This window comes from Nesterenkonia maliinae (assembly GCF_051262655.1).
GTDB lineage: Bacteria > Actinomycetota > Actinomycetes > Actinomycetales > Micrococcaceae > Nesterenkonia.
This window is the reverse complement of sequence record NZ_JBIMEY010000010.1, coordinates 1-57,671: the sequence shown is the minus strand read 5'-3', so window position 1 is coordinate 57,671 and position 57,671 is coordinate 1. Positions and strand designations below refer to the sequence as shown.

The window sequence follows — 57,671 nt, the reverse complement described above, 5'->3', positions numbered from 1 at the left end:
GGGACTGGGTGGTGTCATTCCGACCGCGATTGCAGTGACCGTCGAGTTCTCGCAGCCGCAGCGTCGCAATCTCAACAATGCGCTGATGTTCTCCGGCTATGCAGTGGGCGGCATCCTCTCGGCACTGTGCGCCATTGCATTCTTGGATGTGATCGGGTTCAGGGGATTGCTCGCCATCGGCGGCCTGCCGCTGATCACGGTCGTGCCGCTGCTGTACTTCTTTCTTCCGGAGTCTCCTGCTTATCTTCGTGCGCAAGGCCGGTCGGCCGAGGCAGATCAGATCGCTGAGGACTACGGGATCCCAGTGGGATCGACGGTGCGACCCAGCGAGCCGGCAACGGATCAGGAGAAGCCTCGGCGTGGCAACCAGATTCTGAATATCCTCCGAGGCCGCTGGGCCGTGGCGACGGTGCTCTTCTGCGTGGCAGGCATCGCGGGTCAGACTCTGGTCTACGGATTGAACACCTGGATGCCGACGCTGCTCGTGACGGCTGGATACACGCTGACCTCTTCGTTGAGCTTCCTGCTGACGGTCAATATCGGAGCGGTCATCGGGGCAGTGATCTCTTCCCGGCTCGCTGACAGGTTCGGACCGCGCCCCGTGACCGCGGTGGCCTTCTTCTCTTCGGGTGCAGCCCTGGTTCTGATGGGTCTCGGCATCTTCCCGCTTGGAGTGATGTACGTGTTGGTCGCCATCGTGGGCTTCGGATCGATCGGCGCCCAGATTCTGGTCAATGGATTCGTGGCCACTTACTACGCCGATGCGACCCGCGCGACGGCGCTGGGTGTCACGCTGGGGATCGGGCGGATCGGAGCGGTCCTCGCCATCTCAGGCGGTGGTGTCCTTGTGGCGGCGGAATTGTCGACCTTCACGAACTTTGCTGTCTGGGGCGGGGCCGCCGTGCTGGGCATCGCAGCCGTGCTCTGTGTCCCGCGGCGCATCGCCCACTGAAATCGTAGTGTCTGCGCCTGTGGCCGGTTGCTGGACCCGAGTTTATCGGTCCAACAGCCGGCCACAGGTTTAGGCGGAGTCGGTCAGACTCGAACCGAAGGCCTCTGGCGGTGAGACGTCGACGCCATCATCTGGTCGACAGAGAATCGACCTGCACCGACGGCGGCCAGTGTGACCAAGCCTGCAAACAGGGCGAGCACGAGTTCGAAGCCACCCTGCTCGACAAAGACGCCGGCGGGAGCGTGGACCATGATCAGCGCGACCACCATGGCGACTGCATTCACCAGCGCTGCGAGTGTGGTGAAGAGTCCGACGATCAACAGCGCGCCACCGATGAGCTCCGCCCCAGTCACCATCGCTGCGCTGAAGGAGGGTGCTGGAATGCCCATGCCCTCGAAGGAGCTGGCGGTTCCGGCAACGGTCCATTCGTTGAACTTCTGCCATCCGTGGGCGATCAGGATGACGCCCAGGCTGACTCGAGCGAGCAGCAGGGCAAGGTCGCCCAGGAGGGGGAAGGTTGAAGAGGGGGCAAGGATTCTGCGCATGCGGGAGCCTTTCGGGTCGATGGAAGTCAAGGGTCTTCCTCGTGCCTAACGGTCCTGGGTAGCCCCCAGGCGCTCAGTTGCACGGGCAAGACTGATAAGCAAGTTTTTACTTGTCTATACAACCATAACATTGGTTGTACCCTTAACTATTTCCGACGGCTCGTTGTTGGCTTCTCCTCTGCGGTGATCGAGAAGAAGGGTCGCGGCGGGGCGACTCCGTGGTGATGAGGTCCCGTTCAGGCCGCTTCGCTCATGGATGTACGTCGATGACGACCTTGATGGTCTCGTCCTTCTTCTCGATAGCGGTGATGAAGGCGTCGACCACCTGCTCTTGGGGGAAATGGTGAGTGACCACCGGGGTTGGGTCGTACTTCTCTGCCGCCAGATAGGCCACGACCTCGGCGATGTCATCGTTGGTGTAGGCAGTGGAACCGATGACAGTCAGCTCGGAGAGCACGAACTGTGTCTGGGGCACTTCAAGAGTCCGCTGGGGGAGGGCGAGGACCACCATGCGTGAGCCGGGCTTGCCCCCGCGCAGATAGTCGGGCAGCACATTGGGTGACCCGGCCGAGTCGAAGTACATGTCCACGTCCGGGCGCTCGTCGCCGAGAAAGTTCGGGATCGTTCCGAAGCGCTCGCGGGCGAAGGCGATTGGGTCCACATCTCGCCCGTCGACCGGGATGCCGCCGAGCTGCTTCACGACTGCCAGTCTGGCGGGCACTACATCTGAGACGATGACCTCTTCGATTCCCTTGGCGCGGAGATTGGCCAGCACGCCGAGGCCCACGGCCCCGGCGCCGAACACGAGCGCCCGTTCGCCCACCTTCGGCTGAGCCAGGTTGACCCCGTGATTTCCCACCGAGAAGGGCTCGATCACCACAGCTTGATCGAAGCTGACATTGTCAGCCAGGGGATGCAGGTTGTATCCGATCTCTGCGTCCTCGACAGTGATGCATTGGCTGAGGCCGCCTGCCGAGTCGGTGATCTCCAGCTTCGTCCGGCCATCGTCGCCGCGCTTCGACGTGGAGGCATTGACGAACACCCGCAATCCCGGCGCGATGCGGGGGTCCTTGACGTCGGACCCTACTTCTACGATCTGGGACACGAACTCATGACCGATCAGATTGCCTGGGAAGATTCCTAGGTCGGCTCCGCCTTTGGTGTAAGCGCTGATGTCGGTCCCGCAGATGCCGGCACGCATATTCTTCACCAGGACATCGGTAGGGCCGAGGTGTGGAACTGGGCGATCCTCGACTGTGAGCTCGCCGACTCCGTTGTAGATCACTGCGCGCATGTTCTCAATTTCCTCTCATCGAGCGTCGTCCGCTCTGGACGAGGCGTCGTCTGCAGAATTCCCCCGCGGCTATTCTTTTGGCCATTCGAAGAATCCGGCACCCGTCTTGCGACCCAGATCACCCCTGGCGACCTTCTCACGCAGGATTGCTGGGGGTTCGAAGCGCTCACCCAGGGTGGATGCGAGGTGTTCTGCGATCCCCAGGCGCACGTCCAGTCCAACGATGTCGGTGGTCTTCAGCGGGCCTGTCTGGTGCTTGTAGCCCAGCACCATGGCATTGTCGATGTCCTCGGCGGTGGCCACTCCTTCCTCAACCATCCGCATCGCCTCCAGCGCGATCGCCACGCCCAGGCGCGAGGAGGCGAATCCAGGAGCATCGTTGACCACCACGGCTGTCTTGCCGAGTTTCGCGACCCAGGACCGTGCAGTATCAACCAGGTCCACGCGGGTCTGTTCTCCGATGACCACCTCGACGAGGGTGGATGCCGGCACCGGGTTGAAGAAATGCAGCCCGATGAAGTCGGCCGGGCGCAGCAGCTCCTTGGCGAGACCGGTCACGGAGAGGCTTGAAGTATTGGACGCCAGGACGGCGCCCTCGGAAAGGTGGGCCTCGACTCCCTTGAGCGCCTCGACCTTGATCTTCCAGTCTTCGGGCACCGCTTCGACGACCAGTTCCCGGTCGGCGAATGCCGAGCGGTCCACCGACACTGTTAGACGGCTCAGCGTCTCTTCAATCGTGCCGGTCAGGACTCCGCGTTGGAACGACTTTGAGGTCGAAGCCTGGACCCGTTCGCGGGCTGCCTGTGCCGCCGCTTCATCACGTTCCACGACGAGGACGTCTGAGCCCTTGATGAGGAAGGCGTGAGCGAGGCCAGCCCCCATGCGGCCCCCGCCGAGGACGCCTACGGCGGCGGGAAGTCCGCCCTGCGTCCTTTCAGCGGCTGTGGCCTTGTCTTGTTCGCTCATAGGGTCGTCACTTCTTTCGCTCGGAGGGTGATTCGGCGTCCCTGCTGTGGGTTCTGGTCTGCTTGCGATCGAGGAACTGCTGCATCCGATCGAACTTGGCCGCAGATTCAAAGAGGATGGCCTGAGCAAGCTCGTCCACATGGGGGTGGGCCTCTCTGGGCATGTGGAAGACCCGCTTGGTGATGCGCACCGCGAGCGGGTCCTGAGCTGCGATGCGGTCGGCGAGGGCATGTGCAGCCTCGAGGAGGCCATCGGGCTCGTGCAGCTCGGTGACCAGCCGCAGGTCCAGAGCTTCCTGGGCGTCGAGGATTCGTCCAGCCATCAGCAGCTCCTTCGCAACCGGCTCGCCGACCAGCTCCTTCAGGCGCCACAGCGCCCCCGCGGCCGCGCTGATCCCCAGGCCTGTCTCTGGCTGCCCCATCTTCAGCCTCGGCGTGGCCAGGCGGAAGTCAGCCGCATAGGCCAGTTCAGCTCCGCCGCCCAGCGCATAGCCGTCGATGGCAGCGATGACAGGCAGTGGCAGCCGGTGGAGGCGTTCGAACAGTTGTGAATTCACTCCCCGCAGCGCGTCATCTCTGCCGCGCGTGCGCAGCTGGGCGATGTCTGCCCCGGAGGCGAAGATCCCCTGGAGTGTTCCGGTCTTGGGATTCTCCAGTCTGGTGCCGGTGATGATCAGGATGCGGGGGTTGCGCTCGAGCCAGTCGCAGAGGATGTGGAACTCCTCCACCATGGTCTCGTCGATGGCGTTTCGCACCTGGGGCCGGTCCATGTGAATGCAGACGCGGTCCGGTCGATCTGTGGACACTTCGACCTTCAATGCAGTGAAATTTTCCACTCTGCCGACCAACTCTTGAAAAAGTTCCGTGTCGACGTCGTCGTCTTGGCCAGTCATCTCAGTCGTCCCTCGGTTCACGGAGTTCATCCATCGGCGATGGAGTCTTCATGATCCCAATCACATTCAGCTAAATCCAATACCAAATATGGGTTCGATTGATACAGCTGACACATAAGAGTTGCCGCTGGCGTTGCTCCAGGCTCGCGAACCTCCTCAGCGGCTGGATTCCCCACCAGGTTCGCTGGGGGGTGCCACGGAGCTGCGCAGAACGCCCTCGGCGGCCTTGATCACGGTTCGCAGACCTGGATTGTCGTTGTCCCGCCTCCAGATGGCTCGGACCTCCAGGGGTGGGTTGTTGCCATCTATCGCTTTGAACACCACTCCGTCAGCGGTCACGTTGTCCCGGACTGAATCCAGGGTGACAGCGCATCCCATGCCAGCTCCGACCAGGACCACCAGAGTCCAGGAATCCGGAGCCGTCTGGGTGATCCGCGGAACGAATCCGGCATCCTGCGCCAGGCGAGTCAGTCTGTTGGGCAGGGCTGAGCCGAAGCCGCTGGGCAGGCTGATCCAGGAATCCTGTGCAAGCTGCTTCATTCGAATAGAGGCCTGTCCGGCGAGCCGGTGCTTCACGGGCAGCGCGACGATCACTTCTTCCCGACGCAGCACCCTTGAATCGACCTCGTGCGGGATGAAGTCCCAGCGTCCGATGGCCAGGTCCAGAGATCCGTCGAGGACGCGTTCCAGGCCATTGTGCGAAAACTGAGACCCATGGAAATCAAGGTGGAGACGGGGGCTGGTCAGTCGGACCTGTCGAGCGAGCTCACCGATGCTTCGATGGACCGAGGCGCCCGCGAAGCCGACGCTGACCCGGCCGCTGTCGCCGGCCTGGGCCTCCTGGACAGCTCGATGGGCGTCCTGGGCCGCCGCGACCAGCCGTCGCGCGGGTTCGATAAGGGCCCGGCCGGCGTAAGTGAGCTCCACGTGCCGAGTGCTGCGCGTGAACAGCTGAGCGGCCACATCCTTCTCCAGCTGCTTGATCAGGCGGCTCAGCGGCGGCTGGGCCAGATTCAGCCGCTCCGCAGCTCGGCCGAAATGGAGCTCATCTGCCACTGCCAGAAAGGCCTCCGCCTGGGTGACGTGGACCAGGCCCTGTCTACCTTGCACGTGGGACTCCTTGCGCGGGACAGGGCGGGGTCGATTCCTCGCCGGATGGTTCAGACGCCCATTCGGGCCTCATCAGGCTACCAACACGGTTCGAGCAGCTCCGGACCTCATGTCAGAGCCTCGACCTGCCGCCAGTCGATCGAGAGCGAGCGCAGCTTTCGGTACAGCGTGGTGCGGCCGATTCCCAGCAGCGCGGCGGCCTCAGACTTGTTGCCCCGAGCCTCGGTCAGAGCATCCAGGACGGAGTCCCGTTCTGACTGCTCCCAGCGAGTCAGCGGGCGGCGCGGAGCCGTCATGAACCGCAGGGGCAGGTCCTCCGCGTCCACCACCCAGGGGCTGGTCATCCGTCGTGGAAGATGATTCACCAGTTGCTCCAGCTCTGCGACGTCGCCCGGCCAGTGCCATCTCAGCAGAGAGCTGAGTGCTTCTGCGGTGAATCGCGGCGCCGGGGCCGGACCTCGATAGGCTGCGCGCGCAAGATCGGCGAGTTCGGATCGCCGCCGACGCAACGAGGGGAAGGCGGGCAGATCACGGTGGAGGTGTCGAGGCTCCGAAAGAGGCGCTCCCTCCGGGGAGGTGAGCAGGCCCCGAGCCAGCCTGCCCGTCCTGCCCGACCACGCGCGGATCCATTCGTCACCATCCGAGCCGCGAGGCATCGGCACTTCAAGCTCTCCCGGCAGGTGTCGAGCGGCCCGGTTCATGGCTACCCACCATTCCGCCACAGAAGCGTCGGCTTGACCGGGAGGGGCGGGGTCTGTCGCCTCGGTAGACCCTCCGAGCTGCGGTGTCGTGGTCGTTGGGGTCGGGCTGCTGGACGCGAGCCGCAGCTCCAGGATCGGGTCCGAGCCGATGCCGACGTTCTTGACGGTTCCCGTCACGCCAGACTCGGGGAAGTCGAAGCTCCGTTGTTCTCCCAGCCCCAGACCCCGGATGAGCTGGTCCCAGATCTGCGCCTGCATCTCAGGGTCGAGTCGTGCGAGGGCCGGCAGGTCTGACATCACCGCATCCTGGTTCATCACCAGCACGCCTCGGCGGCCACAGCGGGCTTGTCGAAAGGCTCGGGCCAGTGAGACGTCCCGGCTGTCGGCGGTTTCGAGGAGCGCCTCCTCGATCTCCTGAGCGGCCCTCCGTACCACCGAGACCATGTACTCGTTCGCCTGATCCTCCGACGCGGTCAGTGAGACCGAACCGACGATCCTTCCGGTCAAGGGGTGGACGACCGGGGCGGCGGAGCACGCCACACCGCGGAGGGATTCCAGGAAATGCTCGCTGCCGCGGACCAGGATCGGCGACCTGCCTTCGATGGCAGTGCCGAGTCCGTTGGTGCCGGACCGGCTCTCAGAGAAGTCTGCCCCCTCGATCGCGCCCACCGCATCCAGGGTTGGCCTGTCCCGTGCGTCGATCGTCCGTCGCCACACGATTCTTCCCTGAGAGTTGCCCAGGAGCAGCGATGTCCTGGTGTTCGAGAGCGAACCGTGCCAACGATCCATGACTCGATACACGCCTTCGTGAAGGAGGTCATCACCCGGGGCCTGGGTTGCGACGGCTGGCTGGCCTGCCGGGTCGACATGTGAGGCGATCGAGCGACGCCAGCTGTCCTGGATCCCACGCGGGACGATGTCATCGACCTCTACGCCTGGCGTCAGGCCGTGGTTGATCAGGCGTTGCAAAGCAGCTCGCACCGCATCCCGCGGCGCGGGGCTTGTCTCGGTCATGGCTCCCTCTCCTCGGGTCAGTCCATCATGGGCCGCAGAGTGCGGCAGATGTGCCAGCAGCGACATTTATGCGCAGAACAGCGGCGACCCATGCCGAGTTCACAACAGTGGCCCACATCACAACGGGGTGTACCAAAGTGGAACACCAAGGGACCTGGATCACTTCTTAGAGTCATATGTGACAAGTGGTCTGGATCACAACATCCTGCGACCGCGATCACAGGACATCAGAGGAGGAACCATGGAAGCCCATCAGACTGTTGACGCCGTAGTCATCGGAGCAGGATTCGGTGGCATCTACGCGATGCACAAGCTTGCAAACGAACAGGGCCTCAGCGTGCTCGGCTTCGACCGCGCCGAGGGACCGGGCGGGACCTGGTACTGGAACCGGTACCCGGGCGCGCTCTCGGACTCTGAGAGCTACGTCTACCAATACTTCTTCGACAAGGAGCTCTATCAGGACACGACCTGGGAGAACAACTACGTCACCCAGCCAGAGATCCTCGACTACCTCGAGGGCGTGGTCGACCGGTTCGACCTGCGCCGACACTTCCGTTTCGGCCTGGGCATCTCTGCATCGAACTACGACGACGCGAACAACCAGTGGGTCCTGACCACCGACGCCGGCGAGACCATCCGCGCCACCTACGTCATCAACGCCGTGGGACTCCTCGCGGCCGTGAACCTTCCGGACATCGCCGGTCGTGACTCGTTCGAGGGCGAGCTGGTACACACTGCCCAGTGGCCCAAAGACCTGGACGTGACCGGCCAGCGGGTAGCCGTCATCGGCAACGGTTCCACGGGCCAGCAGGTGGTCACCGCTCTGGGTCCACAGGTTCGCCAGCTCGGTGTCTTCATGCGGACCCCGCAGTATTCCGTGCCCGTGGGGCTGCGGCCGCTGCGCGAGGGTGAGCTCGCCCAGTTCCACGACGACTACGAGCAGACCCGCGAGAAGATCTTCGGGTCAGCCCTAGGCTTCGGCATCGAGGAAGTGGGTCGTTCGATCTGGGACTACACGGAGGAAGAGCGTGAGCAGATCTTCACCGATGCCTGGAACGAAGGCGGTGGATTCCGCTTCATGTTCAGCACCTTCGGAGATCTCTCCGTGGATGAGGACGCCAACCGCATTGCGGGACGCTACGTGCAGGATCGCATCAAGGAGATCGTCACCGATCCGGAGACGGCAAGGAAGGTCATGCCGACGGGGCTCCATGCGCGTCGTCCCCTGTGCGACAACGGCTTCTATCAGACCTTCAACATGCCCCACGTGGAGGCTGTGAACCTCTCACACTCCCCGATCGAGGAGATCACCCCCACCGGAATCCGCACCGCAGACGGCATCCACCGCGAGTACGACGTGATCGTCTTCGCCACAGGATTCGACGCCGTGGACGGGAACTACCGCCGCATGGATCTGACCGGTCGAGACGGCGTGCACATCAACGGCGCGTGGAAGGACGATCCGACCAGCTACCTCGGAATGACGACGCCGGGCTTCCCGAACTGGTTCATGGTGCTGGGTCCCAAGGGTCCGTTCTGCAACCTTCCCTCGGCGATCGAGGTTCAGGTGGAGTGGATCTCGGACGCGATCTCACAGGCTCGGGCCGACGGCATCGCCGTCATCGAGCCCACCCAGGAGGCCGAACGTCGCTGGAGCGAGCACTGCCAAGAGCTTGCCAAAGACTCAGTGTTCGGTCGGGTCGACTCATGGATCTTCGGTGCGAACATCCCGGGCAAGTCACCCAGCGTGCTCTTCTACCTTGGCGGACTGGCAGCGATGCGGGAGCTGATGAAGGCCGAAGCCGACGCCGGCTACCCGAATCTGATCTCACGCTCGGACCAGGGAGTCGATGAACGGGCCGCGACAGTCACGGCTGCCATCTCCTGACAAGGACCGTCCTCCGACCTCGAATGAAGGAACACACTATGGGCGTCTACACCACGACCAATCCGACCACCGGCGAAGCCGTCGTCACCTTCCCGGAGATCACCGACGGTGAACTCGACTCGCTCATCGAGCAGGCAGAGAACACCCAGGGGCGCTGGGCCAAGACTCCCGCGCTCGACCGCGCAGAGATTCTGCGCAGAGCAGCCCAGATACACCGCGAGCGCGCCGAGGAGCTGGCTGGGCTGCTGACGCTGGAGATGGGTAAGCCGATCACCCAGGCCCGTGGCGAGGTCAAGCTGGTGGCCTCGATCTACGAGTACTACGCCGACCATCTCGAGGAGTTCCTCGCCGACTCTGTTCTGCCGATCGCTGGAGAAGGAACCGCAATCCTCCGCTCAGAGCCGATCGGTGCCCTGCTCGGGGTCATGCCGTGGAACTTTCCCTACTACCAGGTGGCCCGCTTTGCGGCACCGAACCTGGCGCTGGGCAACACCGTGATCGTCAAGCATGCCCGCAACTGCCCCCAGTCGGCCATGGCGATCGAGTCGGTGCTGCGCGAGGCAGGAGTTCCAGAAGGGGGCTACGCCAACGCCTTCATCTCTTCGTCCCAGGTGGAGGGCGTGATCGGAGATGAGCGCATCGCGGGAGTCTCCCTGACCGGCTCCGAGCGCGCCGGCGAGGCCATCGGCGCCGCGGCCGGCCGTTACCTGAAGCGGGCAGTGCTTGAACTTGGCGGAGCGGATCCGTTCGTCGTCCTCGACGATGCCGATGTGGAGAAGGCCGCCACCGTGGCGGCTGCTGGTCGGATGTACAACGGTGGTCAGGCGTGCACGGCATCCAAGCGGTTCATCGTCGCCGAGACGATCTACGAGGACTTCCTGACCCGCTTTGCCGACGCGCTGAAGACCTACGTGCCAGGCGACCCGACTCAGGATGAATGCGCCCTGGGTCCGCTGTCCTCGGTCGAAGGCGCCAGAGAGCTTGACGAATACGTACGCGACGCAGTTGCGCACGGGGCTCGGGTGGTGATCGGTGGCCGGGAAGACGGTGATGAAAGCGCCTTCTACCCGCCGACCCTCCTGGTCGACGTTCCTCAAGCGGCCCGTGCGTACAGCGAGGAGCTCTTCGGTCCCGTCGCTGTCGTTCACCCCGTTGCAGATGACGAGGAGGCCATCCAGATGGCCAACGATTCGGTGTTCGGCCTCGCCGGCACGGTCTTCTCGAATGATCGAGCTCGAGCGCGATCCGTGGCAGACAGGATCGATACCGGGATGGTGGGGATCAACTCACTGATCCGCTCGGCCCCGGACCTGCCGTTCGGCGGGGTGAAGCGCTCGGGGGTCGGTACAGAGCTGGCGCACGAGGGTTTCATCGCCTTCGCAAATCGGAAGCTGGTCCGTGATCCTGCGGCTCAGGACTCGGACTGAACGTCACACCCTCGTGCAGCCCGCCCGAGCAGATTGATGTCCCAGGGGTAATAAAGAGCCTTGACCAGGTATTGGACCGGTAAGAGTGAATCTGGTTCCGTAAGACTTCCCCCCCCCCCGATCTGGCAGAGACTGCATCGCCAGACGTGGAATGACCGGCAGACCAGTGAGGAACAAATCATGAACGCGTCTCAAGAGCCGCCCCAACCCCTCCCTCTGGAGGGAATCATCGTGGCGGATTTCAGCCGCGTGCTCGCCGGACCGTACTGCACCATGCTGCTAGCCGACATGGGTGCCACGGTGATCAAGGTCGAGAGTCCCGGCGGCGACGATACGCGGCAGTGGATCCCCCCTCAGCGTGATGGAGTGAGCACCTACTACCAGTCGGTGAACCGGAACAAGAGCTCCGTCGTGCTGGACCTCAAAGACCCTGATGATCTGGAGACTGCCTGCCGGATCATAGACCGGGCGGATGTCTTCGTGGAGAACTTCAAACCTGGTGGCCTGGAGCGATTCGGTCTGGATTCGGAGAGCGTCGCCCGCCGCTGGCCAGATGTGATCCACGCCAGCATCACCGGATTCGGAACGGCTGCTGGCAGGTCCATGCCGGGATACGATCTCCTGGCCCAAGCCGTCTCAGGCGCGATGTCCATCACGGGTGAGCCGGACGGTCAGCCGCAACGGGCGGGAGTCGCACTCTTCGACGTGATCACCGGCCTTCACGCCGCGGTGGGCGTCCTCGGCGCGCTGCAGGAGAGGCACCGCTCGGGCCTCGGGCAGCACCTCGGGCTGGATCTGCTCTCGTCGGCGCTCTCCGGTTTGGTGAACCAGACCGGGGGCTACGCAGCGGCAGGCAACGTGCCCACTCGCATGGGAAACGACCATCCCAGCCTCTTCCCCTATGGGCCCTTCCGGGCGTCGGACAGGGACATCATCATCTGTTGCGGCAATGACCGTCAGTTCAAGGGACTGGTCGAGTGTGTGGGTCTGCCGCACCTTGCCACGGACACCCGGTTCCGGACGATGGGGGAGCGCAACACCAATCGCGAGGAGCTGCGCCAGCTGCTGGTACAGGCATTGTCCGCCCAGACCGCTGAAGAGTGGTTCGAACGTCTTCAAGCGGTGGGAGTGCCATGTTCACCGATACTGCGCATCGACGAGGGTGTGGAGTTCGCCACCACGCTGGGTCTGGAACCGGTGGTGGACGCGGGACGAGGGGCCGGTGCCGTGCCGACGATCAAGCATCCGGTGAGCTTCAGCCGGACACCTGCTCGCTACGACAAGGCCCCTCCGGCACTCGGCGCAGACCATGCGGACGTGCTCGGCTGGCTGGACCAAACACCTCCCCGTATCGACACCAGGTCCAGCCTCAGGCGATCGCCGGCCTGAGCCCGCTGACACGTACCGCCCACGCCCCGAAGCCTATGATCCTGAAAGCAGAGCACATGACCGCCGTCATCGACCACCCTGACTATTTCCTCCTTGACGCCGACCTGTCCGACGCCGACCGTGCGCTGCGGGACAAGGTGCGCGAGTTTGGACGGAACTCGATCGAGCCGATCATCAACGACTACTGGCAGCGAGCCGAGTTCCCTGACGTGGTTCTGCCCGGACTGCGCGATCTTGGGATCATCGGCACCTTCATCCAGGGCTACGGCTGTCCCGGACTGAGCCGTCATGCCGCGGGGCTGGTGGCCCGGGAGATGGGGCGCGTGGATGGTTCCGTGAACACTTTTCTCGGGGTGCACTCGAATCTAGGCATGGGCAGCATCTACATGCTCGGCAACGAGGAACAACGTCAACGCTGGCTGCCCCCGCTGGCACGCTTGGAGAAGACGGGAGCCTTCGCGCTGACCGAGCCGAGACATGGTTCGGATTCGGTGTCCTTGGAAACCTCAGCGCGGCGTGAGGGCGACACGTGGATCATCAACGGCCACAAGCGGTGGATCGGCAATGGTCACGCGGCCGACGTGATCGTGCTCTACGCGCGCGATGAGTCTGACGGTGAAGTCAAGGCCTTCATCGTGGAGAAGCAGAACGGTGCCTACCCGAGCGGATACGTTCCGACGGTCATCACGGGCAAGATCGGCAAGCGGGCGATCAACCAGGCGGACATCGTCATCGAGAATCTGCGGATTCCGACCGAGAATCGTCTGGAGCACTGTGAATCATTCGCCGGTGTGACTCGAGTCTTGAACGCCACACGCGGCGGCGCATCCTGGGAGGCCGTCGGTCATGGGATGGCCGCCTTCGAGATCGCCGCGCGATACTCGCTCGAACGTGACCAGTTCGGCAGCCCGATCGCGGGCTACCAGCTGGTCCAGGAGAAGCTGGCCACGATGCTCTCCGACCTCACGTCCATGCAGCTGATGTGCACTCGCATGGCTGAACTGCAGGAACGCGGCGAACTGACCACCGCCATGGCCTCACTGGTCAAGTTGACCACCTCGCGCAAGGCCCTTGAGATGTGTCGGACCGCCCGAGACATGCTGGCCGGGAACGGCCTTCTCCTGGACCATCATGTCGCCCGCCACCTGACAGATATGGAAGTCGTCTCCACCTACGAGGGCACCGATTCGATGCAGGCTCTGATCGTGGGGCGTGACATCACCGGCCTTTCGGCCTTCACTCGAACGTCGCGACGCTGACGCCGCTTTCGGCCGAGCTCTGAACATGCAGAACCGTCCGGGGAGTTCCCCGACTGAACGGGACCACGGTCCCCGAGAGGAATCGCTATGACCATCAATGGAAAAGTCGCACTCATCACTGGAGCTGCGCAAGGCATCGGACAGGCCATCGCCGTTCGGCTCGCCAGCGACGGAGCCGATCTGGCGCTGTTCGACCTCAAAGCGGATGGCCTGGAAGAGACGAAGGCCATGGTCGAGGCCAAGGGACAGCGTGCCATCACCATCGGCGGAGACGTGCGGAACAAGGCAGATCTCGAATCGGCAGTGGAGCGCGCGGTGGCCGAGCTCGGCGGATTCGACATCATGATCAACAATGCGGGCATCGCCGGAGTCGGGGCCGTGGAGACGATCAGCGAAGCGGACTTCGACCGGACCTTTGACATCAACGTCAAGGGCGTGATGTTCGGAATCCAAGTCGCCGCGGCGAAGTTCAAGGAGCTCGGTCACGGGGGAAAGATCATCGCTGCCACGTCGATCGCCGCCCATGACTCATTCCCGATGACCGGGTTGTACTCCGCGACGAAGTTCGCGGTGCGCGGACTCATCCAGGCCGCGGCAAAGGAGCTCGGCACCTTCGGCATCACGGTCAACGGCTACTCGCCCGGGATCGTCGGGACAGGAATGTGGGAACAGCTCGATCGCGATTTCGCCGCGCTGACCGGCGCTGAAGTCGGGGCGACATTCGCGAAGTACGTGGAGGGCATCACCCTCGGTCGAGCCTCCACCCCGGAGGACGTCGCCGGATTCGTCTCCTACCTCGCGGGACCGGACTCGGACTACATGACTGGACAGACACCACTCATCGATGGCGGCATCGTCTTCCGATAGGCCGACCTGGTGCATACCGGCAGTGGCTGCCCAGACTCAACGTGCCTGTCCCATACATCCAGAAGATCAACTGTGAAGGAGATCCACCCATGTCACGAGAAGAGAACGGAAAAGTCGCACTCGTCACCGGCGGCGGTCAGGGCATTGGCCAGGCTGTGGCGGAGCGACTGCACGCCGACGGCTTCCGTGTCGCCATCGCCGACCTGAACATCGACACTGCTCGGTCCGTCGCTGAGGGCCTGGGCGGTCGCGAACAGGGTGCGATCGCGCTGAACGTCGATGTCGCCGATCGCGACAGCGTCTTCGACGCGGTGCGCACGGCAACGTCTGACCTCGAAGGTTTCGACGTCATCGTGAACAACGCGGGCATCGTTTCCCAGTCGCCCATCGAGGAGATCACCGCCGCCGAGGTGGACAAGATCTTCTCCGTCAACTTCAACGGCGTGGTCTGGGGCACCCAGGCGGCGACAGAGGCCTTCAAGTCTCTCGGCCATGGTGGCAAGATCATCAGCGCAGCGTCGCAGGCCGGTCATGTCGGAAACCCTGGCATCGCGCTCTACTCAGCGACGAAGTTCGCCGTGCGAGGGTTCACGCAGACGGCGGCGCGCGACCTCGCCCAGCATGGCATCACAGTAAACACCTATGCACCAGGCGTAGTTCGGACCCCTCTCATGGAGGATCTTGCGAAGAAGGTCGCCGCATCAGCTGGGCAGCCCGAAGAGTGGGGATGGCAGCAGTTCACCAGTGGCATCACGCTCGAGCGGCTCTCAGAGCCCTCAGATGTGGCAAACGTCGTGTCATTCCTCTCAGGATCCGACTCGAACTACATCACGGGACAGTCGATCCTGGTTGACGGCGGCATGGTCTTCAACTGACCAGCCAAACGCCCTGGCCCAAGTCCTGCTCTGTCCCTGCGGGGGCGGAGCAGCGCTCCGTCTGCGCCTCAGGTGTCGTCACCGATCGTTGAAATGGTCCCTGCGTCGAGCACCTCGACTTCGGGGAACAGTCGCCCGCTGAGCCGCAATCTCATGCCTCACCTCCAGGAGTTCACATGCAGGATGTCTTCGTCTATCAGGGTCTGCGCACCCCCTTCGGCAAGGTCGGTGGTGCCCTGGCCGGGCAGCGTCCCGATGATCTGGCCGAGCTGGTCATCTCGACCCTCGTGGAGCGGGCCCCGGGGCTGACCCCGGAGAACGTCGGGGAGATCGTCGGTGAGGTGATCCTGGGCAACGCCAACGGTGCCGGTGAGGAGAATCGCAATGTGGCGCGGATGGCCTGGCTGCTCGGAAGGCTGCCCGTGAGTGTTCCTGCGACCACGATCAACCGGCTGTGCGGCTCCTCGCTGGACGCCGCGATCTTCGGTGCCCGGCAGATCGCGCTGGGGGAGACCGACGTGATCCTCGCCGGCGGCGTGGAGTCCATGTCTCGAGCGCCCTGGGTGCTGCCCAAGACCGAACGTCCCTTTCCCATGACCAACCTCGAGCTGGTCAACTCCACGCTGGGCTGGCGATTGATCAACGAGCGCATGCCCGCCGAATGGACGGTCTCCCTCGGTGAGGCCACCGAGCAGCTGCGCGAACGCCATGGCATCGACCGGGAACGGATGGACGCGTTCGCCGCCCGCTCCCATGAGCTCGCCGCCCAGGCCTGGGCGCAGGGGCACCTGAGCGACCTCACGGTGGCCGTGCCCGGCGTGGACCTGGCCACCGATGAGACCATCCGGGCCGGTGTCACGGCGGAGAAGCTCGCCGGGCTGCGCACCGTCTTCCGCCGCGAGAACGGCACCGTCACCGCAGGCAACGCCTCTCCGATGAACGACGGCGCCTCCGCCGTCTGGCTCGGCTCCGCGGCCGGCGGCGAGCAGCTGGGGCTGAGCCCGCAGGTGCGGATTGCCGGATGGGCGGCAGCGGCGAACGAGCCGCAGTACTTCGGCTACGCCCCGGTGGAGGCCAGCAACAAGGCGCTCGCCCGCGCCGGGATCGGTTGGGGCGAGGTCGGCGCGGTGGAGCTCAACGAGGCCTTCGCCGCCCAGTCCCTGGCCTGCCTGGATGCCTGGGACATCGACCCGGAGATCGTCAACGCCTGGGGCGGCGCGATCGCCATCGGCCATCCGCTCGGGGCGTCGGGCACCCGGGTGCTGGCCACGCTGGCGAAGCGGATGCAGCTGGGCGGCGAACGCTGGGGCGTGGCCACGCTGTGCATCGGCGTCGGCCAGGGCCTCGCCGTGGTCCTCGAGAACGCGAACTGATCCCCGTCACCGCGGGAAGCACCAAAGCAACAGTGGCCGGTGCTCACGCTTGCGTGCCCTCGGTCTGCTGAACCTTGAGAGTCAGTTCTCGCTGCTCCGGGGGAGCAGGGAGATCCTGGATGCCCTCGAGGACGGGGGTGTGGTGCCGAGCGGTCACACCCATCGCATCGATGAGATCGTCCAGGCGTATCGAGATCTGCAAGGCCACACTGGCAGTATGCCGCCGTGGGCTTGCTTGTGACTGCGATCACGTATACATTGGTCGCCAGGCGATCACCGCCTAATTGGATTGTTACCCGTGCGCGGGGCAAGACCTGAGTTCCACACTTCTGTTGTGGCTCGGGTCTTTTTTTATGCCCTGGCACCGACAGAAGGGACAGCCATGGCCGCTGTTGACTACCGCTCTTTAGCCGAGAGTATCGTGCAGGAAATGGGTGGACAGGGCAACATCGCCGCTGCCACCCATTGCGCCACCAGGCTGCGCCTGCGGGTGCTCGATGACGAGAAGGTCGACCAGGCTGCCATCGACAGCCTGCCCGGAGTGCTCACCGTGGTGCACGCCGGGGGTCAGTTCCAAGTGGTGATCGGAAACGACGTCCCGCGGGTATACGCCGAGCTCAGCAAGCTCACCGGTGCCCCGGCCGGCGATTCCACCGATGCCGCCTCCGAGGACGGGCCGGGGCAGAAGGGCAATCTCTTCAACAGGTTCATCGACCTGGTGTCCTCCATCTTCCAGCCGATCATCTGGCCGTTGGCCGGGGCAGGGCTGCTCAAAGCGTTCCTCAGTGCGGCGAATCAGTTCGGGTGGCTCGATCCTGAATCGGACACCTCCGTGATCCTGGCGGCGGCGGCAGATTCCATCTTCTACTTCCTGCCACTGTTCCTGGCAGTGACCGCCGCGCGGCGCTTCAAAGCCAATCAGTTCACCTCCATGGCTATCGCCGGCGCGCTGGTCTACCCCTCGATCGTGGCACTCAACGACACGGGAGAGTCGGTGAGCTTCGCGGGGATACCGGTGGTCATGATGGCCTACACGAGCTCTGTCATCCCCATCATCGTCGCGGTCTGGCTTCAGAGTTACCTCGAGCGAGGCCTGGACCGAGCTATGCCATCTGCAGTACGCAACTTCGGCACACCCCTGCTCTCCATCCTGATCATGGTCCCGCTCATCCTCATGACCGTCGGTCCAGTGACCACCTTTGCCGCTCAGGGGCTCTCCGGGGGCATCAACGCTGTGTTCGGATTCGCTCCGTGGTTGGCCGGTGCCATCCTCGGCGGCTTCTGGCAGGTGTTCGTGGTCTTCGGACTGCACTGGGGCCTCATCCCGAGCATGATCAATGACCTTGCCACGCAGGGCTACTCGCTGCTCCTGGGTCCGCTGGTGCCGGCGGTGCTGGCTCAGGCGGGTGCAACGCTTGCGGTCCTCGTCAGGTCGCGCAACGCGGCTCGACGCAAGGTCGCCGGCCCGGCCGCGCTCTCCGGATTCCTTGCAGGAGTCACCGAGCCGGCCATCTACGGCGTGAACCTGCCGCTGCGCAAGCCCTTCTACTTCGGCATCGCCGGAGGTGTGGTGGGCGGCGCTATTGCCGCTGCCGGCGGCAGCGCGGCCAGCTCGTTCGTCTTCGCCTCTGCCCTGGCGCTGCCTGCCTATACCGAAGTCGGAAGCTTCACGTTGCTGCTCGTGGGCACAGCCGCGGCTGTGGTCATCGGATTCGTGCTGACCTTCCTCTTTGGCACAAAGGAGCTGGCTGCCGCCGTACCGGCCCCGGAGAGCTCCGAGGAGGTAGACGACCGCCTGACCCGTCCGACAGGTGGGACAGACGAGGTGGATCGCACTGCACCGGCACGCAGCGCTGCACGGGGGGACCGCGGCGTGCAGACCATCGACCGTGCAGACACCGTGCAGGTGCTTGCCCCCGTCAACGGTCGTATCGTCCCGCTGGAGTCGGTGGGGGATAAGGTGTTCTCCTCAGGAGTGATGGGCTCGGGCTTCGCCGTCGAACCCTCCGACGGCCACGTGTACGCCCCGATCTCAGGGACGATCCAGGCGGCCACCAAGTCAGGCCATGCGATCGGGATCAAGTCGCCGGAAGGCGTGGAGGTCTTGCTGCACATCGGCATCGACACCGTCGCGCTGAAGGGCGCCGGGTTCAGCCCCGTCATCGAGCAGGGGCAGGAGATTCGGGCCGGAGACCTGATGACTGTGGTGGACTTCGATTCGGTTGTCGCGGCGGGGTATGACCCCACCACGATTGTGGTGGTGACCAATACGACGCAGCTGGACAGCGTGGAGCCCATGCTCGAGGGCAAGGTCTCCCATGGGGACTTCGCGACCACCGTGCGAGTCTGATCTAGCCAAGATGACGGCGCACCCTGCTTCTGATGCGGGATCGCCCGTCATGTCCCCCGGGGGACATCACTTACTACAGAGCAACGTGGGAGACCACAGGGAGGCGGAGTACATGTTGACAGCGAGGTTCCCTGACGGGTTCATGTGGGGCGGCGCCACCGCCGCCAACCAGATCGAAGGAGCATACGACTGCGGTGGGAAGGGGCTCTCCATCCAGGACGTCATGCCCCGGGGCATCGTGGAGCCGCCGGTGGAAAGCCCGACCGAGGACAACCTGAAACTCACAGCCATCGACTTCTACCACCGGTACGCGGAAGACATCGCCTTGTTCGCTGAGATGGGTTTCAAGGTCTTCCGCTTCTCGATCGCCTGGAGTCGCATCTACCCGCGTGGCGATGAGGAGGCCCCCAACGAAGAGGGACTCGCTTTCTACGCTCGGGTCCTGGACGAGCTGGAGAAGCACGGGATCGAACCGTTGGTGACCATCAGCCACTACGAGACACCGTTGCATCTGGCCCGGACCCTCGATGGCTGGATATCGCGCGAGATGATCCGACACTACGAGAGGTACTGCGAGACTCTCTTCCGTCGCTTCGGTGACCGGGTGAAATACTGGCTGACGTTCAACGAGATCAACTCGGTGCTCCACGAACCGTTCCTCTCCGGCGGAATCCCCGTGCCCAAAGACCAGCTCTCCCAGCAGGACCTCTACCAAGCCGTGCACCATGAGCTCGTCGCCTCGGCCCGAGTCACACGTCTCGCACGCGAGCTCATGCCTGACGCGCAGATCGGTTGCATGATCATCGCCCTGCCGGTCTACCCGCTCACACCAGATCCGGGGGATGTCACAGCGGCTATGCATACCGCGCACGACAGCTACGCCTTCGGTGACATCCACTGCAGGGGTGAGTATCCGGGCTACCTGCTGCGACGTTTCCGAGAGAACGGGATCCAGCTGGAGATCACAGAGCAGGACCGTCTGGACCTGACTCATACGGTCGACTTCGTCTCTTTGAGCTACTACATGAGCGTCTGTGAGACCGCGGACCCGGAGAAGAAGACGGCCGGAGAGGGAAACATCCTCGGGGGAGTGCCCAACCCGACTCTCCAGGCCTCGGAGTGGGGATGGCAGGTAGACCCCAAGGGCCTCCGAGTCATCCTCAACGACTACTGGGACCGGTGGCAGAAGCCACTGTTCATCGTAGAGAACGGCCTGGGGGCCCGGGACGAGGTGGTGGTGATCGACGGCCGACGAACTGTGGTCGATGACTATCGCATCGCCTATCTCGATGATCACCTGCTTCAGGTCCGCGAGGCGGTGGCCGACGGTGTGGAGCTCTTGGGTTACACCTCATGGGGATGCATCGATCTGGTCAGCGCGTCCACCGCCCAGATGAGCAAGCGCTATGGCTTCATCCACGTGGACCGGCATGACGACGGGACCGGCACGCTCGAGCGCACTCGGAAGAAGTCCTTCGACTGGTATCGGCGAGTGATCGAGAGCAACGGCGAGGTTCTCGGCGCATCACTATGAGCTGTGCATGGACATCCGAAGCAGGACGGTCCTTCGTCCCGATCGGTTCTCTACTGGAGGCGACGCAATGGAAGTAGTACGTGTCTTCAATAACAATGTAGTCCTCGCTCGCAGAGACGCCGGCGAGGAGGTCGTCCTCACGGGGCGTGGGCTGGGATTCCAGTGCGTCGTCGGACAGCAGGTTGACGAGAGCAAAGTGGTGCGCGTGTTCGTCTCCGAGGACGGACGTGATGCCGACAACTTTGGAGCACTGGTCGCTGCCGTTCCACCGGAACACCTCCTGCTCGCCGATGAGGCATTGGAGCTCGCTCGGACTGAGATGGGCATAGTGCTGGGTTCCACCACAGTGGTTGGGCTCGCGGACCACCTGAGCTTCGCGATCAAGCGTCAGCAGCAACGCCTCGACATCCAGTACCCGATGCGCGGCGAGGTGGCGCATCTCTACCCGAAAGAGTTCGAGGTGGCGCAGGGGATCGTCGCCTTCGTCAATGCCAGGATTGCCTCCCCACTGCCGCAGGAAGAAGCCGTGCCTATCGCGCTGCATCTGGTCAATGCGGGATTCGCCAGCGGAGATCTCTCGTTCACCTACCAGATGACCGATGTCTTCGAGCAGCTGTTCAAGGTGCTGGAGCAGACTCACGGGCGACCTCTCGACCGAGACTCGGTCAACGCCGCGAGGTTCATCACACACCTGCGTTACTTCTTCGTCCGTGCCCGCACGGGTCGTCAGCTGAGCGAGGGCGCCACTCCACTCAGCTTGGCGATACGAGATGCCTATCCGGCGGCGTTTGCCGCGGCGCTGAAGCTGCAGGCGGTCCTCGAGCTCAGACTCGAGGAGGCGCTGACCGATGACGAGGTCACCTACCTGACGCTTCACGTGGCGCGTATGCTCGATGCCACTCCTGGCCGCTGACTGCCACGCTGCTCCCGTCCGGGTGCGCACAGACCATAGAAGGAACACGCGATGATCGAACGCACAGCCCGGGTGGCTTCACGGGCGGGACTGCACGCAAGGCCAGCCGCGGCCTTCTCGTCCGCAGCCGACCAGTATCAGGACCTCAGGATCACCATCGCCCCGGAGGGTGCCCCTGCATACACTGCGGTAGATGCACGCTCTGTGCTCTCGGTGATGAACCTGGGGGTGGCACACGGGGCCAGGATGACGCTGCGGTCTGAGGGGCAAGGAGCCGATGCCGCCCTCGCGCACCTGGCTGGTCTGCTTGAGACTGAGGATGACGATGGATGAGATCGTGGCTGAGCATTCGCTTGATTCGATTTCCGGGCTCACCCGTGGCCATGGACCGCGACCCCGCGGGCCACGCGACCCCAGTGCTGGGGAATAGGACTGTGTCGGGCGGGACGCGCTACTGCGGCGGATACTGACCTGAGCCTCAGTACTGCCCAGCGTCGTCGGGCCCCTCGGGCTCTTCAGAATTCTCGTGGTGCCGCGGTTCAGAGTTCGTCGTGCCATTGGCGCGTGCCCGACGCTGCTCTACCGCGTCCTCGAAGCGACGCCGCGCCTTCGCCTCGACCTGGTCGAACAGTCCCCGGTGGTCCTCCCAGAGGACGTTGATCATGATCTCTCGGATCCGGGTCTCCTCGGTCTCCTGCCGGCGCCTCAGCGCTGTGATCTTCGCGTCGTAGTCCTCTTGCGTGACCTCGATCTCGGCCTGGAGGTGTGAGATCCCCTGGTTGAGCTTCTCGTTGATCCGCTCGTTGTAGGTCATCTTCGCCATGGTGGAATGCCTCTCGTCCTGGTGCTCATTGACAAGTATCAGGCCTGGATCTTCCCAGTACCGGTGTCGCGGGGGCCGATTGGCTTTGGTAGTGGATCGACGAAACGACCGGGGAGGCTTTCGGCGCAGGGGTGCATGCGAAGCGCCTCAAGCAGAAGTCGTCCAAGTGGTAGGGCGATTTAAGGTATAGGGACGGCGAACAGCGCCGTGACTTAGAGTTTCTGGGCGACTATTTCAACGTCGTTCCCCTGTATGCGCTGTGGCTCGGGACGAGCAACTACCGTGAGAGCGCGTTCTGTCGCGCAAGAACCCACACTCCTGAGTGTGAAGAATGCCGGAAGTCGACTCTGTCCGCCGTCCCTTCGATACTGGCCAGGCGTGGCGCGGACGAGTATGACTCAACGGACATCGCTCTCGAATACCACGTTTCCCTCGAGAATTTGGTAAACCCGGACACGGATCCCGGGACTTATTGGTCTCCCGATTTCGCGAACGCGTCTGACGAGTTCGTGCGGTTCCTGAGCGAGCCGCAAGCAGGCTCACGACAAATCGCGAAGACCATCGTGGATCAAATCCGCAACGCATGCCGGGGAATGTTCTCTGTTGCAACCGAAGAAGCGATGGTAGCGGGCGCTGACGCGGTCTTCCCTGAAGTCCCCGACGACCGAGGACACTTCGCCGTCCCCTACTTTCCGCACGTGTTGCAAGGACTGCGCACCACGGCACCCGACTATGTGCGTGAGTTCCTCGAGACCGGGTACATGTCCGGAGGACATTCGAACACTCCTGGGCGGGATGGCCGTGTTCACCATCCCCGCGGAAGATTGACTCCTCCGCGATGCCCCCGGCGATACCAGAATGTTCCCGCTGTCAGCGAGGCTCGGGTTCTGCGCCGCCGCCGGACAGCGGGCATTCCTGTCAAGTCTGTTCGCCCTTCACAAGAGCGCCGGCTGCGCGTCCTAGGTTTCGCCGAAAGCTACGACGAAGGACTTCCTCGTCATGCGGTCAACTCTCTTGCTGGAACCAGTCGTCCCTGGAGGCAACTTCCTCAAGCGGAGACCTCTTCTTCTCCAGAGTCTCTGTGTGGTGCTCCAGCGCCATTTGAAGGATGTCTCGCGGCCAACCATACGGCTCAGTCAGAATTTCTCGGGCTTTGGACTTCACGTTCTTGAGTTGTCCCACATCGAAACGAACCTTCGGAAAGGCTCCCGCAGTTCCGGCAAGAGATTCTACGGCGATTTTTTTGGACCTGGGCTTCGAGAAATTGACTACAGGGTTTCCATCGCGTGGGCCAGCAGCGAGTATGTCGGGTAGCTTCTCTGAGACGAGGGTCGCGATTGCATCGGCGGTACTCTCATTTGCAACATATTGGAGCAACCACAGCACAGGCGGGGACCATCGGTTCTTGTTCTGCCTCAGCGATGCCTTCAGTTCCACCTTCCTCGAGCCCGCGTGCGCAGCAGCCTGCAGTCCGGCTTCTAGCCTCCGATAATCTCTCGGCGTCGTCGTGGAAACGATCATGTTGGTTTGTTCCGCCAGTTCTGCCAGTACCTCCGATTGGGAAAGCGACAAGAGTCGGAGGAGACGCCATCGCTTCTGGAGGTCGTCTGGGGAAGAGTCCAAATGGATCTTCCACCAACCTGGGTCCTTAACGTAGTTGCGCCGCTCACTCTCGAGTCGAGCCAAGTCACGCAGAGGGGATTCAGCAGCGTACTTTATGGCTAGGCTGTCCAGGCTCACACATGGGGGGACATTGGCCACAGCAAGGTGAACAACCCAACCCTCGCCCCAGGCATCGAAGGAGGCCTGAATCCACTTTGCCCATTCGTTGACACTAGTAGAACCGACATCGACGTCTGCGAGCTCGCGAGCGGTCTTGCCTAAGGCGTTCAGTTGCCGCGATGAACTCCAGGTCCAGCTATCTTCCCTGTCGCCAGCGAGGGGTTTCTCGCCGCAGAGGGTTGCGGCACGGGCCCACCCAAGAATCTGACTCAGCGCAGTACCGCCGGTGAAGGCATCAGGCAGGGAGATGTCGCCGTCATTAAAGCTTGATGCAAGCACTTTGACGACTACGTCGTGTTCACCGTCGTATCCTCCTCGATGGAGAAGCGTCGCTACGGAATCTCTTCCTGGGGACATGGATTCTAAGCTTTGCGCCAAGCGATCAGCTTCCGCGTCCTTGAGGCCACGGAACGCTCCTAGCCCTGCGCCAACCTCAATCCAACGGCGCCCTGTTTCAAAGTTCTCCCACCACCAGTCGTGGAGAGCCTCTCGGTCCTCGTGCCGGCGAAGGACACTGGCGGCGGTCTCGTGTAATGGGTCGTTGGGTTGGTCGGTCAACCGGCGTTTGAGGTACGAAACTGCCTGAGCCTTACCCGCACGCTCTCCGAACTCCATCCGATCACCGGCTGTCTCAAAGACTCCTTCTTCCCCGTATAGAAGGCCCGGGCCGTCAAGTATGAACTCAACGACTTTCTCTACAGAGTGGTCCCTTAGGTCATCAAAGTTGCGGTCCGCGAGGGTGAGCAGGCCTATCGATCGCGTCATCGGATGTGGAGCGAGTTTGATATCGACTTCCTCAAAGATGTCTCTGAGTCCGCGTACCTCCCCCGTGGTGAACCTTCCAATAAAGAATCGCGCGACGTTGCCCCAGTACGGACGCTCAAGCATTGCCTTGAGCCCCTGATCTTTTGAGGCCGGCCCCTTGGCAGGTAGGTTCTCGAATAGGTGCTCGGCAGCAAAGTACTCCTGAAGGGATTGGACCTCAAACTCTAGGAAGCCTTCCTCGCGCTCAATCAAACAGAGCACTCGGGTGGTGATCGCAGAATAGAACTCTTCCACAAGCTGTGCGTCTTCTTGGCGCCCGGCGAGATGGCGCCCTAGCAGGGTTTTGAGGTCCTCTTTCCTGATGGCACCGGTAGACCTTCCCTGCTCGGTCTGGCTATGCAAATGCCAAGCTAAGTACGCATGGGTTGAAATCATCAGCGGGCGGTACCTCTCAAGAAGCCGCTCCTTGCGTTCGGCTTGTTCGCGGTCCAGAAAAACTCCGAGATACTCGCGATAAAGCTCAGCTCGCTTCTGGGGAAGCAGTTGTTTCCGATGAAGCAAGTGGAAAAGGATCGCAAGTTGCATCGGGTATGAGGCAAGTTCCCGGATGTGAGGGATATTCGCGCTCTCGTTGAAGATCTCGCGAAGTCGATTTGCCTCCTCCATATCCAAACTCGAGAACCGCACCCAGCTATCCAGGTACTGCATGCGAAGCCCCTGGGTTAGTTTCTTCAGCCGTACGCGGGAGAAACCCGCATCACCGGTGAGCATCCCAAGCGATCCACCTGGACGAGTTGCTACGAGGATCGAGATGTCGGCAGCATCGAGTGTCACACGCGCGGAAAAATCCCTAATTGCTTCCACTACTTCATTGCGGACGCCGACATTGGCCACCTCGTCCAAACCATCTAGTGCAAGAAGCAATGGATAGGTCGACAGGAGGGCGACGAAGTCGTTCCTGTCGAATGAACGCAGCGGACCAACACCCTCTTGAACTTGATTCAGTAGGTATAGCTCCAGTGGAGCCAGTGGCCTGTCCTCTGGGTTTGGCGATGACTCATGGGAGCTGCTGGGCGCGGTCCGTTCAGACTCTTGGAGTGCCCACTGAGCGTACTTTTTCAAATCAACTTTGATAGGAACACGGGCTACCGCACTATACCGTGCCAGTGATTTATCCAATGCCCCATAGGCGTCTTTACCAAGGCGTTTCGCCCTGTAGAACTGACAAACGTACTGCAGGAGAGTGGATTTACCTTGACCAGGTCCGCCTGAAAGGATGGCATTGCCCGCCCATCGAGGATTCAGAAGTAGCTGGGCGCCGCCGATGGAGAGGTCGCCTTCAGGGTCGTCGAGGGCTTCCTGATCGCCTGGAGCGTCGCTTTGAATAGCCTCGAAGAGCGACGACAACTCTGATGAAGGTCGTACACCAACCAGGACATCTACAAAGGTCGCTTCGACAGTTGGAGTGTGTAGGTCCACCTGGTTGAACTTCAACGCCTGTTCCTTGGCGTAGCTTGCGCTTAGGTAGCCATTAACCGCATCCGCCACGTTGCGGAGACGGCCTTGATGCCGTTCATGGGCCTTCTTGATGCGCTCCAACTCCTTGACTTTGTAACCGCCGCCCTTGTTGGCGTCGACGTCACCGTGGTGGTTGGGACAAAGAAGGAGCAGGTTCTCAGCCTTATCGATCTTCTCGACAGGGTAGTCAGGATCGTAGCGGGGACCATTCGGGGTGCGGGATCGGATGTGGGCTTCCTGTCCGCGCAAATCGGGCTCGGATGAGCCTCCGACGTCGTCTATATCGCGCGTCAGCGGTTCTTCGCATCCTGGGTACGCACACTGGTTGCCGGAAACACCCCACAGGATTTTTCGCGTCTTTTCGCCAATCGTCACGACGACCCCTTAAATTGCTTTTGAGCTCCATCTTGTCATGTGGCGTTATTGGGGAGATCAGAGTTTGGACTGCCCTGGGATTGATGGAGACTCTGGTCTGTCCCGGGTTTGGTGGCGTCAGGATTTCTTGGTTCTCATGCCGCGGTGATGATCCGATTGCGTTCATATTCTATCGGCGTGATGCACCCGAGCTGGCCGTGACGACGTTGACGTTTGTGTCAGATTTCGAGGTACTCGAAGATTGCGTTGGCCAGTTCCACCCGCGTGTTCCAGATTCGGGTATCCAGAAGTTCGACCTGCATCCTTGACCAGAATACTTCGATCATCGAGTTGTCGGGCCAGTCTCCGACCGAGCCTATCGAGGGAAGCAGTCCAGCGGCCTTGGCCCGGCTGGTGAACGCCCAGGAACCACATTGCACAACTTAGTCAGAGTGGATGATGGTGCCCGGTGCAGGACTCGCGCCGAGCCGGGTATCGATAGCCATACCCAGCGCATTGGTGGTCAGTGCCGCCGTGGGTGAGGAATTGATCTACCAGCCCACGACTCAGCGGGAGAACGTGTCGAGGGCGACGCAGCAGAAGAGCTTCCCTTCGCGCGTCCGATGCGCCGTGAGATCAGTGACCCACAACCGGTTCGGCTCCTGACGAGCGAAACAACGTTGGACCAGATCTGTGGCGATTTCATCATGCAGGATCCGCCTCCGTTTACGTCGCCCAGTCAATCCTCTGAGTCCAGCCCGGCGCATCAGGAGTTCTATCCGCTGGTCACCGACAGTGATGCCTCGCCCGTGGCGAGTTCGGCGTGGACTCGTCGCACACCGTACCGGCCGTGAGGCGCGGCGTGTACCTCGGAGATGACACCGGTGAGCCATTCTCGCCACATCGTTGTGGACCCGACCGCAGACTTCGGCAGATCGGCGCAACTGAATTCGGCGGAGATCTCCAGGTGCTTACAAGACACGAGACCATCACCCCCGTGGGTCAAAATTCCTCAACAATGGCCAGTTCCGTCATCAACGACGAGTAGTTCCTCATGCTGGTGAATCCTGGGCAGAGGTTCGGATCATCGTAGTCAGCGGTGCCGCTGTCCACCGTGGTACTGCTGCCCATACCTGCCGGCGGGATGTTAAAGCTGTCCACCTTCACGAAGAGCGCGCAGGCACCCAGTGCGGAGACCGCGAGCTCGGAGTTCTCCGCGACCTCGACGATCAAGATGCGAGGGCCCATGAACTCGGGGTTCAGGACCCACTCGCGCACCAGGGCATCAGAGGTCACCGTGGGATCAGCGCAGTGCAATGCGACCGTCACGCCATTGGCGGGGTCGTGCTGATCCTCGGCCTTAATTCGGTTCTTCGTGAGCTTCAGGCCCAGCGAATCCGTCAGTGCGCGCGACTGCATGGCCCGCAGCGCAGGATCCTCACCGAAGACCACGATTGTGGCCCCACCGATGGAGCGGACCTTCTTGTCGAGGTCCACTGCTAGGTGGTCAGTGTCGTAGTTGGGACCGTAGGCCCTGATCTCATGGTCGTTCATCACGGTGTTGCTCCTGATCTTCTCGTAAGTGATCGGCATGCTTGCCAAATCGGCAGGCAATGCCTGGTAGCGCTCACACCATAGAGGCCCAGGGTGGGCCTCTATGGTGTGAGCGCCAGAAACGGGTAGGTGCCCGTTACAGTCCCGGATCGGTCAGACCCTCGCGGTGGCGGCCGTGTCGGCCTGGACCTTAGCCGCGTGCCGGCACTGCTCCTCCAGAGTGCCTTGGAAGCCGAGCTGATCTGCGAGGCTCTTGAGGTCCGCGATTCGGTTGAGGTCCAGGTTCCCCCTTTCATCCTCGTAGTTGAGGGCGATGGCCAGAAACCGCGCCGTCTCCCGCCAGTCGGCCTCAAGCTTTCTAAGCTTGGGATGGTGATTCGCATAGATCAGCGGATACCGTTCTCGGACTTGGGCCAGTGACATTCGCCCGTTGAGCAGATCAAGCATGACCTGCGACAGGGTGTCAGTGGGCTGTTCCCGAGATCGGGCGAAGTGTGCGTCGATCACCGCGCGCCAGTCGAAGTTCGCCTTGACCTCTGAATCGTCGTAGCGATGCTTGCCCTTGGCCTGTTCACTCGGAGCCTCGTGAGTCAGGTACCGCAGATAGGTGGGGAAGGCTCCGCGGCCCTTGAGGGGGATCACGAGGCGTTCGGCGATTCCGATCCAGGAGGAGACCTGCTGCAGGGTGCGTCCGTCCTGGAGACGGAGTGCGCCCTGAACGTGTGTTGCCACGGGGGTCTTGTCCAGATGGCGATCCTTGTCCTGAAGGACCCAGGCGTACTCTTTGATCGACTTGTGCTGGTCCAGGCCATGCTCGAACTCGTCGAGGTTCAACAGAGCTGCACCCGTCTCGGGGTGGATCAACCGCGTGGTGAACTTCATCATGCGGAACCTCTGAGTTCCAGCCTTCCGGGCGGTGTTGTTGTTCGAGCTCATCATTGCTCACCTTTCTTCAGCATGCGCATCGACGCATGGCAGGGTTTTTGGTTCAGTGGGGGAGTATCTGGGGTCGGCGGGCTCAACCGCGCGAGCACACTTGGGCACACTTGGAGGTGGATCACGGTTTGCAGACCGTCGAGCCTGTTGGTGGCTCCGTAGAAGCCGGAAATGCGCGGAAGTGTCGATGCAGATTGGTTGTTGACGTCCGTAGTCGAGCACAGTTGAGCACAACTGAAACGGGACCTGTCCCTCAAGGAAAGATCCGGCGGTCGGGCGCGCGCATGCGCACTGCCAAAAGGGAACCGTAGGTACAGCCCAGCTGACATCCTGTCCAAAAGCACAGTTGAGCACATCAATAACCAGTATTGCCCCGCAGGTTGGCAGGATTCGAGGGGGAGGGTTACTGGGTACACCGCGCCGGAGTATGCCTGCTTCCCTTTGTTTACGGGGTTTTTGAGTACCCGGCGGGGGGTTACGCGGTGATGGGTCGTCAGTGCCTATCCAGCTGATGGCACCCAGTGGGGAGATCCACGGGCCCGCTGCGACGTGATCCGTCGCGTGGAAGACGCGGGTCATCGCGTAGCTCGACGAGAAGCGGGTTGCTCGTGATCCCGAAGATACTTCTCCAGGGATTCAACCCTGTACAGGATCTTAGAATTGATCTTGACGAAAGGGGGCCCCTCGCCATGGCAGCGCCACTTGGCGAGGGTCTGTTCGGCGACGTCAAGATACTCAGCAGCGCGCTTGGCGGAGAGTGAACCTGGCTTCAGGGTGACGGCAGTGGGCATGGGTATCCTCGCAAGTTTGAAACTTACGGGAGACCGAAGCGCCGATCCCATTAGCGGATGCCCTGGCGCACGTGCACCGGGAGGTGCGCGTCTCTTCGTCAGAATCACTGGACTGTCGTCCAGAGACCCCCAACCCTTGTATTTTTCAGGCTGGCGGTATATTCCCATAGATTCCCGAACTTGTCCATAGGAGGACTTGAACATGCGCATGGGGAGCTTGGGCTATGACGCCGATGCGCGCCACTTCGGACCGCCTCGAGCCCGGCGCCCACTTGATAGATCGGACGATGCGTCGTTGAGCGCGACTCTCGCGTGAACAGGCTTTCCCGCCTGGACGAGCGAGGAAAGGGACCCAGTTGAGGCCGAAGCCTGGCGCCGTGGGCTATTCGCGAGCCCTGGAGCGTGAGCTCTGGAGATCTCGACCGGTGGTCCAGTGAGCTTCAGCGGCAGACCGGTGGTCATGCCGGACCAGGAATGCATCGAGAATACTATGACCACCCCGGCGACAACTCGCCCGGCACGCAACCCCCAGGGAGAACGATGAGGCGTTCATGTGTCCCGGAAATTGGTACTGTTCAGCGCTGCCCTGGCTTACTGGCCGGTGGAGTCAGGCATTGGCGGAGCTTCAGGTTGTTCCTGGGGGCTGAAGTTGCATGGCTGTCTTTGTGGCCAATAATCTCCAGAGGCGCAAGAACGGTGCAAAAGCGTCGTGAGATCACAAGGCGCCCCTGGGAGGGTGGGGAACCTGTGGGAGGAACTGCTAAATCGTTGTTCGTCCACGTGAGTGAAGCTGCGCTAGTTGAGTTCCGCGCCGAAACGCTGCTTAGGACAGCGAGATAACTGGATTATGTCCTTGCTTGCGGGGGTGTAGCCCCAGTGATCTGAGTGCGAGGCTCACGCCCGCGGGGGCATCCTGTTCGCGTACGGTTTCTTTGCCGCTAGACCGTAGTCTAGACCGTATTCGGGGATTTTATGGGAGCTTTCAATCTAGAAATTCCCGCAAACCTCCATGTCAGGAGCTTTCTTGGAGCCGCCTGCCGGAATCGAACCGGCGACCTATTCATTACGAGTGAATCGCTCTACCGACTGAGCTAAGGCGGCGTGACGCTGCGGTGAGGCGCACGAGAGTTCACTTTACTGGTGCACCTCACCGCGGTCAAAGCTCGCTCAGTCGTGAGCCGGGACCACCATCACCGGAGCGGTCGCATGATGCAGCAGCTCGCGGGAGACCGAGCCCAACAGAGCGCTGCGCACCCCGCCGTGACCTCTGGTGCCGACCACGGTCAGCTGCACCGTGCTGCCCATCTCCTGCAGGATATTGACCGGGTAACCCTCCTCCACCGAGCCCGATACGGAGAGCTCCGGGAATTGCGCCTGGACCCATCCGATCTCGACGTCGAGATCCCCGTTCAGGTCGTCGACCCGGGTCTGCACGATCGCCTGCTCCCTGGCGGCCAGTTCCGGGTACCACATGGCCGCCGTCGTCAGCGGGGGCAGCGCCATGATCAGCTGCAGCCGGGTGCCGTGGCTGATCGCCGTCCGAGCGGCCTCCACCGCGGCCTTGCGGGAGTGCGCGGAGCCGTCGATGCCGACCACCACGGGGCGGGTATCTGCGGTGCTGATCGCGTCGGCCCCCTCGCCCACGCTGGACTCCTGAGTATGCGGGACCACCACGGTGGGGGAGTGGGCGTGTGAGGGAAGCGCCGCCGCGACGGACCCCAGGATGCGTCCCTTGAACCCGCCGCGACCGCGGCTTCCCACGACACAGAGTTCCGCGGAGCCTGAGAGGTTGACCATCACCCCGGAGGCGTCGCCGTGCTCCAACCGGTAGGTGACCTCACCGGCATGTCCCGCCAGCTGTTCCCGCGCCAGGTTCAGGGTCTTCTCCGTCGCCTGCCTGGCCAGGGTCTGGCCGCCGGAGTCCGGGAAGCTCTCCAGGTACCCGCTCACCGCCGGGGGAATGGTGTACGAGCTCATCACCGTCAGCGGGAGGCCCCGGAAGTGTGCTTCTCTCGCGGCCCAGCGCAGGGCGGAGGTGGCATTGGCCGAACCGTCGAAGCCGACGAGGACGCCCAGGGGCCGCGGCGCCCGGGCCTGTTCACCGGAAGCAGCGGGCTTCGCGGCAGTCGAAGTGTGAGCATCGTGGGTCTGGGCGGAGTCGTGCGACGTCGCAGCGGGTGTGACAGGAACTTCTTTGTTCATGGCAGTGTCCTAACGCAGATCAGCTGAATGGTGCCGATGAGTCGGATAGGCCGCATGGACGTCGTCGTCACCGGTAGTCAGAGTCTACTCGCGCTTTTCTACAAGCGGTAGAAGAACCCTCAGCAGTCCGTGCGCCCCTCATCCAGGTCCCCGTCGAGGAGGTAGCCATCCACTGCCTCATCCACGCAGGCGTTGCCGGTGCCGTAGGCGAGATGCCCCTCTCCCTCGCGGATGATCAGGGAGGACTGCGGCACCTGTTCGTGCATGTTCTCCGCCCACTCCACCGGGGTGGCCGGGTCACCGGTGGTGCCGATCATCAGTAGCTCATCGACCTCGCCGAGCTCTGCATCCCAGGGTTCGGACACGTTCTCGTAGGGCCATTCCTCGCAGACCACGGCACGGTGACCGAGGTAGGGCCCGAAGGTCGGGGCCTCCTCGGAGACCTCTTCGAACTCTGCCTCGATCTGATCCGGGTCCTGCGGCATCGGATAGTCCAGGCACATCACGGCGGTGAACGCGAAGCTGCTGATCCAGTCGTAGCTGCCGTCGGGACCGCGCCCGGACTGCAGGTCCGCGAAGGACTGGAACATCGTGAAGTCCCGCTGCACCAGAGCCATGGTCAGCGCCTCGGAGAGCAGCGGCCAGCTTGCGCGGCTGTACATCGGGGTGATGAATCCACTCACCAGGGTGGAGACGTTGATGGTCCGTCCGTCTGGGCCCTGCACCGGGTTCTCCTCCACTGCGGCGAAGAGGTCCTGCACGCTCTCGACGACCTCATCAACGCTGTCTCCGGCGGGGCAGGTCTCCTGCTCGACGCACCACTGCGCGTAGTTCCCCAGCGCTTCTTCGAAACCGACGGCCTGGCCCTTGTTCAGCTCATGAGCGTCGATGGAGACGTCGAGCATCCCGTCCAGGACGAAGCGTCCCACCCGAGGGCCGTAGTGCTGGGCGTAGGTCATCCCCAGCTTGGTGCCATAGGAGAAGCCCAGGTAGTTCAGCTCATCCTGATCCAGCACTGCCCGGATCACGTCCATGTCGCGGACCACCGAGAGGGTGTCCACATGACCCAGCAGGGCACCGCTCTCGGACTCACACTGTGCCACCAGCTCCGCAGCCGACTCGCGGGCCTCTGAGTAGGCCGCCTCGGTGTCGGGCTGCTCCTCGGAGACCTCCTCGCGGTACTCGTCCATCTCGGCGTCGTCCAGACAGGTCACCGGCGCCGATCGGTGCACCCCGCGCGGGTCGAAGCCGATGATGTTGTACTGCTCGGCGAGCTCTTCGCTGAACGCGATCGACAGCGTGTCCGCCACGGCGTCGTAGCCGGAGGAGCCGGGACCGCCCGGGTTGGTGAGCAGATACTCGGCGTCGTCCCCGCCGGAGTCGGAGCTGATGATCTGGATCTCGAGATCATCCTGCGCCCCGGGCTCGGCCCAGTCCATGGGCACCGTGACCTCGGCGCACAACATGGTCTCCTCGCAGGAGGTCCACTCGAGGTCCTGCTCGTAGTACTCGGTGTAGTCCTCGGCTGCGCCGGGAAGCTCCTCGGTCGGGACCGAGGTGGCGGTCACCGGCTCCGCTTCGGCGCCCTGTGTCCCGGGGGTGGCCTCCGCACCGGAGTCGTCATCCCCTCCCGAGTTCACACAGCCCGAGAGCAGCAGCGCGGCAGCGGCGGCCAGGCTGACCAGCCGGAGCCTGCGGGGACGGACGAGATTCTCAGGCACGGGACCTCCCGGGTAGGAACTGCATCATCAGGGCCTCCATCGCCAGCAGGGGAGGGACGTTCTGGGTGATCCGGGTCCGGGCGGCGTTGATCGCGTCCAGCCCGGCCAGGGTCTGTTCGGCGCTGAGCGATTCCGCGTACCGGTGCAGCTCTTCGCGCAGATGTTCGTTGATCAGCTCTGCGCCGGTACCGAGCTTCAGGCTGAGCACATCGCGGAAGACCGCGGTGAGGTCGATCAGCGCCCGGTCCAGGGAATCGGCGACGGCGCGCTTGGCTCGCCGGGTGTTCTCCTCTTCGAGCTTCTTGAACTGACTGCGCAGCTTCGGCGGGATCTTCTCCTCGGCCTCGAGCCCCAGCGACCGGCGCAGCGAGGCCTGCTCAGCTTCCAGCCGTGCCTCAGCGGTGCTGGCGGCATCGGCCTGGGTCATCTCCACCAGCGAGCCCGCGGCCTTGATCGCGGCCGAGGAGGAGGTCAGCCGCAGCGGGAGGGTGACCACTTGCTCGCGACGACGGCGCGCCTCCGGGTCCCGGGCGAGCCGGCGCGCGACGCCGATGTGGTTCTGCGAGACCCGCGCTGCGAACTGGGCCTGCTGTTCGTTCAACCCGTCCCGGGTGATCAGCAGCTGCGCGACCGCAGCAGTGGGCGGAATCCGCAGGCTCACCAACCGGCAGCGCGAGCGGATGGTGACCAGCACGTCCGCCGGACTCGGGGCGCAGAGCACCCAGAGCGTATGCGGCGGCGGCTCCTCGATGGCCTTGAGCAGCACGTTGGTGGCCCGCTCGGTCATCCGGTCCGCATCCTCGACCACGATCACCCGCCAGCGGGCACCCTGAGGCTTCTCCTGCGCGGTGGTGATCAGTTCGCGGACGTCGTCGATCTTGTAGGTCACGTTCTCGGTGGAGACCAGCTTCACCGAGGGGTGGCTCTCAGCGGCGACCAGCCGGCAGGTCCGGCATTCGCCGCAGCCGCGGGCGGCAGGTTCTTCCTGCTCGCAGTTCAGCGCGGCGGCGAAGGCTCGCGCGGCGTTGGAGCGGCCCGACCCCGGGGGACCGGTGAACAGCCACGCATGGGCCGGGGTGCCCGACCCTGCTGCCTGACGCAGCTGTTCGACGACGGCGTCCTGCCCGACCAGCTCGGTGAAGACACTCATGAGTTCAGCAGCTCCTGGCTCAGCAGCTCCCGGACCCGGGTGCGGATCGCGGCCTGGAGCTGGTGGGCGGATCCGGAGGCGTCGAGCAACAGGTAGCGTTCGGGGGCGGCGGCCGCGCGGGCGAGGAACGCATGGCGCAGCCGGTCGTGGAAGGCCTCCTCGGCGGACTCGATCCGGTCCGAGAGGCCCGCCCGGCCCTCGCGGCGAGCCCTGGCGGCGGCCGGGTCGATGTCCAGCACCACGGTGAGATCGGGCTGAAGTCCGCCGGTGGCGAAGGCATTGATCTCAGCGACCGCCTCGGTCCCGAGCTCGCGGCCCACGCCCTGGTAGGCCACCGAGGAGTCGACATAGCGGTCGCAGAGGATGAAGCGGCCGGCGGCCAGCGCAGGCTCGATCCGCTGGACCACATGGGCGGCGCGGGAGGCGGCGAAGAGCAGCGCCTCGGTGCGGGGGTCGACCTCGCCCTGGTCGTGTTCGAGCACCAGGGAGCGGATGCGCTCGCCGATCGCGGTGCCTCCGGGCTCACGGGTGCGCTCGTAGGGCACTGCCTGATCCTTGAACCAGGACTCGAGCAGGTCCAGCTGAGTGGTCTTGCCGGCGCCGTCGCCGCCTTCGAAGGCGACGAATCCTCCGCGTCTGAGTTGGGTCACGGACCCAGCCTACCCAGGCCCGGTGACACGGACGTGACACGGACTTCCACCAGGGATCAGGTCAGTCACATGCGGCTGACCTGATCCCCGAGACCTGCTGAGGTACGGTAACGGTGTGAACCAGCACGAACGCACCTTTGTGGTCAGCGCGGGCCGCGGCGCCCACGGTCCGAACCAGCCCGTCAACATGCCGGTGGACTTCACCTCCACGTATTCCTACCGGCCCGGCGTCCACGCCGCCATGGACTACGCCCGCGAGGGCATGCCCTCCTGGTCGCCGCTGGAGGAGCTGCTGGCCCAGCTCGAGGCCGGCACCCGGACCAGCCACCAGTCGCAGGGCCTGGTCACCACGGAGGAGGAACATCCGGTTCAGGTCCTGCCCGGACTGCTGTTCTCCTCCGGGATGGCCGCCATCTCCGCCGTCGTGCACCTGCTGGCTCCCGGAAGCCACCTGATCATGCCGCGGCACAGCTATATGGGCTTCTCCTCGCTGGCTCAGCAGATGGCGGACCAGGGTCTGCTCACGCTGCACCGGGTGGACATCGCCGACACCGAGCAGGTGCTGAGCACCTTGCATGACGTCTCCACCCTGGCCAGCGCCCAGGACGCGCAGGTGATGCTCTGGGTCGAGTCTCCGACGAACCCGATGCTGGAGATCGCGGATCTCCCCGCGCTGCTGGCCGCGGCGAAGAAGCGTGGAGTGCTCACCGCGGTGGACAACACCTTCGCGACCCCGCTGCGCCAGCGCCCGCTCGTCCAGGGCGCCGATGTGGTGGTCCATTCGGTCACCAAGTTCCTCTCCGGACACTCCGACCTCATCATGGGCGCCGCGATCACCGCCGACCCCGAGCTCCACACGCGCCTGCACACCCATCGCACCCTGCACGGTGCGATCCCGGGTCCGATGGAGGTCTTCCTCGCCCTGCGCGGCGTGCGCACCCTCGCGCTGCGCCTGGACGCCTCGGAATCAAGCGCCGGCGAGCTGGCCCGGCGGCTGGACGAGCTCAGCCGGGACGCCGGGCTGCCGCTGCGCAAGGTCAACTACCCCGGCCTGACCTCGCACCCCCAGCACCAGCGTGCCGCCGATCAGCTCGGCGGCTTCGGCGCGATCCTGACCATCGAGGTCGACGCCGACCAGCCCGGTGCTGCCGAGCAGTCCGGTGACCCCGATGCGGGCGAGCGGATCACGAGCAGGCGCTCCGAGGCCGAGGTTGCCGACGCCGTGCTCAGCGCGCTGGCGCTCTGGACCCCGGCCACCAGCCTGGGCGGCGTGGAGTCGCTGGCCGAGCGCCGTCGTCGTCATCCGGGTGAACCCTCCTCGGTCCCGGACGGGCTGATCCGGCTCTCGGTGGGCATCGAGGATGTCGAAGATCTCTTCGCAGATCTGCTCAATGCGTTGCGCACTGCCGCAACCGGGGAGCCCATCCGATAACATCGGGGTATGCAGTCACCCCTCTCTGACATCTGGATCTTCGTCCTGCAGACCGAAGCCTGGATGCACCTCGCCTTCGCCCTGGTCTGCCTCGGGCTGGCCATCGTCGCGCTGGTCAAGTGCATCCCCAAGAACGCGCAGCGCTTCGACATCGCCTTCAAGCGGACCAAGGGCTTCTGGCTCGGCATGACCGGCGGCGCCGTCGTTCTGGCCCTGCTCGGGGCTGCCGGAGCCGGTCCCTTCGGCCTGATCTTCCCGGTGGCCGCGGCCTGCATGGCGATGGTCTACCTCACCGATGTGAACCCCGAAGTCTCCGACTGACCTTGTCATCGGTCGCCTCAACCGGCGCCGCTGACCGCACTCCCGTGCTGATTTCCACGTTCGACTCCGAAAGGGAGACACACTCCTATGGCCTATGACCTGATCCTGCTCCGCCACGGGCAGAGCGACTGGAACGAGAAGAACCTCTTCACCGGCTGGGTGGATGTGCCACTGACCCCGCTGGGCCGCGAAGAGGCCGCACGCGGCGGTGAGCTCCTCAAGGAGCACCAGCTGCTTCCCGACGTGGTCCACACCTCGCTGCTGCAGCGCGCGATCACCACCTCGCACCTGGCGCTGGAGACCGCTGACCGGCTCTGGATCCCGGTCAAGCGCGACTGGCGGCTCAACGAGCGCCACTACGGCGCGCTCCAGGGCAAGGACAAGGCCGAGACGCTGGCGCAGTACGGCGAAGAGCAGTTCATGATGTGGCGCCGCTCCTACGACACGCCGCCGCCGGAGATCGCCGCCGACGACGAGTTCTCCCAGATGGGGGATCCGCGCTACGCCGATCTCGGCGACTCCGCGCCGCGCACCGAGTGCCTCAAGGACGTCGTGGACCGGATGCTGCCCTACTGGGAGTCCGCGGTGGTGCCGGATCTGCGCGAGAACAAGACCGTGCTGCTCGCAGCCCACGGCAATTCGCTGCGCGCGCTGGTGAAGTACCTCGACGGCATCTCCGACGAGGACATCGCCGGGCTGAACATCCCGACAGGCATCCCGCTGCACTACCAGCTGGGCGAGGATCTCAAGCCGCTGAACCCCGGCGGCACCTACCTGGATCCTGAGGCCGCGAAGGACGCGATCAAGGCCGTCGCGAACCAGGGCAAGAAATAACCTGAACGACCAGAAAGCCCCTCAGACATCAGGTGACGTCTGAGGGGCTTTTTCATGGGTACTGCGCGTTCCCCGGCCATCCATGGGGCGGTTTGCGGTGGAATAGTGACCCGCGAGCGGGACGATATCGCCGCAAAGTGCCCAACCGGTGAACTCGGCGCGCCGAGATCGATCAGTCAGCCGTGTGGTGGGGCCAGAACGGGCGCGGAATCGCCCCGAGACCGATGGATCCGGCGCGCGGAGCCGGAAGGCTCAGTGCTCGCGGGAGTCCCAGGCGCCGGTGACCAGGTAGTCGACCTTGTTCGCGACCGAGACCCCGTGGTCGCCGAAGCGCTCGAAGAACCGGCTCACCAGGGTGGAGTCCACGCTGGTGGCCGCGCTCTGCTGCCAGTCATCGGCGGCGACGATGGTGAACACCGAGGCGTGGAGGTCATTGAGCTGTTCGTTCAGCGCATGGATCTCCGCGACGAGGTGCAGCTCGCGGGTCTCCAGCAGGGTGATCAGTCGGGAGGAGATCTCGGTGGTGAGCTTCGCCATCTTCCCGAACACCGAGTGCAGCGAGTCCGGTGCCACCCGATCCGGGTAGCGCAGCCGCGCCAGCTGGGCGATGTGCCGGGCGAGGTCGCCCATCCGCTCCAGCGAGGTGCTCATCCGCAGCGCGCCCACGATCATCCGCAGGTCGGAGGCCACAGGGCCCTGCAGCGCGAGCAGCTCGATGGCCTTCTCGTCGAGCTCCACCTGCAGCCGGTCGATCTTGGCGTCGGCGGCGATGACCTCCTCCGCCAGCTGAAGATCGGTGGTGTCGAAGGCGGTGTAGGCCTTCTCCATCGCCGTGTGGACCAATGTTGTGATCTGGATCAGCTGCTCACCAAGGTTGATGAGGTCTGCCTGAAAGAGCTTTCGCACGTGTTTGCGTTCCTTTCCCGCCGTGGAGTATCCCGACATTGAATCCTTGCTGGTGCACATGAACGCAACCGAAGTCAGCAGTCGACGCGAAGGTGAACGCTGGTTGAACCCTGGGCGTCGCTCCGGGCTTATGGCGCCGCCCACCGGGAGGCGGGCATAAGCTGTAGGACGTGGATCCCCTGCTCATCGCCGCACTGTCCGGCGTCGTCGGCCTGGCACTGGGCGTCGTCGGCATGTATGCCTTCCGTGTCAGTGAGAAGCAGCGCGGCGCCGGCATCGATGTGGATGAACCCTCGATGCCCGCCGGCGCCACCGAGGTGCTCGCCTCGCTGGGACTGGCCTACATCGTCGTGGACACCGTGGACGGGGTGGTGCGCGCGAATCCCGCCGCGTACGCCTTCGGCCTGGTCCGCGGACACACCGTGGTCCACCAGCAGCTCCTGAAGCTCACCGCCCGAGTCCGCGGGGACGGGGTGATCATCGACCAGGAGCACGAGCTGGCCCGCGGGCTGCAGGGGGAGACCTCCCTGGTCGTGCACCTGCGCGTGGCCCCGCTGGGGGATGAGTACATCCTGGTCCTCGCCGATGACCGCACCGAGTTCTCCCGCATCGAGGCGGTGCGCAACGACTTCGTCGCCAATGTCTCCCACGAGCTGAAGACCCCGGTCGGGGCGATCTCGCTGCTGGCCGAGACGATCGAGGACGCAGCCGACGACGACGTCGCCGTCCGTCGCTTCACCCAGCGTCTGCACAAGGAATCCCGCCGGCTCGCGGCGCTGGTCCAGGACATCATCGAGCTCTCCCGCGTGCAGGGCAAGAACGTCGTCCATGCCGGCCGCCCGGTGGACCTCGAGGACGTCATCGCCGACGCCGCGGACCGCTCCCGGCTGCCGGCGGAGGCGAAGAAGATCGAGCTCAAGATCGGCGGCGCGCTTCCGTACCGGGTCCACGGCGACGCCGACCAGCTCGCGATGGCCTTCCGGAATCTGATCGACAACGCGGTGCGCTACTCCCCGGAGTCCACCCGGGTCGGCATCGGACTCTCCAGCCGGGACGGGATCGCCCAGGTGACCATCACCGACCAGGGGATCGGCATCGCCAAGGAGGACCAGGAGCGAATCTTCGAGCGCTTCTACCGGATCGACGCCGCCCGGTCCCGACAGACCGGAGGCACCGGCCTGGGCCTGAGCATCGTGAAGCACGTGATCACCAACCACGGCGGCGAGGTCGCGCTGTGGTCCCAGCAAGGGAGGGGCTCCACGTTCACGGTGCGGCTTCCCGAGCTGGACGAGAGCCTCGACACCCTCGAAGGGCTCGGCCGCGGCATGACCGATCTGCCCGAAGCAACCGTTCGCACCGCCATACATCGTTCTGCCTCGCGTCACAGTGCAGAGAATCCGGCACCTCATCGGGCCGGCGAAGGAGGAAACGCGTGACCAGAATTCTGCTCGTCGAGGATGAACCCTCATTCTCGGAGGCACTGTCCTACACCCTCGAGAAGGAGGGCTACGACGTCGTCGTCGCGGAGAACGGCTTCGACGCCGTCGAGATCTTCACCCGCGAGGGTGCCGACCTCGTCCTGCTGGACCTGATGCTCCCCGGCCAGTCCGGCACCGAGGTGTGCCGTCAGATCCGGCTGCAGTCCAATGTTCCGGTGATCATGCTCACGGCGAAGGACTCCGAGATCGACAAGGTCGTGGGCCTGGAGCTCGGTGCCGACGACTACGTCACCAAGCCCTACTCCTCCCGGGAGCTGCTCGCCCGGGTCCGTGCGGTGCTGCGCCGCCGGGTCGAGACGGAGGTCGACGACGGTTCGATGGTCGCCGCAGGTCCGGTGAGCATGGACATCGAACGCCACACCGTGGAGGTCCAGGGCGCGCCGCTGAGCCTGCCGCTGAAGGAGTTCGAGCTCCTGGAGATGCTGCTGCGCAACGCCGGACGGGTGCTCACCCGGGGTCAGCTCATCGACCGGGTCTGGGGCTCGGACTACGTCGGTGACACCAAGACCCTCGACGTCCACGTCAAGCGGCTCCGGGCGAAGATCGAGCCCGACCCCTCGCGTCCGGAGTTCCTGATCACGGTGCGCGGGCTGGGCTACAAGTTTGAGTCCTGAACCGGGTCGGTAGACTGGTCCAGGTCCCCCCAGCGTCGTCCCCTCAGAGGAGTGTGCATGAGCACCGTCAGCGATTCCGCAGCGCAGAACACCACCGCGGCTGCACCCTCGGGCACCTCCGGCGCCCAGGCCCGCCAGCCGATCCGACGCGCACTGATCTCGGTCTATGACAAGACCGGGCTGGAGGACCTCGCCACAGGTCTCCACGCTGCCGGGGTCGAGATCGTCTCCACCGGCTCCACCGCCAAGCGCATCGCCGGTGCCGGGATCCCCGTCGTAGAGGTCTCCGAGGTCACCGGCTTCGCCGAATGCCTCGACGGCCGGGTCAAGACCCTGCACCCCCGCGTGCACGCCGGCATCCTGGCCGATCGACGCCGCGAAGACCACCGGGCACAGCTTCAGGAGCTCGAGATCGAGCCCTTCGACCTGGTCGTGGTGAACCTCTACCCCTTCGCCGACACCGTCGCCTCCGGGGCGGCCGAGGACGCGATCGTCGAGCAGATCGACATCGGCGGCCCCTCGATGGTCCGCGCCGCCGCCAAGAACCACGCCTCCGTGGCCGTGGTGGTGGACCCGCTGCGCTACCACGACATCATCTCCGCAGCCTCGGCCGGAGGCTTCACGCTCTCCGCCCGGCAGCGCCTGGCAGCCCTGGCCTTCGCGCACACCGCCGCGTATGACACCGCCGTCGCGCGATGGACCTCCCAGCAGTTCGACGACGACTTCGACGCCTCCTCCGTTCCCGCCTCGCCGCTGAACCGCAACGAGAAGAAGCTGAACTTCCCGCCCTACGCCGGGCTCGCGCTGCAGCGTCTGGACACCCTGCGCTACGGCGAGAACGCGCACCAGCCCGCGGCGCTCTACGCCGACTCCAGCGCACGCCCCGGCCTCGCCCAGGCCGAGACCCTGCACGGCAAGGCGATGAGCTACAACAACTACGTCGACGCCGACGCCGCGGTGCGCACCGCCTTCGACTTCGCCCAGCCCGCCGTCGCGATCATCAAGCACGCCAACCCCTGCGGCGTGGCCGTCGGGGACACCGTGGCCGAGGCCCACCGCACCGCCCACGCCTGCGACCCGCTCTCCGCCTTCGGCGGGGTCATCGCGGCGAACCGCACCGTGACCGCCGAGATGGCCAAGACCGTCTCGGAGATCTTCACCGAGGTCGTCGTCGCGCCGGCCTTCGAGGAGGAGGCGCTCGCGATCCTGACCAAGAAGAAGAACATCCGACTGCTGCGCCTGCCCGAAGGCCACCGCCGTGATCGGGTGGAGTACAAGCAGATCTCCGGCGGCATGCTGCTCCAGGCCTCCGACGCGGTCGACGCCGAGGGCGACGCCATCTCGGGCTGGAAGCTGGTCTCCGGAGAAGCCGCAGACGAGCAGATGCTCGCCGACCTCGACTTCGCCTGGCGCGCGATCCGCTCGGTGAAGTCCAACGCGATCCTGCTGGCGAGGAACCAGGCCACCGTCGGGATCGGCATGGGCCAGGTCAACCGGCTCGACTCCTGCCGGCTCGCCGTCCAGCGCGCGAACACCCTCGGCGGAGACGGAGTGGAGCGGGCCCGCGGCTCCGTGGCCGCCTCCGATGCGTTCTTCCCCTTCGCCGATGGGCTGCAGAGCCTGATCACCGCCGGAGTGCGTGCCGTCGTGCAGCCCGGCGGATCCCAGCGCGACGAGGAGGTCATCTCCGCAGCTCGGGAGGCCGGGCTGACCATGTACCTCACCGGCACCCGCCACTTCTTCCACTGATCGACCATCTGCACTGATCGACCTCATCGGCTGATCGCCCCGCTGCCGACCTGATCCGGGGCCGGACCACGTGCCCCGGCCGTGGAACCGGCCGCCCTATGCCCGCTCGGCGCCCTTGAAAGGGTGGAACCCGTGAACGAACTGCTTGACGAGCTGGAAGACATGATCCGTGAGGAGCGCCTCACGGACCTGCGCCGCGCCCTGGACGAGCTCAACGTCGGCGACATCGTCGACTTCCTGGAACGCCTCGGCGTGAAGGACCGAGCTGTGGCCTTCCGGCTGCTCTCCAAGGGCACTGCGGTCGAGGCGTTCGACCTGCTCGACCAGGCGCTGCAGGGTGAGATCATCGAGGGCCTCAAGGACGCCGAGGTCGCCCACTACTTCGAGTCGCTGGACCCCGATGACCGGGTCCGGCTGATGGACGAGCTGCCCGCCTCGGTGGCCCGCCGGATGATGCGCCACCTGGATCCGCGCGAGCGCAGCCTGACCAACATCGTGCTGGGATACCCCAACGGCACCATCGGGCGTGAGATGAGCCCGGAGTTCGTCGCGATCCCGGAGCACTGGACCGTCGCCGAGGCCATGGACAAGGTCAGCAAGGCCGGTGAGGACGCCGAGACCCTCTACACCCTGCCCGTGGTGGACCCGGGGCGGCTGCTCCAGGGCGTGGTCTCGCTGCGCGACCTGGTCAGCAACAGCGCGGAGACCCTCATCGCGGACCTGATGCGTGAGGCCGACTCGGTCGACGCCGATCACGAGGCCGAGGACGCGGCACGCATGTGCGCGGACCGCAAGCACCTCGCGGTGCCGGTCACCGACTCCGAGCACCGGGTGGTCGGGATCTTCACGGTCGACGACGCGCTGGACATCCTCGAGCGCGCCGAATCCGAGGACGCCGCCCGCCACGGCGGCGCCGAGCCGCTGAACCGTCCCTACCTCTCCACCCCGGTGCTGCAGATCATGCGCTCCCGCGTGGTGTGGCTGCTGGTGCTGGCGCTGGGCGCCGCGCTCACCGTGCAGGTGCTCGACGTCTTCGAGGGCACCATCGAATCCATGGTGGTGCTCAGCCTGTTCGTGCCGCTGCTGATCGGCACCGGCGGCAACTCCGGCAACCAGGCCGCCACCACCGTCACCCGCGCCCTGGCGCTGGGCGACGTGGGAACGCGCGACGTGTTCAAGGTGCTTTGGCGCGAGGTCCGGGTGGGCATCACGCTCGGCGCGACCCTCGGAGTGCTGGGCTTCCTGGTCGCCGGGCTGTTCTACGGCTGGGACCTGGGCATCGTCGTCGGACTGACCCTGCTGGCGATCTGCACCCTGGCCGCCTCGGTGGGCGGGCTGATGCCGCTGCTGGGCAAGAAGCTCGGCGCCGACCCGGCGGTCTTCGCCAACCCGTTCATCTCCACCTTCGTCGACGCCACCGGACTCATCGTGTACTTCATGATCGCCCGCGCCGTGCTGGGAATCTGATCACCCGGGCCAGCAGAGCCATCTGAGGTAGATTTGTGACCAGAGAAACACCATAAAACCAAACTTGAGGAGATCCATGCCGACGGCAAAGATCATCTATACCAACACCGACGAAGCCCCGATGCTGGCCACCTTCTCCCTGAAGCCCATCGTGGAGGGCTTCGCCGCCCCCGCCGGGGTCGAGGTCGAGACCCGCGACATCTCCCTCGCAGGCCGCATCATCTCGCAGTTCCCGGAGTACCTCCGCGAGGACCAGCGCGAGAGCGACGCCCTCGCCGAGCTCGGCGATCTGGCGAAGACGCCGGAGGCCAACATCGTGAAGCTGCCGAACATCTCAGCGTCGGCACCCCAGCTCAAGGCCGCCATCGCCGAGCTGCAGTCCGCCGGCTATGCGCTGCCCGACTTCCCCGAGTCCCCTTCCACCGACGAGGAGCGCGACGTGCGCGCCCGCTACGGCAAGGTTCAGGGCTCCGCCGTGAACCCGGTGCTGCGCGAAGGCAACTCCGACCGCCGCGCCCCCGCCTCGGTGAAGAACTACGTGCGCGCCAACCCGCACTCCATGGGCGACTGGAGCGCCGACTCCAAGACCAACGTGGCCACCATGGAGTCCGGCGACTTCGCCGCCAACGAGCAGTCCGTGGTGCTCGACGCCGAGGACACGCTCACCATCACCCACATCTCCACCGAGGGCACCTCCACGGTGCTCAAGGACTCCCTCCCGGTCAAGGCCGGTGAGGTCGTGGACGCCACCGTGATGCGCGCCGCCGAGCTCGACGCGTTCCTCGCCGCCCAGGTGGCCCGCGCCAAGGAGGAGGACGTCCTCTTCTCGGCGCATCTGAAGGCCACCATGATGAAGGTCTCGGACCCGATCATCTTCGGCCACATCGTGCGCGCCTTCCTCCCGACGGTCTTCGAGAAGCACGGCAAGACCCTCTCCGAGGCAGGGCTCTCCGCCAACGACGGCCTGGCCTCGATCCTGGCCGGCGCCGAGAAGCTCGGCGAGGCCGGAGACGCCATCAAGGCCGAGATCAAACAGGGCCTGGCCGACGGACCCCGGATGTCGATGGTCGATGACTCCAAGGGCATCACCAACCTGCATGTCCCCTCCGACGTCATCGTGGACGCCTCCATGCCCGCGATGATCCGCAACGGCGGCAAGGCCTGGGGCCCCACCGGAGAGACCGACGACACTCTCGCAGTCATCCCCGACTCCTCCTACGCCGGGGTCTACCAGGCGGTCATCGAGGACTGCCGCGCCCATGGCGCCTATGACCCGACCACCATCGGCACCGTGCCCAACATCGGTCTGATGGCGCAGAAGGCCGAGGAGTACGGCTCCCACGACAAGACCTTCGAGATCGACGCCGCCGGCACCGTGCAGGTCACCAACGCCGCCGGTGACGTGCTCCTCGAGCACGAGGTCTCGGTCGGCGACATCTGGCGCGCCTGCCAGACCAAGGACGCCCCCATCCAGGACTGGGTGAAGCTGGCTGTGACCCGCGCCCGCGAGTTCGAGACCCCCGCCGTGTTCTGGCTCGATGAGAAGCGCGCGCACGACCGCACCATGATCGACAAGGTCGACCACGCCCTGGGCGAGCTGGACACCGACGGGCTCGAGATCAAGATCCTCGACCCGGTGGCTGCCACGAAGTACACCGTGGAGCGGCTGCGCCGCGGCGAGGACACCATCTCGGTGACCGGCAACGTGCTGCGCGACTACCTCACCGACCTCTTCCCGATCCTCGAGCTGGGCACCTCGGCGAAGATGCTCTCCATCGTGCCGCTCATGGCAGGCGGAGGCCTCTTCGAGACCGGCGCCGGCGGCTCCGCGCCGAAGCACGTCCAGCAGCTCGCCGAGCAGAACTACCTGCGCTGGGACTCCCTGGGCGAGTTCTTCGCCCTGGTGCCCTCCTTGGAGAAGTACGCCGAGCAGGCCCAGGCACCGAAGGCGAAGGTGCTGGCCTCCGCGCTGGACCGCGCCACGGCCACCTTCCTGATGGAGAACCGCTCGCCGGGACGCAAGATCGGCACCATCGACAACCGCGGCTCGCACTTCTACCTGGCCATGTACTGGGCCCAGGAGCTGGCCAAGCAGACCGAGGACACCGAGCTGGCCCAGCGCTTCGCCTCGGTCGCAGAGGAGCTGACCTCCAAGGAGGAGCAGATCCTGAGCGAGCTCAACGGCGTCCAGGGCGAACCGGTGGATCTGGGCGGCTACTACCGCCCCGACGAGGCCAAGGCCTTCGCCGCGATGCGCCCCTCGGCGACGCTCAACAGCATCATCGACGGACTGAAGGCCTGACTCCCTCCACCGTTTACCTCCCCTCTCAGTGTTTACCGGGCCCGTCATGGGCCCGGTAAAACACTTCAGTCCAGGTGATTCGTGAAGGTGGGGGTGTTGGCGTGGCAGGATGATTACATGACGCAACGAATCCACATCATGCCCCAAGGCGACCCCGAGCTTCTGGCCGGGCTGCGTGAGCAGGGCGCCGAACTGGTCGGTCACGATGAACAGCCCGAGGGCATCATCGTCACCGGCATGTTCAAGAAGCTCAACCTCACCGAGGTCCTCGAGGCGAACCCGCAGGTGAAGTGGGTCCAGCTGCCCAGCGCCGGCATCGAGCTCTACTCCGAGATCCTGACCCGGTTCCCGGACCTGACCTGGACCTCCGCGAAGGGCTCCTACGCCAAGCCCGTCGGCGAGCACGCGCTGGCACTGACCCTCGCCGCGCTGCGCGGGCTCAAGGGTCGTGCCCTGGCGAGCAGCTGGGGCACCGAGGGTGGGATCTCGCTGAACGGGCTGCGCTGCGTCGTCGTCGGCGGAGGTGGTGTCGCGGCGGAGATCGTCCGGCTCTACAAGGCGTTCGACACCCATGTCACCGTGGTGCGACGCACCGCAGAGCCGGTGGAGCACGCCGATGTCACCGTGGCCTTCGAGGGTCTCGACGAGGCGCTGAAGGGCGCCGAGGTCGTGGCACTCGCGGCGGCGGCCACTCCCACCACCCGGCACCTGCTCAACGCCGATCGGCTGGCGCTGCTGGCCGAGTGCGCCGTGGTCGCCAACGTCGGCCGCGGAAGCCTGGTGGACCAGGCCGCGCTGGTCGAGGCGCTGACCGGCGGCACCCTGCGCGGGGCAGGTCTCGATGTCACCGACCCCGAGCCGCTTCCCGACTCGGACCCGCTCTGGGCCCTGGAGAACTGCCTGATCACCCCGCACACCGCCGACACCACCGAGATGGTGGTGCCGCTGCTGCGCGAACGGATCCTGGCCAACCACCGCCGCTTCATCGCGGGGGAGCCGATGCTGGGCCTGGTCGATCCCGCCCAGGGATACTGACCCCAGCAACAGCCTCCCCGCACGTCCCGCTACCCTCCGGATCCCAGGAGTCATCTCATGGCACATGTGCTCAGCGTCAACGGACATACGCCTCAGATCGGTGAGGGCGTGTTCCTCGCCGCCAACGCCGCGATCACCGGGGAGGTCACCATGGCGGCCGACTCCTCCGCCTTCTACGGCGTCTCGGTCCGGGGTGACTCGGCTCCGATCGTCGTGGGCGAAGGGACGAACCTGCAGGACAATGCGGTGCTCCATGCCGATCCCGGGCATCCGTGCACCCTCGGTGCCGGGATCTCGGTGGGTCACGCCGCGGTGGTCCACGGCTGCACCGTGGGTGACGGATCGCTGATCGGGATGAGCGCGACCATCATGAACGGGGCCGTGATCGGCGAGCAGAGCCTGATCGCCGCCGGCGCGGTGGTGCTCGAAGGCACGCAGATCCCGCCGCGGTCGCTGGTCGCCGGGGTCCCCGCGAAGGTCCGGCGCGAGCTCAGCGCGGAGGAGATCGCCGGGCTGCGCAGCAACGCCGAGGTCTATCTGGGCCATAAGGACGCGCACCGTGCTGCCCAGGGCGACACTGCTCAGGGCGAGGCTGCTCAGGGTGTCGCGGCCCAGGGCGACGACGCCGCGCGCTGACCGCGCAACTGGGTCGCTCGGCGCCGGGCCAGCCGCACCTCCAGGTCACAGTTCTCTCACGTCCAGGTGATCACCCGGCCACTCTCAGTAGCCTCTAGAGAAGCACACGAGACGAGAGGCACTCGCATATGACCATCTACGGGTTCCACGCATCACAGGAACAGATCGCCCCCTCCCAGCTGCTGCGCGACGTCCAGCACGCCGAGACGGTCGGATTCCAGGCCGCCATGAGCTCAGACCACTTCATGCCCTGGTCCCACCGGCAGGGCCACTCGGGATTCACCCTCTCCTGGCTCGGCGCCGCACTGGCCACCACCGAGTTCCCCATCGGATCGGTGATCGCGCCCGGTCAGCGCTACCACCCGGCCATCGTCGCCCAGGCCACCGCCACCCTCGGAGAGATGTTCCCCGGCCGCTACTGGGCCGCCCTGGGCGCCGGCCAGGCGATGAACGAACACGTCACCGGTGAGCTCTGGATGGACAAGGAGACCCGACGACGCCGGCTGCTCGAGTGCGCCGACATCATCTCCCGGCTGCACCGCGGAGAACGGATCGTCAGCCACCGCGGATTCGTCAGCGTGGACGACGCCTACCTCTACGACCGCCCCGCCGAGCCCATCCCGCTCTACGCCACCTGCATCACCCCCGAGGCCGCACGCCTCGCCGCCACCTGGGCCCACGGCATGATCACGCTGAACCAGCCCGATGACGCGCAGAACGAGGTGCTCAGCGCCTACCGAGAGGCCGGAGGCGAGGGCCCGGCGATGCTGCAGGTCCACCTGAGCTGGGCGCAGACCCAGGAGCAGGCCGAGGCCATCGCCCATGACCAGTGGCGCACCAACGTCTTCGGCGCACCGCTGGACCAGGACCTGCCCACCCCGGAGCACTTCGACTCCGCCGCCGCCGAGGTCAGCCTCGAGACCGTATCGAAGGCCGTCTGGATCTCCGCGGAGCCGGGCCAGCTCACCGAATGGATCAGCGCCGCCGTCGAGCCCGGGTTCGACCAGGTCTACCTCCACCACGTGGGCCAGGAGCAGCGGCCCTGGCTCGATCTCGCCGGCGATGCGATCCTCCCCGAACTGAAGGGCGCCTGATGCGCATCACCGACACCGCAGACCTCTGGTACAAGAACGCCGTCATCTACTGCGTGGACCTGGAGACCTACCTGGACTCCGACGGGGACGGGATCGGGGACCTGCCCGGACTGACCCAGCGCATCGACTACCTGGCCGACGTCGGCGTCAGCTGCCTCTGGCTCATGCCCTTCTACCCCTCACCGCGCCGCGACAACGGCTACGACATCTCCGACATGTTCGGCGTCGACCCGCGCTACGGCGATCACGGGGACTTCGTCGAGCTGGTCCGGGTGGCCCACGACCGGGGGATCCGGGTGATCGTGGATCTGGTCATCAACCACACCTCGGACCAGCACCCCTGGTTCCGCCAGTCCCGGGCCTCCAAGGACAGCCCCTACCGAGACTTCTACGTCTGGCGCAGCGACACCCCGCCGGACACCTCCGAGGAGGCCATGTTCCCCGGCCAGGAGGACGGGATCTGGACCTACGACGAGAAGACCCAGGAGTGGTACCTGCACCACTTCCTGCATACCCAGCCGGACCTCAACACCGCGAACCCGCAGGTCCGCGAGGCGATCACCAAGACCATGGGCTTCTGGCTCCAGCTCGGGGTGGACGGCTTCCGGGTCGACGCCGTGCCCTTCGCGATCAACCAGACCACGCTCACCGGCGCCGATCAGCACGAGTTCTTGGAGCCCCACGACTACCTGCGCACGCTGCGCGCCTTCCTCCAACGTCGCTCCAGCGGCACCAGCTCCGCGATGGTCCTCGGTGAGGTCAACCTTCCGCACCAGGACCAGCTGGCCTTCTTCGGCGGCGAAGACGGCGACCAGCTCACCATGCAGTTCGACTTCACCGTGAACCAGAAGACCTTCCTGTCCTTTGCCCGCGAAGACGCCAGGCCGCTCGCCGAGGCCCTCTCGGAGCGCCCGCAGAACCTCTCGGTCGAGACCCAGTACGCGAACTTCCTGCGCAACCACGACGAGCTCACCCTGGACCTGCTCTCAGCCCAGGAGCGCGACGAGGTGCTCGACACCTTCGCCCCCGAGGACGAGATGCGCTTCGCCGGACGGGGCCTGCGCCGCCGGCTGCCGGCGATGTTCGACGGCGACCCGCGCCGGATCAAGATGGCCTACTCGCTGCTGTTCTCGCTGCCCGGGACACCGGTGCTCTTCTACGGTGAGGAGATCGGCATGGGGGAGAACCTCGAGGTGCCCGGACGTGAGGCCGTTCGCACACCGATGCAGTGGAGCCAGGACAAGAACGGCGGATTCTCCTCGGCCCGACCCTCCAAGCTCGCCCGCAAGGTCGTGGAGGGGCCCTTCGGTCCGCAGCACGTCAACGCGGCCCAGGCACGCCGGGACCCCGAATCGCTGCTGCACCACGTCAGCCGGCTGGCCCGGCGCTACCGCGACTGCCCCGAGCTGGGCTGGGGCGAGCTCACGATCCTGGACCAGCACCATCACGAGGTGCTGGCCCACCGGATGACCAGCGGTGACCAGTCGATGATCCTGATCCACAACCTCTCGCCGAAGTCGCTGGTGGTGCCGCTGACACTCCACGACGAGGAGAAGGGCACCGAACTCATCGACCTGCTCCAGGACGGTGCCTGCGCCGTCGACGCCGAGCACGCCACCGACGTGACCTTGGAGGGCTACGGCTACCGGTGGCTGCGCGTGAAGCGCCCCGGGGATCCCCGGCTCCTCTGACATCCCCGGTGCCGGTGGCCCTCGAGGCGCTACGCTGAAGATTCCCACCGGCATCGTCCCCGCTCGCGGTTCCGCGGTCAGGAATACGAACGTCCCCAAGGAGGCCCCATGAAGCGCTCGGCCCTGGCAGGCAGCGGCCTCGCCGCCGTCGTGCTGCTCACCGGCTGCGCGGGGAACCCCTTCGCGGACGACGCCGATGCCGCCGAGCCCGAGGTCCCGACCTTCGGAGAGATCCAGGACCGCATGTGGGACGCGATGCTGACCGCAGACACCGTGAGCATCGAGGGCGAGATCCGGGCGGCCGAGGCCGACGTCGATGAGATGTTCGAGGACATCGCCGAAGACGACACCGGCGACCTGTCGATCCACGGCGCCATGGACGGCAGCGATTCGGAGATGACCTTCACCGCCGGGGATCTGAGCTTCACCCAGCGCGCCGCCGATGGAGTGGAGTACTTCCGCGGAGAAGACTTCGCCACGCTGCTGATGAGCGAGCTGGACGACGAGACGGCTGTCCTCCTCGAGGAGGACTTCATCACCTCGGTGGTCGCCGAGCAGTGGGTCCAGTTCAGCACCGAGGGCGCCGGGGCCGTGTTCTCCGCCCAGGACTTCATCAGCACCTGGCAGCGCGACCTCGACGGCGAGGAGGCCGCCGCGATGGACGGGACGGTGGAGACCCGGGACGGCACCGACGTCTACGTCTATGCCACCGCGGACGGTGCCACCGAGCTGGTGGTCGCCGCGCAGGGCGCGCCCTACCTGCTTGAGATGCGCGACGAGGGGTCGACGTATGCGTTCAGTGCCTGGGACGAGGCACAGCGGCCCGAGGAGCCCGAGAACGTGATGACCCTGGAGGAGATCTTCGAAGCGATCGCCGCGGAGCAGGGCTGGGACACCGAGGCGAACGACGACGAGGCTGAGGCCTGAGCGGCACCAGATCTCAGCACCAGAGATTCAGCACAATGGGGGGTTGTGGAGCAACGGGGCACCTGGACACCGGTGCAGGGCCCTGACACACAGTGGAAGGTAGACACCATGAGCAACACGACGAAGACGTCCCCGAAGGCCGTCAGCAGAGCATTCGGTATGACGGCGGTGCTGAGCATCGCAGCCCTGGCGCTTGCCGGCTGCGGTGGGGAAGACCCCCGTGAAGAGGAGAACCCGCAGGAGAACCTCGACCCCGACGGCGCCGAGGACCAGGGCGTGGCCCCGGAGGAGATTGCGCAGAACGAGGACGACGAAGTGGTCGCGGACCTCGCGGAGATCGAGGACGCCATCTGGGAGTCCTCCATGGATCAGCCCAGTGTGAGCATCAACATGGTCGCGGGCCTCGAGCGCGGACATCAGCTCTTCGGCTACGCGCCGGAGTTCTTCGAAGGCGAAGGAGAGAGCTTCGAGCTCTCGGTGACCGGGGAGCTCGAGGGCGACTCTGCCGCGGTGCTGGATTACAGCCCGGACTTCCAGGTGCTGAGCTTCGGCGACGACGCCTATCAGAGCGTCGAAGCCTTTGTCTTCGACTATCAGGCGCAGGTCCCGCCCGAGGTGGAGCCGGAGGTCGACGCCGCGGAGCTCGACACAGCGCTCAGCGCCGCGGGCGAATGGGTCGACGTCAGCGACGCCGAACCCTCCGTGCCGCGCACCCCCGCCGCCGTGCTGGAGATGCTGCGCGCCGAGATCACCGAGACCCTGGATGTGGGTTCGCTGGCCGAGCTCGACCTCGAATCATCCGTGGACACCCGGGAGGGCCAGAACGTCTGGGTCTACTCCAACGAGGAGGTCGAGCTGGCGGTGCTCGCCGACGAGGGGTCACCGCAGCTCATGGGCCTGGTCCTGCCCGGTGAGGACGAAGACCTCGAGGTCACCGTCACCGACTGGGACGAGGCCGGCACGCCCGAGCAGCCTGAGGACGACACGGTCATCGAAAATGAGCAGCTGCAGCAGATCCTCAACGACCTGGTCTGATCGGGACTGGTCTGATCCCGCTCCTGGGCGGATGACCTCCGGTCCACGCCCAGCATTCATTCAGAATCAAGGAGCCAGAGCAACAGGGGCTTCACGTCCGGTAGGAGCTTCCATCCAATCGCGTCGGAGCGGCCGGTTCTGCTTTCGCAGAAGCTTGCGGTCTGCGCAGAATGGACTCGGGTCATCACAGTGATCTGACACGGTCCCTCAACGATGACAGACCGCGGAAAGACCGCGCAGCATCTCTCGATGCGAATGACGGAGGTCAAGACATCATGGCTACCACCGAAACAAGCAAGCTCCGCACCCTCGCCGGCGTCGTCGGCATCGGTTCCCTGGCACTCTTCGGCGCCACGGCCTGTGACGACGGCGGAACCGAGACTGAAGAGCCGGCAGAGAACGGCGAAGTCGAGGATACGGGCACAGAGGAAGACACCATGGAAGAAGAGCCCATGGAGGAAGAGCCCATGGAAGAAGAGACGATGGAGGAAGAAGAAGACATGTGATCAACGTCTTCTCCACGAGATCCCCCGCAGGGAGCCACGGTTCCCTGCGGGGGATCTCGTGTGTGCAGAGGCTTCGGTGACGCCCGGATGTGCCGCCCAGATGCGAGGGCGTGTGAGTGCTGGCGCGGCGTGTGCGCCGGGACGCCGGTCAGGCTTCGGCGGAGCCGGAGCCGACGAGCTCGGCTGAGCCGTCCGTGCAGGTTCTGCAGACCCCGCGAAAGACGACGTCGGCGATCTGGATCTGCATGCCCAGGCTTGCCGGGGCCTGCAGGCAGGGCGCCTCACCGTGGACGCACTCGACGTCCTCGATGCGACCACACAGCGTGCAGATCGCGTGGTGATGGTTGTCGTGCGTGCGGGTCTCATAGCAGGCGGGGGAGCCCGGAGGGTCGAATCGGCGCAGCAGCTCCCGCGCGGTGAGGTCATGGAGCACGGTGTAGATCGACTGCACCGTGATCTCGGGCAGCGCTGCACGCACCGAGGCGTGGATCGCCTCGGCCGGCTTGTGCGGCTGGGCCGACACAGCCTCCAGGACGGCCAGGCGCTGGCGAGTGACGCGGAGTCCGCGTTCGCGCAGCCGGGCAGGCCAGTCGGTGGAGGTCATCATCCCAGTGTGCCGCACATATGAGTCATTCACAATAAAATCGGCTGTGTGTCACATCCTTGTCCTGACGGGGGTCAGGCCCGGCGATCCGGCATGGACCGGCCCCGCTGGGCGATAGACTGGCTCACGCTGCCCCGTATTCATCCGCAAGGAGAGCTTCAGAGCATGAGCACATCGGATATCAACAACGCCCCACTTGCCGAGGTCGATCCAGAGATCGCACAGGCGATCTCGGATGAGCTGGGACGCCAGCGCGACACCCTCGAGATGATCGCCAGCGAGAACTTCGTGCCGCGCGCCGTTCTTGAAGCACAGGGCTCGGTGTTGACGAACAAGTACGCCGAGGGCTACCCGGGGCGGCGCTACTACGGCGGCTGTGAATTCGTCGACGTCGCGGAGAACCTCGCGATTGAACGCGCCAAGACGCTCTTCGGCGCAGAGCACGCCAACGTCCAGCCGCACGCAGGCGCCCAGGCCAATGTGGCGGTGATGACCGCCTTCCTGAAGCCGGGCGACAAGCTGATGGGCCTCTCGCTGGCCCACGGCGGACACCTCACCCACGGCATGAAGCTGAACTTCTCCGGCAAGTTCTACGAGATCGCCGCCTACGAGGTCGACGCCGAGACCGGCATCATCGACATGGACAAGGTCCGCGAACAGGCCATCGCCGAACAGCCCGACATGATCGTCGCAGGCTGGTCCGCGTACCCCCGCCAGCTCGACTTCGCGCGATTCCGCGAGATCGCCGATGAGGTCGGAGCGATCCTCTGGGTCGACATGGCGCACTTCGCCGGCCTGGTCGCCGCAGGTCTGCACCCGAACCCGGTGCCCTACGCCGACGTGGTCACCACCACCGTGCACAAGACCCTCGCCGGTCCCCGCTCGGGCATCATCCTGACCAAGGAAGAGCACAAGAAGAAGATCAATTCCGCGGTCTTCCCGGGTCAGCAGGGCGGCCCGCTGATGCACGCCATCGCGGCCAAGGCCATCGCCTTCAAGATCGCCGGCACCGAGGAGTTCGCCGAGCGGCAGAAGCGCACCATCGAAGGCGCCCAGATCCTGGCGAAGCGGCTCGTCGCCCCCGATGTCACCGAGCACGGCGTCTCTGTGCTCACCGGCGGCACCGACGTGCACCTGGTCCTGGTCGACCTGCGCGGCTCTGAGCTCGACGGCAAGCAGGCAGAGGACCGGCTCCACGAGGTCGGCATCACGGTCAACCGCAATGCCGTGCCCAATGACCCGCGTCCGCCGATGACCACCTCCGGTCTGCGCATCGGCACCCCCGCCCTGGCCACCCGTGGATTCGCCGAGAAGGAGTTCAGCGAGGTCGCCGACATCATCGCCGAGGCGCTGAAGCCCGATGCGGACCTCCACGGGCTGAAGTCCCGCGTCTCCGCCCTGACCAAGGCCTTCCCGCTCTACGAGGGCCTTGAGGAGTGGTGAAGCCGCCGATGACCGAGACTTCGCAGCAAACCCAGGGTCCCCAGCAGGCACAGACGTCTCAGACGGCGCAGATCCTCGACGGCAAGGCCACGGCCAAGGCGCTCAAGGCTGACCTGGCCGAACGGGTCTCCGCGCTGAAGGCCCGCGGGGTCACCCCGGGCCTGGGCACCGTGCTGGTCGGAGCCGATCCGGGCAGCCAGTCCTACGTGGCCGGCAAGCACCGCGACTGCGCCGAGGTGGGGATCAACTCCATCCAGGTGGAGCTCGGCGCCGACACCACCCAGGAGCAGCTGCTCGCCGAGCTGGAGAAGCTCAACACCGACCCGGCCTGCACCGGCTACATCGTGCAGCTGCCGCTGCCCAAGCAGCTCAACACCCAGCAGGTGCTCGAAGCGATCTCCCCGGAGAAGGACGCGGACGGGCTGCACCCGATGAACCTCGGCCGGCTCGTCGCCAACGTCAACGACGAGATCACCACCCCGCTGCCGTGCACGCCCAAGGGGTGCGTGGATCTGCTCGATCACTACGGCCTGGACATGAGCGGCAAGCACGTCGTCGTCGTCGGACGCGGAGTCACGATCGGCCGACCGATCGGGCTGCTGCTGACCCGACGCGACGTCAACGCCACCGTGACCCTGTGCCACACCGGCACGAAGGACCTGGCGGCGCACCTGAGGAGCGCCGACGTCGTCGTCGCCGCCGCCGGGGTCAAGCACATGATCGACCCGGCGGATCTGAAGCCCGGCGTGATCGCGCTGGACGTGGGAGTCACCCGCGAGGTTAACCCGGAGACCGGCAAGGCGAAGATCTTTGGCGATCTCGCCCCGGGCATCGAGTCGGTGGCGTCCTGGTATTCGCCCAACCCCGGCGGCGTCGGACCGATGACCCGGGCAGAGCTGCTCGCCAATGTGGTCCTCACCGCGGAGCGCCAGCTCGCGCAGTAGCCGGAACGGCAGCTCTACCAGCAGCTCGCGCCGCACCGTGGAATAGGTGTGCATCCGAGGATGTTCCTTCAAATGTGAAAAACCTCGGATTCCTCTCCTTCGGACATTGGACGCCCTCACCGCATTCGCAGACCCGGTCTGCCTCTGATGTGTTGCTGCAGTCCATCGACCTTGCCGTGGCGGCTGAAGAGCTCGGCGTCGACGGGGCCTACTACCGGGTGCACCACTTCGCCCGGCAGCTGGCCTCGCCGTTCCCGCTGCTGGCCGCCGTCGGCGCGAAGACCTCGCGGATCGAGATCGGCACCGGCGTGATCGACATGCGCTACGAGAACCCTCTCTACTTCGCCGAAGACGCCGGCGCGGCGGATCTCATCGCCGAGGGCAGGCTTCAGCTCGGCATCTCCCGCGGCTCACCAGAGCAGGCCATCGAAGGCTGGCGGCACTTCGGCTACCAGCCCGCCGACGGCGAGTCCGACGCTGACATGGGCCGCCGGCACACCGAGGTGGCGCTGCAGGTGCTCTCCGGCCAGGGCTTCGCCGAACCGAGCCCGCGCCCGATGTTCCCCAACCCGCCGGGACTGCTGCGCCTGGAGCCGCACTCCGAGGGTCTGCGTCAGCGGATCTGGTGGGGCGCCGGCTCCGACGCCACGGCACGCTGGGCGGCCTCGCGCGGGATGAACCTGATGAGCTCCACGCTGAAGGACGACGAGACCGGTGAGCCGTTCCACATCCAGCAGGCCAAGCAGATCCAGGCCTTCCGTGAGGAATGGGCCAAGCAGGACCACGGCTTCGAGCCGCGAGTCTCGGTCTCCCGCTCGATCCTGCCCATCGTCTCGGACCAGGACCGCGCCTACTTCCTGGGTCAGCGCGATTCCAAGGACCAGATCGGCATGATCGACGAGAAGACCCGCGCGATCTTCGGGCGCAGCTTCACCGCAGAGCCCGACGTGCTGGTCGAGGAGCTCGCCAGGGACGAGGCCGTCCAGGCCGCGGACACCGTGCTGGTCACCGTGCCCAACCAGCTGGGAGTCGACTAC

General features: G+C 64.9%; 48 protein-coding genes and 1 tRNA gene (1 of these 49 running past the window's edge). 30 read left to right on the top strand and 19 right to left on the bottom strand.

All coding sequences use genetic code 11. The features are described from left to right. Positions 1 to 952, top strand: partial view of an MFS transporter gene (locus tag ACHAA4_RS14125; protein ID WP_435774819.1) — the 3' portion only. It extends 542 nt beyond the left edge of the window; the window shows 952 of its 1,494 coding nt (coding positions 543-1,494); its start codon lies beyond the left edge, outside the window; it ends in the stop codon at positions 950 to 952. Positions 953 to 1,035: 83 nt separating this feature from the next. On the opposite strand, the gene ACHAA4_RS14120 is transcribed toward ACHAA4_RS14125, so the two are convergent. The 6 genes from ACHAA4_RS14120 to ACHAA4_RS14095 all read right to left on the bottom strand — a co-directional run bounded on the left by ACHAA4_RS14120 (position 1,036) and on the right by ACHAA4_RS14095 (position 7,474). After that, positions 1,036 to 1,497, bottom strand: a complete 462-nt coding sequence (locus ACHAA4_RS14120) for a DoxX family protein (RefSeq protein ID WP_435774818.1) — start codon at positions 1,495 to 1,497, stop codon at positions 1,036 to 1,038. Between the two features lie 250 nt (positions 1,498 to 1,747). Beyond that, positions 1,748 to 2,791, bottom strand: a complete 1,044-nt coding sequence (locus ACHAA4_RS14115) for a zinc-dependent alcohol dehydrogenase (protein ID WP_435774817.1) — start codon at positions 2,789 to 2,791, stop codon at positions 1,748 to 1,750. Positions 2,792 to 2,860: 69 nt separating this feature from the next. Then, complete coding sequence (locus ACHAA4_RS14110) at positions 2,861 to 3,757, bottom strand: 3-hydroxyacyl-CoA dehydrogenase family protein (RefSeq protein ID WP_435774816.1); 897 nt, start codon at positions 3,755 to 3,757, stop codon at positions 2,861 to 2,863. A gap of 7 nt (positions 3,758 to 3,764) precedes the next feature. Further along, positions 3,765 to 4,649 (bottom strand): enoyl-CoA hydratase/isomerase family protein, encoded by an 885-nt coding sequence (locus ACHAA4_RS14105; protein WP_435774815.1) that lies wholly within the window; start codon positions 4,647 to 4,649, stop codon positions 3,765 to 3,767. Between the two features lie 156 nt (positions 4,650 to 4,805). Then, complete coding sequence (locus ACHAA4_RS14100) at positions 4,806 to 5,759, bottom strand: LysR family transcriptional regulator (protein ID WP_435774814.1); 954 nt, start codon at positions 5,757 to 5,759, stop codon at positions 4,806 to 4,808. A gap of 107 nt (positions 5,760 to 5,866) precedes the next feature. After that, entirely contained in the window at positions 5,867 to 7,474 is a 1,608-nt protein-coding gene (locus ACHAA4_RS14095) for a helix-turn-helix domain-containing protein (protein ID WP_435774813.1), read from the bottom strand. A 241-nt stretch (positions 7,475 to 7,715) separates the two neighbouring features. Here ACHAA4_RS14095 and ACHAA4_RS14090 point away from each other — a divergent pair, with 241 nt between their 5' ends. The 7 genes from ACHAA4_RS14090 (at position 7,716) to ACHAA4_RS14060 (ending at position 16,552) form a co-directional block, all read left to right on the top strand. Continuing rightward, positions 7,716 to 9,362 (top strand): flavin-containing monooxygenase, encoded by a 1,647-nt coding sequence (locus ACHAA4_RS14090; protein ID WP_435774812.1) that lies wholly within the window; start codon positions 7,716 to 7,718, stop codon positions 9,360 to 9,362. Positions 9,363 to 9,400: 38 nt separating this feature from the next. Then, positions 9,401 to 10,789 carry an NAD-dependent succinate-semialdehyde dehydrogenase gene (locus ACHAA4_RS14085; RefSeq protein WP_435774811.1) on the top strand — a complete coding sequence of 463 codons (1,389 nt, stop codon included), beginning with the start codon at positions 9,401 to 9,403 and terminating at the stop codon, positions 10,787 to 10,789. A 180-nt stretch (positions 10,790 to 10,969) separates the two neighbouring features. Beyond that, positions 10,970 to 12,178 carry a CaiB/BaiF CoA transferase family protein gene (locus tag ACHAA4_RS14080; RefSeq protein WP_435774810.1) on the top strand — a complete coding sequence of 403 codons (1,209 nt, stop codon included), beginning with the start codon at positions 10,970 to 10,972 and terminating at the stop codon, positions 12,176 to 12,178. 56 nt (positions 12,179 to 12,234) lie between these two features. Then, entirely contained in the window at positions 12,235 to 13,437 is a 1,203-nt protein-coding gene (locus ACHAA4_RS14075; RefSeq protein WP_435774809.1) for an acyl-CoA dehydrogenase family protein, read from the top strand. Between the two features lie 87 nt (positions 13,438 to 13,524). Next, the gene (locus ACHAA4_RS14070; RefSeq protein WP_435774808.1) at positions 13,525 to 14,304 is read left to right on the top strand and encodes an acetoin reductase; all 780 of its coding nucleotides are present in this window, start codon (positions 13,525 to 13,527) and stop codon (positions 14,302 to 14,304) included. An 89-nt stretch (positions 14,305 to 14,393) separates the two neighbouring features. After that, positions 14,394 to 15,179, top strand: a complete 786-nt coding sequence (locus ACHAA4_RS14065) for a (S)-acetoin forming diacetyl reductase (protein ID WP_435774807.1) — start codon at positions 14,394 to 14,396, stop codon at positions 15,177 to 15,179. 176 nt (positions 15,180 to 15,355) lie between these two features. Then, the gene (locus ACHAA4_RS14060) at positions 15,356 to 16,552 is read left to right on the top strand and encodes a thiolase family protein (protein ID WP_435774806.1); all 1,197 of its coding nucleotides are present in this window, start codon (positions 15,356 to 15,358) and stop codon (positions 16,550 to 16,552) included. A 43-nt stretch (positions 16,553 to 16,595) separates the two neighbouring features. On the opposite strand, the gene ACHAA4_RS14055 is transcribed toward ACHAA4_RS14060, so the two are convergent. Continuing rightward, positions 16,596 to 16,760 carry a hypothetical protein gene (locus tag ACHAA4_RS14055; RefSeq protein ID WP_435774805.1) on the bottom strand — a complete coding sequence of 55 codons (165 nt, stop codon included), beginning with the start codon at positions 16,758 to 16,760 and terminating at the stop codon, positions 16,596 to 16,598. Between the two features lie 174 nt (positions 16,761 to 16,934). On the opposite strand from ACHAA4_RS14055, the gene ACHAA4_RS14050 reads away from it, so the two are divergent. From ACHAA4_RS14050 to ACHAA4_RS14035, 4 genes are all read left to right on the top strand, one after another. After that, entirely contained in the window at positions 16,935 to 18,902 is a 1,968-nt protein-coding gene (locus tag ACHAA4_RS14050; RefSeq protein ID WP_435774804.1) for a beta-glucoside-specific PTS transporter subunit IIABC, read from the top strand. Positions 18,903 to 19,014: 112 nt separating this feature from the next. Then, positions 19,015 to 20,436 carry a glycoside hydrolase family 1 protein gene (locus ACHAA4_RS14045; RefSeq protein WP_435774803.1) on the top strand — a complete coding sequence of 474 codons (1,422 nt, stop codon included), beginning with the start codon at positions 19,015 to 19,017 and terminating at the stop codon, positions 20,434 to 20,436. Positions 20,437 to 20,443: 7 nt separating this feature from the next. Next, a complete protein-coding gene (locus ACHAA4_RS14040; protein ID WP_435774802.1) occupies positions 20,444 to 21,349 on the top strand; it encodes a PRD domain-containing protein in 906 nt (301 codons plus the stop codon). 51 nt (positions 21,350 to 21,400) lie between these two features. Further along, positions 21,401 to 21,682 (top strand): HPr family phosphocarrier protein, encoded by a 282-nt coding sequence (locus tag ACHAA4_RS14035; protein WP_435774801.1) that lies wholly within the window; start codon positions 21,401 to 21,403, stop codon positions 21,680 to 21,682. A 145-nt stretch (positions 21,683 to 21,827) separates the two neighbouring features. Here the strand turns inward: ACHAA4_RS14035 and ACHAA4_RS14030 are convergent, their stop codons facing one another. From ACHAA4_RS14030 to tmk, 10 genes are all read right to left on the bottom strand, one after another. Then, positions 21,828 to 22,172 carry a hypothetical protein gene (locus tag ACHAA4_RS14030; RefSeq protein ID WP_435774800.1) on the bottom strand — a complete coding sequence of 115 codons (345 nt, stop codon included), beginning with the start codon at positions 22,170 to 22,172 and terminating at the stop codon, positions 21,828 to 21,830. 1,005 nt (positions 22,173 to 23,177) lie between these two features. Then, positions 23,178 to 26,612: an NACHT domain-containing protein gene (locus ACHAA4_RS14025; protein ID WP_435774799.1), complete on the bottom strand. Its 3,435-nt coding sequence runs from the start codon at positions 26,610 to 26,612 to the stop codon at positions 23,178 to 23,180. A 981-nt stretch (positions 26,613 to 27,593) separates the two neighbouring features. Next, complete coding sequence (locus ACHAA4_RS14020; protein ID WP_435774798.1) at positions 27,594 to 28,184, bottom strand: hypothetical protein; 591 nt, start codon at positions 28,182 to 28,184, stop codon at positions 27,594 to 27,596. A 114-nt stretch (positions 28,185 to 28,298) separates the two neighbouring features. Next, positions 28,299 to 29,081: a hypothetical protein gene (locus ACHAA4_RS14015; protein WP_435774797.1), complete on the bottom strand. Its 783-nt coding sequence runs from the start codon at positions 29,079 to 29,081 to the stop codon at positions 28,299 to 28,301. Between the two features lie 575 nt (positions 29,082 to 29,656). After that, positions 29,657 to 29,872 carry a helix-turn-helix domain-containing protein gene (locus tag ACHAA4_RS14010; RefSeq protein ID WP_435774796.1) on the bottom strand — a complete coding sequence of 72 codons (216 nt, stop codon included), beginning with the start codon at positions 29,870 to 29,872 and terminating at the stop codon, positions 29,657 to 29,659. 1,025 nt (positions 29,873 to 30,897) lie between these two features. Beyond that, positions 30,898 to 30,973, bottom strand: a tRNA-Thr gene (locus ACHAA4_RS14005). A gap of 66 nt (positions 30,974 to 31,039) precedes the next feature. Continuing rightward, positions 31,040 to 32,074 carry a universal stress protein gene (locus ACHAA4_RS14000; protein WP_435774795.1) on the bottom strand — a complete coding sequence of 345 codons (1,035 nt, stop codon included), beginning with the start codon at positions 32,072 to 32,074 and terminating at the stop codon, positions 31,040 to 31,042. 119 nt (positions 32,075 to 32,193) lie between these two features. Beyond that, entirely contained in the window at positions 32,194 to 33,795 is a 1,602-nt protein-coding gene (locus ACHAA4_RS13995) for an alpha/beta hydrolase (RefSeq protein WP_435774794.1), read from the bottom strand. Continuing rightward, entirely contained in the window at positions 33,788 to 34,945 is a 1,158-nt protein-coding gene (locus tag ACHAA4_RS13990) for a DNA polymerase III subunit delta' (RefSeq protein ID WP_435774793.1), read from the bottom strand. Before ACHAA4_RS13990 ends, ACHAA4_RS13995 begins: the two co-directional genes overlap by 8 nt. After that, positions 34,942 to 35,595, bottom strand: a complete 654-nt coding sequence (tmk, locus tag ACHAA4_RS13985; protein WP_435774792.1) for a dTMP kinase — start codon at positions 35,593 to 35,595, stop codon at positions 34,942 to 34,944. Before tmk ends, ACHAA4_RS13990 begins: the two co-directional genes overlap by 4 nt. A 115-nt stretch (positions 35,596 to 35,710) precedes the next feature. Here tmk and ACHAA4_RS13980 point away from each other — a divergent pair, with 115 nt between their 5' ends. The 3 genes from ACHAA4_RS13980 to ACHAA4_RS13970 all read left to right on the top strand — a co-directional run bounded on the left by ACHAA4_RS13980 (position 35,711) and on the right by ACHAA4_RS13970 (position 38,182). Then, positions 35,711 to 37,027 carry a trans-sulfuration enzyme family protein gene (locus ACHAA4_RS13980; protein WP_435774791.1) on the top strand — a complete coding sequence of 439 codons (1,317 nt, stop codon included), beginning with the start codon at positions 35,711 to 35,713 and terminating at the stop codon, positions 37,025 to 37,027. 9 nt (positions 37,028 to 37,036) lie between these two features. Next, positions 37,037 to 37,348, top strand: coding sequence for a DUF2516 family protein (locus ACHAA4_RS13975; protein ID WP_051501343.1), 312 nt, complete (start codon positions 37,037 to 37,039; stop codon positions 37,346 to 37,348). 87 nt (positions 37,349 to 37,435) lie between these two features. Beyond that, positions 37,436 to 38,182, top strand: a complete 747-nt coding sequence (locus ACHAA4_RS13970) for a phosphoglyceromutase (protein ID WP_435774790.1) — start codon at positions 37,436 to 37,438, stop codon at positions 38,180 to 38,182. Positions 38,183 to 38,434: 252 nt separating this feature from the next. On the opposite strand, the gene phoU is transcribed toward ACHAA4_RS13970, so the two are convergent. Beyond that, entirely contained in the window at positions 38,435 to 39,088 is a 654-nt protein-coding gene (gene phoU, locus ACHAA4_RS13965; protein WP_435774789.1) for a phosphate signaling complex protein PhoU, read from the bottom strand. Between the two features lie 170 nt (positions 39,089 to 39,258). Here phoU and ACHAA4_RS13960 point away from each other — a divergent pair, with 170 nt between their 5' ends. The 12 genes from ACHAA4_RS13960 (at position 39,259) to ACHAA4_RS13905 (ending at position 53,643) form a co-directional block, all read left to right on the top strand. After that, on the top strand, positions 39,259 to 40,524 hold the full coding sequence (locus ACHAA4_RS13960; RefSeq protein ID WP_435774788.1) for a sensor histidine kinase: 1,266 nt from the start codon (positions 39,259 to 39,261) through the stop codon (positions 40,522 to 40,524). After that, positions 40,521 to 41,201, top strand: coding sequence for a response regulator (locus tag ACHAA4_RS13955; protein ID WP_435774787.1), 681 nt, complete (start codon positions 40,521 to 40,523; stop codon positions 41,199 to 41,201). The genes ACHAA4_RS13960 and ACHAA4_RS13955 overlap by 4 nt, the downstream gene beginning before the upstream one ends. Positions 41,202 to 41,258: 57 nt before the next feature. Then, entirely contained in the window at positions 41,259 to 42,950 is a 1,692-nt protein-coding gene (purH, locus tag ACHAA4_RS13950; RefSeq protein WP_435774786.1) for a bifunctional phosphoribosylaminoimidazolecarboxamide formyltransferase/IMP cyclohydrolase, read from the top strand. Positions 42,951 to 43,082: 132 nt separating this feature from the next. After that, positions 43,083 to 44,417: a magnesium transporter gene (mgtE, locus tag ACHAA4_RS13945; RefSeq protein ID WP_435774785.1), complete on the top strand. Its 1,335-nt coding sequence runs from the start codon at positions 43,083 to 43,085 to the stop codon at positions 44,415 to 44,417. 76 nt (positions 44,418 to 44,493) lie between these two features. Further along, positions 44,494 to 46,719, top strand: coding sequence for an NADP-dependent isocitrate dehydrogenase (locus ACHAA4_RS13940; protein WP_435774784.1), 2,226 nt, complete (start codon positions 44,494 to 44,496; stop codon positions 46,717 to 46,719). Between the two features lie 117 nt (positions 46,720 to 46,836). Continuing rightward, positions 46,837 to 47,754: an NAD(P)-dependent oxidoreductase gene (locus tag ACHAA4_RS13935; RefSeq protein WP_435774783.1), complete on the top strand. Its 918-nt coding sequence runs from the start codon at positions 46,837 to 46,839 to the stop codon at positions 47,752 to 47,754. Positions 47,755 to 47,811: 57 nt separating this feature from the next. Beyond that, positions 47,812 to 48,390, top strand: a complete 579-nt coding sequence (locus ACHAA4_RS13930) for a gamma carbonic anhydrase family protein (RefSeq protein ID WP_435774782.1) — start codon at positions 47,812 to 47,814, stop codon at positions 48,388 to 48,390. A 128-nt stretch (positions 48,391 to 48,518) separates the two neighbouring features. Next, complete coding sequence (locus ACHAA4_RS13925; protein WP_435774781.1) at positions 48,519 to 49,484, top strand: TIGR03885 family FMN-dependent LLM class oxidoreductase; 966 nt, start codon at positions 48,519 to 48,521, stop codon at positions 49,482 to 49,484. Continuing rightward, complete coding sequence (locus tag ACHAA4_RS13920; protein WP_435774780.1) at positions 49,484 to 51,175, top strand: alpha-amylase family protein; 1,692 nt, start codon at positions 49,484 to 49,486, stop codon at positions 51,173 to 51,175. The genes ACHAA4_RS13925 and ACHAA4_RS13920 overlap by 1 nt, the downstream gene beginning before the upstream one ends. A gap of 108 nt (positions 51,176 to 51,283) precedes the next feature. Continuing rightward, on the top strand, positions 51,284 to 52,102 hold the full coding sequence (locus ACHAA4_RS13915) for a hypothetical protein (protein WP_435774779.1): 819 nt from the start codon (positions 51,284 to 51,286) through the stop codon (positions 52,100 to 52,102). Positions 52,103 to 52,210: 108 nt separating this feature from the next. After that, positions 52,211 to 53,137, top strand: a complete 927-nt coding sequence (locus tag ACHAA4_RS13910; protein ID WP_435774778.1) for a hypothetical protein — start codon at positions 52,211 to 52,213, stop codon at positions 53,135 to 53,137. Positions 53,138 to 53,412: 275 nt separating this feature from the next. Then, entirely contained in the window at positions 53,413 to 53,643 is a 231-nt protein-coding gene (locus tag ACHAA4_RS13905; RefSeq protein WP_435774777.1) for a hypothetical protein, read from the top strand. Positions 53,644 to 53,791: 148 nt separating this feature from the next. On the opposite strand, the gene ACHAA4_RS13900 is transcribed toward ACHAA4_RS13905, so the two are convergent. Further along, positions 53,792 to 54,247, bottom strand: a complete 456-nt coding sequence (locus ACHAA4_RS13900) for a Fur family transcriptional regulator (RefSeq protein WP_435774776.1) — start codon at positions 54,245 to 54,247, stop codon at positions 53,792 to 53,794. A 165-nt stretch (positions 54,248 to 54,412) separates the two neighbouring features. Here ACHAA4_RS13900 and glyA point away from each other — a divergent pair, with 165 nt between their 5' ends. The 3 genes from glyA to ACHAA4_RS13885 all read left to right on the top strand — a co-directional run. Beyond that, complete coding sequence (gene glyA / locus ACHAA4_RS13895) at positions 54,413 to 55,690, top strand: serine hydroxymethyltransferase (protein ID WP_435774775.1); 1,278 nt, start codon at positions 54,413 to 54,415, stop codon at positions 55,688 to 55,690. Between the two features lie 8 nt (positions 55,691 to 55,698). Beyond that, the gene (locus ACHAA4_RS13890; RefSeq protein ID WP_435774774.1) at positions 55,699 to 56,634 is read left to right on the top strand and encodes a bifunctional methylenetetrahydrofolate dehydrogenase/methenyltetrahydrofolate cyclohydrolase; all 936 of its coding nucleotides are present in this window, start codon (positions 55,699 to 55,701) and stop codon (positions 56,632 to 56,634) included. A gap of 74 nt (positions 56,635 to 56,708) precedes the next feature. Beyond that, the coding region (locus ACHAA4_RS13885; RefSeq protein WP_435774773.1) for an LLM class flavin-dependent oxidoreductase at positions 56,709 to 57,671 on the top strand (963 nt) is incomplete at its 3' end.

Coding starts and splice junctions, on each gene's coding strand:
- ACHAA4_RS14120 (WP_435774818.1), bottom strand. CDS start 1,497: ATGCGCAGAATCCTTGCCCCCTCTTCAACCTTCCCCCTCCTGGGCGAC.
- ACHAA4_RS14115 (WP_435774817.1), bottom strand. CDS start 2,791: ATGCGCGCAGTGATCTACAACGGAGTCGGCGAGCTCACAGTCGAGGAT.
- ACHAA4_RS14110 (WP_435774816.1), bottom strand. CDS start 3,757: ATGAGCGAACAAGACAAGGCCACAGCCGCTGAAAGGACGCAGGGCGGA.
- ACHAA4_RS14105 (WP_435774815.1), bottom strand. CDS start 4,649: ATGACTGGCCAAGACGACGACGTCGACACGGAACTTTTTCAAGAGTTG.
- ACHAA4_RS14095 (WP_435774813.1), bottom strand. CDS start 7,474: ATGACCGAGACAAGCCCCGCGCCGCGGGATGCGGTGCGAGCTGCTTTG.
- ACHAA4_RS14090 (WP_435774812.1), top strand. CDS start 7,716: ATGGAAGCCCATCAGACTGTTGACGCCGTAGTCATCGGAGCAGGATTC.
- ACHAA4_RS14085 (WP_435774811.1), top strand. CDS start 9,401: ATGGGCGTCTACACCACGACCAATCCGACCACCGGCGAAGCCGTCGTC.
- ACHAA4_RS14080 (WP_435774810.1), top strand. CDS start 10,970: ATGAACGCGTCTCAAGAGCCGCCCCAACCCCTCCCTCTGGAGGGAATC.
- ACHAA4_RS14075 (WP_435774809.1), top strand. CDS start 12,235: ATGACCGCCGTCATCGACCACCCTGACTATTTCCTCCTTGACGCCGAC.
- ACHAA4_RS14070 (WP_435774808.1), top strand. CDS start 13,525: ATGACCATCAATGGAAAAGTCGCACTCATCACTGGAGCTGCGCAAGGC.
- ACHAA4_RS14065 (WP_435774807.1), top strand. CDS start 14,394: ATGTCACGAGAAGAGAACGGAAAAGTCGCACTCGTCACCGGCGGCGGT.
- ACHAA4_RS14060 (WP_435774806.1), top strand. CDS start 15,356: ATGCAGGATGTCTTCGTCTATCAGGGTCTGCGCACCCCCTTCGGCAAG.
- ACHAA4_RS14050 (WP_435774804.1), top strand. CDS start 16,935: ATGGCCGCTGTTGACTACCGCTCTTTAGCCGAGAGTATCGTGCAGGAA.
- ACHAA4_RS14045 (WP_435774803.1), top strand. CDS start 19,015: ATGTTGACAGCGAGGTTCCCTGACGGGTTCATGTGGGGCGGCGCCACC.
- ACHAA4_RS14040 (WP_435774802.1), top strand. CDS start 20,444: ATGGACATCCGAAGCAGGACGGTCCTTCGTCCCGATCGGTTCTCTACT.
- ACHAA4_RS14035 (WP_435774801.1), top strand. CDS start 21,401: ATGATCGAACGCACAGCCCGGGTGGCTTCACGGGCGGGACTGCACGCA.
- ACHAA4_RS14030 (WP_435774800.1), bottom strand. CDS start 22,172: ATGGCGAAGATGACCTACAACGAGCGGATCAACGAGAAGCTCAACCAG.
- ACHAA4_RS14020 (WP_435774798.1), bottom strand. CDS start 28,184: ATGCCGATCACTTACGAGAAGATCAGGAGCAACACCGTGATGAACGAC.
- ACHAA4_RS14015 (WP_435774797.1), bottom strand. CDS start 29,081: ATGAGCTCGAACAACAACACCGCCCGGAAGGCTGGAACTCAGAGGTTC.
- ACHAA4_RS14010 (WP_435774796.1), bottom strand. CDS start 29,872: ATGCCCACTGCCGTCACCCTGAAGCCAGGTTCACTCTCCGCCAAGCGC.
- ACHAA4_RS14000 (WP_435774795.1), bottom strand. CDS start 32,074: ATGAACAAAGAAGTTCCTGTCACACCCGCTGCGACGTCGCACGACTCC.
- ACHAA4_RS13990 (WP_435774793.1), bottom strand. CDS start 34,945: ATGAGTGTCTTCACCGAGCTGGTCGGGCAGGACGCCGTCGTCGAACAG.
- ACHAA4_RS13975 (WP_051501343.1), top strand. CDS start 37,037: ATGCAGTCACCCCTCTCTGACATCTGGATCTTCGTCCTGCAGACCGAA.
- ACHAA4_RS13970 (WP_435774790.1), top strand. CDS start 37,436: ATGGCCTATGACCTGATCCTGCTCCGCCACGGGCAGAGCGACTGGAAC.
- purH (WP_435774786.1), top strand. CDS start 41,259: ATGAGCACCGTCAGCGATTCCGCAGCGCAGAACACCACCGCGGCTGCA.
- ACHAA4_RS13940 (WP_435774784.1), top strand. CDS start 44,494: ATGCCGACGGCAAAGATCATCTATACCAACACCGACGAAGCCCCGATG.
- ACHAA4_RS13935 (WP_435774783.1), top strand. CDS start 46,837: ATGACGCAACGAATCCACATCATGCCCCAAGGCGACCCCGAGCTTCTG.
- ACHAA4_RS13930 (WP_435774782.1), top strand. CDS start 47,812: ATGGCACATGTGCTCAGCGTCAACGGACATACGCCTCAGATCGGTGAG.
- ACHAA4_RS13925 (WP_435774781.1), top strand. CDS start 48,519: ATGACCATCTACGGGTTCCACGCATCACAGGAACAGATCGCCCCCTCC.
- ACHAA4_RS13920 (WP_435774780.1), top strand. CDS start 49,484: ATGCGCATCACCGACACCGCAGACCTCTGGTACAAGAACGCCGTCATC.
- ACHAA4_RS13915 (WP_435774779.1), top strand. CDS start 51,284: ATGAAGCGCTCGGCCCTGGCAGGCAGCGGCCTCGCCGCCGTCGTGCTG.
- ACHAA4_RS13910 (WP_435774778.1), top strand. CDS start 52,211: ATGAGCAACACGACGAAGACGTCCCCGAAGGCCGTCAGCAGAGCATTC.
- ACHAA4_RS13905 (WP_435774777.1), top strand. CDS start 53,413: ATGGCTACCACCGAAACAAGCAAGCTCCGCACCCTCGCCGGCGTCGTC.
- ACHAA4_RS13900 (WP_435774776.1), bottom strand. CDS start 54,247: ATGACCTCCACCGACTGGCCTGCCCGGCTGCGCGAACGCGGACTCCGC.
- glyA (WP_435774775.1), top strand. CDS start 54,413: ATGAGCACATCGGATATCAACAACGCCCCACTTGCCGAGGTCGATCCA.
- ACHAA4_RS13890 (WP_435774774.1), top strand. CDS start 55,699: ATGACCGAGACTTCGCAGCAAACCCAGGGTCCCCAGCAGGCACAGACG.